Source organism: Cohnella silvisoli, assembly GCF_021190915.1.
GTDB lineage: Bacteria > Bacillota > Bacilli > Paenibacillales > Paenibacillaceae > Cohnella > Cohnella silvisoli.
Genome location: NZ_JAIOAP010000001.1, coordinates 461,372 through 519,042, shown reverse-complemented (window position 1 = coordinate 519,042; position 57,671 = coordinate 461,372). Strand labels below are relative to the sequence as shown.

46 protein-coding genes and 1 pseudogene (2 of these 47 running past the window's edge) are annotated in these 57,671 nt (G+C 47.0%); 11 read left to right on the top strand and 36 right to left on the bottom strand.

Features of this window, described 5'->3' with window-relative positions; translation table 11 throughout:
* The 4 genes from K7P76_RS02225 to K7P76_RS02210 form a co-directional block, all read right to left on the bottom strand.
* A protein-coding gene (locus tag K7P76_RS02225) for an extracellular solute-binding protein (protein ID WP_232182604.1) crosses the window boundary here: on the bottom strand, window positions 1-962 show its 5' portion. The gene continues 667 nt to the left of window position 1, outside the view; 962 of the gene's 1,629 nt are visible here — the first part of the coding sequence; the start codon lies at window positions 960-962; the stop codon falls past the left edge of the window.
* A gap of 74 nt (window positions 963-1,036) precedes the next feature.
* The gene (locus K7P76_RS02220; RefSeq protein ID WP_232182602.1) at window positions 1,037-1,924 is read right to left on the bottom strand and encodes a carbohydrate ABC transporter permease; all 888 of its coding nucleotides are present in this window, start codon (window positions 1,922-1,924) and stop codon (window positions 1,037-1,039) included.
* Window positions 1,921-2,826, bottom strand: coding sequence for an ABC transporter permease (locus tag K7P76_RS02215; RefSeq protein WP_232182600.1), 906 nt, complete (start codon window positions 2,824-2,826; stop codon window positions 1,921-1,923). The genes K7P76_RS02220 and K7P76_RS02215 overlap by 4 nt, the downstream gene beginning before the upstream one ends.
* A 27-nt stretch (window positions 2,827-2,853) precedes the next feature.
* The gene (locus K7P76_RS02210; RefSeq protein WP_232182598.1) at window positions 2,854-5,610 is read right to left on the bottom strand and encodes an alpha-mannosidase; all 2,757 of its coding nucleotides are present in this window, start codon (window positions 5,608-5,610) and stop codon (window positions 2,854-2,856) included.
* 348 nt (window positions 5,611-5,958) lie between these two features.
* Here K7P76_RS02210 and K7P76_RS02205 point away from each other — a divergent pair, with 348 nt between their 5' ends.
* Both K7P76_RS02205 and K7P76_RS02200 read left to right on the top strand, forming a co-directional pair.
* On the top strand, window positions 5,959-7,122 hold the full coding sequence (locus K7P76_RS02205; protein WP_232182595.1) for a GntR family transcriptional regulator: 1,164 nt from the start codon (window positions 5,959-5,961) through the stop codon (window positions 7,120-7,122).
* A 72-nt stretch (window positions 7,123-7,194) separates the two neighbouring features.
* Entirely contained in the window at window positions 7,195-8,319 is a 1,125-nt protein-coding gene (locus K7P76_RS02200) for a GntR family transcriptional regulator (protein ID WP_232182578.1), read from the top strand.
* A gap of 144 nt (window positions 8,320-8,463) precedes the next feature.
* Here the strand turns inward: K7P76_RS02200 and K7P76_RS02195 are convergent, their stop codons facing one another.
* The 11 genes from K7P76_RS02195 to K7P76_RS02145 form a co-directional block, all read right to left on the bottom strand.
* The gene (locus K7P76_RS02195) at window positions 8,464-9,762 is read right to left on the bottom strand and encodes a hypothetical protein (RefSeq protein ID WP_232182576.1); all 1,299 of its coding nucleotides are present in this window, start codon (window positions 9,760-9,762) and stop codon (window positions 8,464-8,466) included.
* The gene (locus K7P76_RS02190; protein ID WP_232182575.1) at window positions 9,704-9,892 is read right to left on the bottom strand and encodes a hypothetical protein; all 189 of its coding nucleotides are present in this window, start codon (window positions 9,890-9,892) and stop codon (window positions 9,704-9,706) included. The genes K7P76_RS02195 and K7P76_RS02190 overlap by 59 nt, the downstream gene beginning before the upstream one ends.
* 220 nt (window positions 9,893-10,112) lie before the next feature.
* Window positions 10,113-11,792, bottom strand: a complete 1,680-nt coding sequence (locus K7P76_RS02185; protein ID WP_232182573.1) for an alpha-galactosidase — start codon at window positions 11,790-11,792, stop codon at window positions 10,113-10,115.
* A 32-nt stretch (window positions 11,793-11,824) separates the two neighbouring features.
* Window positions 11,825-15,508, bottom strand: a complete 3,684-nt coding sequence (locus K7P76_RS02180; protein ID WP_232182571.1) for a LamG-like jellyroll fold domain-containing protein — start codon at window positions 15,506-15,508, stop codon at window positions 11,825-11,827.
* 590 nt (window positions 15,509-16,098) lie between these two features.
* A complete protein-coding gene (locus tag K7P76_RS02175) occupies window positions 16,099-16,947 on the bottom strand; it encodes a carbohydrate ABC transporter permease (RefSeq protein ID WP_232182563.1) in 849 nt (282 codons plus the stop codon).
* Window positions 16,948-16,964: 17 nt separating this feature from the next.
* The gene (locus K7P76_RS02170; RefSeq protein WP_232182558.1) at window positions 16,965-17,858 is read right to left on the bottom strand and encodes a carbohydrate ABC transporter permease; all 894 of its coding nucleotides are present in this window, start codon (window positions 17,856-17,858) and stop codon (window positions 16,965-16,967) included.
* Between the two features lie 86 nt (window positions 17,859-17,944).
* Complete coding sequence (locus K7P76_RS02165) at window positions 17,945-19,324, bottom strand: extracellular solute-binding protein (protein ID WP_232182556.1); 1,380 nt, start codon at window positions 19,322-19,324, stop codon at window positions 17,945-17,947.
* A 257-nt stretch (window positions 19,325-19,581) separates the two neighbouring features.
* Window positions 19,582-21,276, bottom strand: a complete 1,695-nt coding sequence (locus K7P76_RS02160; RefSeq protein ID WP_232182555.1) for an extracellular solute-binding protein — start codon at window positions 21,274-21,276, stop codon at window positions 19,582-19,584.
* 24 nt (window positions 21,277-21,300) lie between these two features.
* Window positions 21,301-22,983 (bottom strand): response regulator transcription factor, encoded by a 1,683-nt coding sequence (locus K7P76_RS02155; protein WP_232182553.1) that lies wholly within the window; start codon window positions 22,981-22,983, stop codon window positions 21,301-21,303.
* Window positions 22,984-24,804, bottom strand: a complete 1,821-nt coding sequence (locus K7P76_RS02150; protein WP_232182551.1) for a sensor histidine kinase — start codon at window positions 24,802-24,804, stop codon at window positions 22,984-22,986.
* Window positions 24,805-24,823: 19 nt separating this feature from the next.
* On the bottom strand, window positions 24,824-28,690 hold the full coding sequence (locus K7P76_RS02145; protein ID WP_232182549.1) for a ThuA domain-containing protein: 3,867 nt from the start codon (window positions 28,688-28,690) through the stop codon (window positions 24,824-24,826).
* 422 nt (window positions 28,691-29,112) lie between these two features.
* Here K7P76_RS02145 and K7P76_RS02140 point away from each other — a divergent pair, with 422 nt between their 5' ends.
* Window positions 29,113-30,885 carry a glycoside hydrolase family 2 protein gene (locus tag K7P76_RS02140; RefSeq protein ID WP_232182546.1) on the top strand — a complete coding sequence of 591 codons (1,773 nt, stop codon included), beginning with the start codon at window positions 29,113-29,115 and terminating at the stop codon, window positions 30,883-30,885.
* Between the two features lie 159 nt (window positions 30,886-31,044).
* On the opposite strand, the gene mazF is transcribed toward K7P76_RS02140, so the two are convergent.
* The 8 genes from mazF to K7P76_RS02100 all read right to left on the bottom strand — a co-directional run bounded on the left by mazF (window position 31,045) and on the right by K7P76_RS02100 (window position 36,967).
* A complete protein-coding gene (gene mazF / locus K7P76_RS02135; protein WP_309244717.1) occupies window positions 31,045-31,383 on the bottom strand; it encodes an endoribonuclease MazF in 339 nt (112 codons plus the stop codon).
* On the bottom strand, window positions 31,377-31,601 hold the full coding sequence (locus tag K7P76_RS02130; RefSeq protein WP_232182545.1) for an AbrB/MazE/SpoVT family DNA-binding domain-containing protein: 225 nt from the start codon (window positions 31,599-31,601) through the stop codon (window positions 31,377-31,379). Before K7P76_RS02130 ends, mazF begins: the two co-directional genes overlap by 7 nt.
* A gap of 345 nt (window positions 31,602-31,946) precedes the next feature.
* Complete coding sequence (locus K7P76_RS02125) at window positions 31,947-32,195, bottom strand: hypothetical protein (RefSeq protein ID WP_232182543.1); 249 nt, start codon at window positions 32,193-32,195, stop codon at window positions 31,947-31,949.
* A 559-nt stretch (window positions 32,196-32,754) separates the two neighbouring features.
* Window positions 32,755-33,339, bottom strand: a complete 585-nt coding sequence (locus tag K7P76_RS02120; protein WP_232182535.1) for a helix-turn-helix transcriptional regulator — start codon at window positions 33,337-33,339, stop codon at window positions 32,755-32,757.
* On the bottom strand, window positions 33,320-34,132 hold the full coding sequence (locus K7P76_RS02115; RefSeq protein ID WP_232182528.1) for an ABC transporter permease: 813 nt from the start codon (window positions 34,130-34,132) through the stop codon (window positions 33,320-33,322). The genes K7P76_RS02120 and K7P76_RS02115 overlap by 20 nt, the downstream gene beginning before the upstream one ends.
* A gap of 4 nt (window positions 34,133-34,136) precedes the next feature.
* Window positions 34,137-34,937 (bottom strand): ABC transporter permease, encoded by an 801-nt coding sequence (locus tag K7P76_RS02110; protein WP_232182526.1) that lies wholly within the window; start codon window positions 34,935-34,937, stop codon window positions 34,137-34,139.
* A 3-nt stretch (window positions 34,938-34,940) separates the two neighbouring features.
* Entirely contained in the window at window positions 34,941-35,951 is a 1,011-nt protein-coding gene (locus K7P76_RS02105) for an ABC transporter ATP-binding protein (protein WP_232182524.1), read from the bottom strand.
* A 14-nt stretch (window positions 35,952-35,965) separates the two neighbouring features.
* Window positions 35,966-36,967, bottom strand: coding sequence for an ABC transporter ATP-binding protein (locus K7P76_RS02100; RefSeq protein ID WP_232182522.1), 1,002 nt, complete (start codon window positions 36,965-36,967; stop codon window positions 35,966-35,968).
* Window positions 36,968-37,219: 252 nt separating this feature from the next.
* On the opposite strand from K7P76_RS02100, the pseudogene K7P76_RS02095 reads away from it, so the two are divergent.
* Window positions 37,220-37,387, top strand: a pseudogene (locus tag K7P76_RS02095) (DUF444 family protein); the annotation flags it as partial.
* Between the two features lie 146 nt (window positions 37,388-37,533).
* Here the strand turns inward: K7P76_RS02095 and K7P76_RS02090 are convergent.
* From K7P76_RS02090 to K7P76_RS02060, 7 genes are all read right to left on the bottom strand, one after another.
* Window positions 37,534-38,286: an ATP-binding cassette domain-containing protein gene (locus K7P76_RS02090; RefSeq protein ID WP_232182514.1), complete on the bottom strand. Its 753-nt coding sequence runs from the start codon at window positions 38,284-38,286 to the stop codon at window positions 37,534-37,536.
* A gap of 865 nt (window positions 38,287-39,151) precedes the next feature.
* Window positions 39,152-39,433, bottom strand: a complete 282-nt coding sequence (locus K7P76_RS02085) for a hypothetical protein (protein ID WP_232182507.1) — start codon at window positions 39,431-39,433, stop codon at window positions 39,152-39,154.
* Window positions 39,434-39,806: 373 nt separating this feature from the next.
* Complete coding sequence (locus tag K7P76_RS02080) at window positions 39,807-41,075, bottom strand: ABC transporter permease (protein ID WP_232182499.1); 1,269 nt, start codon at window positions 41,073-41,075, stop codon at window positions 39,807-39,809.
* Complete coding sequence (locus tag K7P76_RS02075; protein ID WP_232182498.1) at window positions 41,068-41,973, bottom strand: ABC transporter ATP-binding protein; 906 nt, start codon at window positions 41,971-41,973, stop codon at window positions 41,068-41,070. Before K7P76_RS02075 ends, K7P76_RS02080 begins: the two co-directional genes overlap by 8 nt.
* Complete coding sequence (locus K7P76_RS02070) at window positions 41,970-42,896, bottom strand: ABC transporter ATP-binding protein (RefSeq protein WP_232182496.1); 927 nt, start codon at window positions 42,894-42,896, stop codon at window positions 41,970-41,972. Before K7P76_RS02070 ends, K7P76_RS02075 begins: the two co-directional genes overlap by 4 nt.
* Window positions 42,893-43,300, bottom strand: a complete 408-nt coding sequence (locus K7P76_RS02065) for a GntR family transcriptional regulator (RefSeq protein ID WP_232182494.1) — start codon at window positions 43,298-43,300, stop codon at window positions 42,893-42,895. Before K7P76_RS02065 ends, K7P76_RS02070 begins: the two co-directional genes overlap by 4 nt.
* Window positions 43,301-43,328: 28 nt before the next feature.
* Window positions 43,329-44,057, bottom strand: coding sequence for a hypothetical protein (locus K7P76_RS02060; RefSeq protein ID WP_232182480.1), 729 nt, complete (start codon window positions 44,055-44,057; stop codon window positions 43,329-43,331).
* 169 nt (window positions 44,058-44,226) lie between these two features.
* On the opposite strand from K7P76_RS02060, the gene K7P76_RS02055 reads away from it, so the two are divergent.
* Window positions 44,227-45,804 (top strand): S-layer homology domain-containing protein, encoded by a 1,578-nt coding sequence (locus tag K7P76_RS02055; protein ID WP_232182478.1) that lies wholly within the window; start codon window positions 44,227-44,229, stop codon window positions 45,802-45,804.
* 22 nt (window positions 45,805-45,826) lie between these two features.
* Window positions 45,827-46,765 (top strand): RluA family pseudouridine synthase, encoded by a 939-nt coding sequence (locus tag K7P76_RS02050; protein ID WP_232182476.1) that lies wholly within the window; start codon window positions 45,827-45,829, stop codon window positions 46,763-46,765.
* A 29-nt stretch (window positions 46,766-46,794) separates the two neighbouring features.
* On the opposite strand, the gene K7P76_RS02045 is transcribed toward K7P76_RS02050, so the two are convergent.
* Window positions 46,795-47,223, bottom strand: coding sequence for a DMT family transporter (locus tag K7P76_RS02045; RefSeq protein ID WP_232182473.1), 429 nt, complete (start codon window positions 47,221-47,223; stop codon window positions 46,795-46,797).
* A gap of 18 nt (window positions 47,224-47,241) precedes the next feature.
* Window positions 47,242-47,940 carry a cyclic nucleotide-binding domain-containing protein gene (locus K7P76_RS02040; protein WP_232182466.1) on the bottom strand — a complete coding sequence of 233 codons (699 nt, stop codon included), beginning with the start codon at window positions 47,938-47,940 and terminating at the stop codon, window positions 47,242-47,244.
* Between the two features lie 187 nt (window positions 47,941-48,127).
* On the opposite strand from K7P76_RS02040, the gene K7P76_RS02035 reads away from it, so the two are divergent.
* Window positions 48,128-49,102: a helix-turn-helix transcriptional regulator gene (locus tag K7P76_RS02035; RefSeq protein WP_232182465.1), complete on the top strand. Its 975-nt coding sequence runs from the start codon at window positions 48,128-48,130 to the stop codon at window positions 49,100-49,102.
* Here K7P76_RS02035 and K7P76_RS02030 read toward each other — a convergent pair.
* The 4 genes from K7P76_RS02030 to K7P76_RS02015 form a co-directional block, all read right to left on the bottom strand.
* The gene (locus K7P76_RS02030; RefSeq protein WP_232182463.1) at window positions 49,095-49,589 is read right to left on the bottom strand and encodes a DUF2569 family protein; all 495 of its coding nucleotides are present in this window, start codon (window positions 49,587-49,589) and stop codon (window positions 49,095-49,097) included. The genes K7P76_RS02035 and K7P76_RS02030 overlap by 8 nt on opposite strands.
* 102 nt (window positions 49,590-49,691) lie before the next feature.
* On the bottom strand, window positions 49,692-49,943 hold the full coding sequence (locus tag K7P76_RS02025) for a DUF6061 family protein (RefSeq protein ID WP_232182461.1): 252 nt from the start codon (window positions 49,941-49,943) through the stop codon (window positions 49,692-49,694).
* Window positions 49,921-50,226 (bottom strand): DUF6809 family protein, encoded by a 306-nt coding sequence (locus K7P76_RS02020; RefSeq protein WP_232182454.1) that lies wholly within the window; start codon window positions 50,224-50,226, stop codon window positions 49,921-49,923. Before K7P76_RS02020 ends, K7P76_RS02025 begins: the two co-directional genes overlap by 23 nt.
* Before the next feature lie 139 nt (window positions 50,227-50,365).
* Complete coding sequence (locus K7P76_RS02015; protein WP_232182452.1) at window positions 50,366-50,545, bottom strand: YlcI/YnfO family protein; 180 nt, start codon at window positions 50,543-50,545, stop codon at window positions 50,366-50,368.
* A gap of 607 nt (window positions 50,546-51,152) precedes the next feature.
* On the opposite strand from K7P76_RS02015, the gene K7P76_RS02010 reads away from it, so the two are divergent.
* The 4 genes in view from K7P76_RS02010 to K7P76_RS01995 are tightly spaced (at most 2 nt apart) and all read left to right on the top strand, a layout consistent with a single transcriptional unit that may run on beyond the window.
* The gene (locus K7P76_RS02010; RefSeq protein WP_232182450.1) at window positions 51,153-52,727 is read left to right on the top strand and encodes a type I restriction-modification system subunit M; all 1,575 of its coding nucleotides are present in this window, start codon (window positions 51,153-51,155) and stop codon (window positions 52,725-52,727) included.
* Window positions 52,728-52,729: 2 nt separating this feature from the next.
* Window positions 52,730-53,521 (top strand): hypothetical protein, encoded by a 792-nt coding sequence (locus K7P76_RS02005; RefSeq protein ID WP_232182448.1) that lies wholly within the window; start codon window positions 52,730-52,732, stop codon window positions 53,519-53,521.
* The gene (locus tag K7P76_RS02000; protein WP_232182447.1) at window positions 53,514-54,653 is read left to right on the top strand and encodes a restriction endonuclease subunit S; all 1,140 of its coding nucleotides are present in this window, start codon (window positions 53,514-53,516) and stop codon (window positions 54,651-54,653) included. Before K7P76_RS02005 ends, K7P76_RS02000 begins: the two co-directional genes overlap by 8 nt.
* Window positions 54,650-57,671 carry the 5' portion of a type I restriction endonuclease subunit R gene (locus K7P76_RS01995; protein ID WP_232182445.1) on the top strand. Its footprint extends 65 nt past the window's final position, so the window shows 3,022 of its 3,087 coding nt (coding positions 1-3,022); its start codon is at window positions 54,650-54,652; the stop codon falls past the right edge of the window. Before K7P76_RS02000 ends, K7P76_RS01995 begins: the two co-directional genes overlap by 4 nt.

Here is a 57,671-nt window from a genome sequence, read left to right as displayed (position 1 = left end):
GAAGCGTTCACCTGGTCCATATCCCAATAAATTCTTACCGTATAGCCTACACGGCCGGAAGCCAGCTTCTCCATGTACTGTTCGGGCTGTTGCGCGAACATTTCGGGATCGAGCAAGCCTTCGCGGTAAAGCTTGTTCATGAACACCATATATTCTTCGATTCTGGGGTCATTAAACTGGAATACAAGCGACTTGTTATCCTCGGATAGATCATAATAACTTTTCGTCCAAGCATCGGCGATAAATTGCTTGAAGCCGTCGAAGCTCGCCGGAATGATTTTCTTACCGTTCAAGTCGGGAATTTTCTCCTTGAACGCCCTCAACACTTCGATTAATTCATCGGGCGTTTTCGGCGCCTCCATTCCCACCTGCTTCAGCCAGTCCTCCCGAATGATCGGTCCAACGTCGGACTTCTTGACGGCTTCGTGTCCCGCATAGTTCGTCGGGATCATATAGAATTTCCCGTCTTTCTTGCTGCGGAATACCGCATCGTTATACTTCGGATCACTGTATTTAATAAGATCCGGATATTTCTTCAGCCATTCGTCGACCGAAATAACAAGGCCGGCTTCTCCCATCTTGTTAACAACGTCAATGGCCGAAGCATAATTATCGACTTCCATCACGTCGGGCACTTCTCCGCTGGCTAGCATCAGATTCAGCTTCTCGGTAATTTTGTCGCCTACTTTTTCAAACTCATAATCGAACTCAATGTTTTTATTTTCTTTCAGCCATTGCGCCATCTCGTTGTTCTCCTGAAGCGGAGCGCCAATGAAGGTATGAAAGGTGAATTTTAACGGCTCCGGATTCGGCGCTGCCGATTCCGTGCTCGTTCCGCTCGCCGAAGCTGGCGTCTGTGCATTGTCGTTTGCGTTTTTCGAGTTGGTGCATCCCACAAGCGATACAAGCAGGATAACGACAAGCAGTATTGCAATTGAAACGTACCCTTTCTTTTTATCCACTTTACCTTCCCCTTCCATGGTAGACAGACCAGCTTGCACTTGCCCCTTCTTATAAACCGCATTTAAGCCTTGAACTAACCCTTGATCGAACCTACCATCACCCCCTTGACGAAATACTTTTGCAGGAACGGATACAAGCATACGACAGGAAGAATAGTCGCCACCAACGTAGCCATTTTTACCGAACTGCTCGTGACGTTTCTCACTCTTTCGCTTGTTAAATTCGCCGCCCCTCCCGCGATCATCGACGCGCTGTCATTTTCCCGAATGACGTTCATCAGAAGCGTTTGCAAAGGAATCAAATCCTTGCTCTGAACGAACACCGTTCCGGAAAACCAGTCGTTCCAATGACCGACTGCCACGAACAGCGAGATCGTCGCGAAGATCGGCAATGACAATGGGGCAACTATTCTGAAATAGACGGTCAGATCGTTTGCGCCATCTATCTTGGCGGATTCCTCCAGAGCTGCGGGGAGCATCTGAAAGAAGGTTCGGAATAAGATGATATTCCATACGGAGTAAATCGACGGAACAATATAAACCCAAATCGAATTCAGCAGATGCAAATCTTTCAATAAAAGATAGAGAGGAATTAATCCGCCTCCGAAGAACATCGTGATCAGGATCATGACATTAACCACTTGTCTTCCCCGCAAGTGTTTTTTGGATAAGCCATAAGCCATTAACGACATGAAGAACACGGATAGGAAAGTGCCGATCACGGTTCGGATAATCGTTACCTTATACGCTTCCGTAATCTGAGATTGGGCAAAAATAACGGAATAGTTGCTCAAAGTAAACTTACGCGGCCACCAATAAATGCCTCCCCTTAACGCATCAAGCCCATCGTTCAATGAAAGGACAGCGATTCTCCAGAAAGGAAACAGGATGGAGATCGACAGCGCGATTAAGAGTCCATAGTTGATAAGGGCAAATAGCTTTTGTCCACGGCTGATTCTCATAGTATCCCGTCCTCGCCGAACAGCTTAACCAACGCGTTCGTCATCAATAGCAGTCCCAAACCGATAATCGATTTAAACAATCCGACTGCAGTAGCAATGGAATAATTCGCTTGAAAAATCCCCGTTGTCATCACATAGGTATCGATAATTTCAGCCCGCCCCATCACTGTAGGATTCTGCATGACATAAATTTGATCGAATCCGGCGTTCATAATATTTCCCGCGGAAAAAATAAACAAAATAATAATTGTGCTGCGAATACCCGGAAGCGTAATGTGCCATGTCTGTTTCCAACGATTAGCGCCATCCATTACGGATGCCTCGTAAAGCTCTTCGTCAATACCGGATAAGGCGGCCAAGTAAATAATGGCTCCCCAACCGATTCCCTTCCAAATATCGGAGACGACTACAATCCACCAGAAATAATTTTCGTTGCCGAACCAGAAGACGGGTTCTTTAATAAGACCGACACTCATAAGAAACGTATTCACTATCCCGCCTTGGTCGAAGGTCAACAGCTCGTACCAAATTCCGGCTACGACTACCCAGGAGACGAAGAAAGGCAGGTATGAAACCGTTTGCACAATGCGTTTGAAAGTTCTGGCTCTAATCTCGTTGAGCAACAACGCCAATAGAATCGGTGCGGGAAAGCCGATAATCAGCTTAAGCAGACTAATGGCGACGGTGTTAACCATAATATTTTTAAAGTGATAATCCCGGAAAAAATTCTCGAAATACTTCAATCCCACCCATGGGCTATCAAGTACCCCTGCGACGATATCGTAGTCCTTAAATGCAATCAGCAACCCGTACATCGGCTGGTAGCAGAACACGAGGAACCAGATAACTCCAGGAAGTATAAATAAATATAAATAGCGGTTATTCCATACATCCCGGCGCATTCACTCACTCCTCCAGAAGAATGTTTATTATGCGAATCGTATTTTAACCGTTACTATTTTCTTGGCTGCTCCCGATATTTGCACGGCTTGCTTGTCAGCATGCAGAACGGATATTACAGTCTCATCCAATTCAACCCATTCAACTTTCGAGATGTCGCGTCCGAACGTCAGCCGTCCTTGCCCTTCCCGCTCCGTCACGTTAACAAGCCTGATGATCCAACAGCCCGCTTCATCTTCCGCTTCCTTGAAAGCGCTTAGAACAAATTCCTGCGACGAGAGCTCGAGATAGGACTTTGCCGCAGGCAAGTTGGCTTCTCTCTTATGAGGCGTCTCGGAAAAGCGCTTGCCGGCTTTACGGCCCATCGTCCTAACTCCGCTCACGAATTGCTGTTGCTCCCTCCACAATCGGGCCTTATCGCAAACCCTTGGATCGAACGGTCGTATCGCATATCGAAAATCCAACTCTCGCAAAAGTTGACCGCCGTTCCCGCCGTCCTCCATCACTTCCTTGCTTGTGCTGCGAAACAGCGTCAGGGCAATCGTGCGCTTCTCTTTATCCCGCACGCTCGCTTCGTATAACCCGCGGCTCATGACCGCCAGCCCGTTTCCGCCTTCTTCAACCGCTATCAGTCCATTATGCGGCACGACTTCCAAGGGTTTACGCACATACGCAGAATAATCATGCTTGCGCACATTTCGCTTCACAAGATCGAACGGCGTACTGGTATAATAATGCTCTGCGTCCGGTACGGCCGGAAATAATAACAGCAGCCTGTGATCCCTTGCCGTGTTCTTGATCATCGTGCGGCAATACACAATCGGATCGTCCTTCTTTAAATCTATTAGAGTCGTGACTTGTACTTCTGTATATTCGCTGCTGCGGCTATTTTCATCCGGAGATAGCGATCGTGGAAGAACTAATTTGCTCTGGATGCGGATTCGCGTTTGAAAGGGACCGTCGAATACCATCGAAATAATGGCTTCCGCGCCGTGCGAAGTCACTTTCTCATTGGTGGCAGGCGGCACATGACTCCAGCCGTCACCGGCATCCGCTTCGTCCTCGAAGAGCAGCAACCCTTCATACTTAGATCCCGTTTCCAGATCCGTCAGATCAATTGTTCCATTCCGATGAACATAAAGCACAATTCGTCCATTATTCCATGTATGCTCTGCGACCTGCATCGATCCGAGGTGCCTAATCGGCGCTACCAGTTTTTTGGCGTTATATTCAAGCGGAGCTTCTGGACTAATCGTATAAGGATCCAGCCTGTAGGCCGTATAGCCTAGTGCCGGTACCTGGGCAGAGAAAGCAATCCGGAATCGGTCAACCGGTTCATACCGGGGCAGTTCACCATATGGCCTATGCATGCTTGCGCGATTCTGCTCAATTCCCAATACCTGATAGGGGATTTCCTTGTCGTCCTTATCGAATAGCCGAAAAGACGTGCCTTGAAGATTCAATCCTTTCCAAGAAACGGCGACATCCGTATGGATGGGAAGATCAAGTTCCGCTTCAATGATCTGATCCAATTCATAAGGAGCAGGATTGAATACAACTAGGGCTTGCGCGCCCTTCAAGGCTTCTTCGCTCAAATGATTGACAATGTAACTTGCTTGCTCTTTGATCATCTGCCCGGCAATTAAGCGGGATTGATCGAAACGGTACAGCATATCCCGATGAACTTGATCGATGGAACAACCGCATATCGAATCATGAGGATGATTCTGAAGCAAGTATTCCCATGCTTTGTTCAGGAACGCCTTGGGATACAGCCTTCCTTCCAGACCGGCCATTACGGCAAGAGGTTCCGCCCACTTTTCAAGCAGCGTTTCGCATTCATGGTTCATTTGCTTTAGATGGATACGCGATGAGAGCGTATTCTCCGGCATCCAATTGTTCAAGCCATTGTAGCCTTGCGTTGATTGCTCTCCCTTATATACTTTCAGTTCCAGAGGTTCTTTGCGAAGCTCTTCCAAATAAGCTTCTATCGTGGAATGAATAAACTCGGTATCCAACTTGTCGGATTTATTAAGAATATTAAGGATTAACGGCACGTGCGGTTCCATCTCGATATGATCTACACCGTCAAGCGATAGTCCAACCGATGCCGTCGAACGTGCGCATTTGTACGCCATTAGCTTAACGGCGCGTTCAACCAGCTCCTCCCGGTGCTCTTCGTAGGCTCTGTCCCTGTCGAAGAAAGGCCAACGCAATGCAAAATAAAAATCGCTGTAACAACGGTCCTCATCCAACTTCAAGCCAAGCACGCGACTGCCGTCCGCGCCCTCCCACCAAATTTCCGCCGGGTCGCCGTCTCCATGGAAGCCGCGGAACAGCACCGCATTGTCGATGCCGAATCCCCGGAAAATTTGCGGCATTTGGCTATTATGGCCAAACATATCAACGATATAGCCTGATTTCATAGGTTCCATTCCCCATGATCGGGACTGCCGCATTCCCTTCTGGAGATTGCGTATAAGCGCCTCCCCGCTTACAAGAAATTCATCCGGCATTACATACCATGGACCGATGGATATTCGACCGTTCTTAATCAATGTCTCCAACCGATTTCGATTCTCCGGACGTATTTCCAGATAATCGTCCAAGAGGATCGTCTGTCCGTCCAGCATAAAAAATAAGTACTTTGGGTCGCTCTCCATATTCCCTATCAGTTCATCCATCATATAAGTCAACCTAACTCTAAAGCTTTGAAAATCCTGGTACCATTCCCTGTCCCAATGCGTATGAGATACGACATGAATTCTGCTCAATTTCGTTTTCATCTCCATAATCCCCCGGCTATAATCGTCTATGATTTAATACAAATGCTGCAATCCATGGCTACCCCTTTCATTAACCTGATCATAAATCAAGTCATTAAATACGTCAATACAAATTAATAGGTCATTTGGTTTTAGGGCAAAAAAAATGTCTTATATCATCCATTATAGAATTATTCGAACTCCTCAAAACTCTTTACTGTACCGGCTTATTGACGCATATATACAACGTATGAAAACCAAAGTATAATTCAATTAATACGTATTTATCATATTGTATTAGTTAATCGAAATATGACGAAGCTTCTGAATTATTTTCAAAATAGTAGTCTAGACTGGAGTTGATTAGCATTGAAGCACGATGCAATTCCTTTATATATTAAAATAAGGCAATATCTAAAAGATCAAATTGACTGCGGAGAACTCAAAGCAGGAGATCAGGTGCCAACAGAAGCCGAATTAATGACTAAATTTCAAGTCAGCCGAGTAACAATCACAACGGCTATTAAGCATCTGGTGGAGGAAGGGCTCGTTTACCGGATTGCCGGCAAAGGAACATTCGTGAATTCAGGCGGCGAAACCATACTCCCATCGAAGATCTCCGTAGCTCATTCCTTTCAAAAAAACATCATTGGTTTTATCATGCATCCAGGACGCGATATGTATATGACCCGGTTACTTCTCGGTATCGAGGAGGCGTGCAGAGACGAAGGCTATTCTTTATTATTCCGTTCATCGCTTTCGCAGAAAGACGAAATCGAAGCCATCAAAGAATTGGTATTCGCAGGCGTAAAAGGCTTAATCATCTACCCGCAGGATGGAGAGACTTATAATGAGGCTATCTTGGAGCTCAAAGCAAATCAATTCCCTTTTGTATTGGTAGACCGTTATTTACCGGGAATCATGACGAATGCAGTGTTCTCGGACAACTATGATGGAGGGGTTTTGGCTACGGAATACTTGATCGGGCTCGGTCACCGCAACATCGGTGTCGTTTCCTCTTCAAAGTCCAAAACTTCCAGCGCGGAGGAACGTTTTCAAGGTTATTTGGAAACGGTCAGGAACACCTCATTGCCAACTTATCCCTACCACTGGTTAACTTATATCGATGATAACGCTCCGTTTCACGATGAAATCATGGCGATGGAGTTTATTGAGGAATGGCTGACCGAGCATCGAGATATCACTGCCATATTCGCGGTGCACTCTTTGGATGCCATTTACGTTTCCGAGGTAGCGGAAAAACTAAATATTCGGGTTCCAGAGGAGTTATCCATATGTACCTTTGATAATCCGGGGATTAGCGACTTGAGAAATGTTTATTACACGCATATTAAACAAAACTTGGAGCTGATGGGCAATAAAGCAGTGGAATTATTAATAAGATCCTTTCATAATCCTCAAATCAATGAACAAATAAAGATCGCAATAAGCTTAGTGGAAGGCAAATCTACGTGTTCTCCTTTCAATAAAGATGTACAAGACTTATCGGCGAATGTTACAATCCCTATATGATATAATGACTTATATTATGTCTACTTTGAATTATGTTTGTTTATTTTCCTGTTAATGAAGGAAGGGCACGCCGTGAAAAGCAAAAAAAATCCTCTATATATCATGGTTCGCGATTATATCAAGGATCAGATCGAATCCGGCAAATTAAAACCTAAGGATCAGATTCCTACCGAAATGGAACTGATGAATCATTTTCAGGTTAGCCGCGTGACTGTAACTGCGGCAATTAAACAATTAGTCGAAGAGGGTCTAGTGTATAGACTGGCAGGAAAAGGAACCTATGTGAAAGCCGAAGATCACCTCTTGCCTCAGCCAGACAAGCCATCCACGATTCTTAAGCCAAAAAGCACGATTGGTTTTATCATGCGGCCTGCAAGTAATTTATTTACTTACCGATTGCTCGTAGGAATCGAAGAAGCTTGCCGTAGGGATGGATTTCGCCTTCTAGTGAGATCTTCTCTAAATCAGGATGATGAGGTAAAAGCCATTGAGGATATGTTTGAATTCGGGGTGAAGGGGTTAATTATCCAACCATTGGACGGTGAAACTTACAACAGCGCTATCCTGAAGCTTAAATTGAATAAATTCCCGTTCGTGCTCGTTGACCGCTATCTTCCGGGCATAAATACGAATGCTGTAATTTCCGACAATTATTCAGGCGGAGTTAAAGCTACTGAATACCTCGCGGATATCGGCCATCGAACGATCGGCCTTATCTCATATCAAAAATCCATAGCGACCAGCTTGGAGGATCGGTTTCAAGGTTATCTGGAGGTTGTCAAACGCAAGAAATTGCCAGTCCAGCCCCATCATTGGTTAACCCACATTCAAGACGACGAAATGGTGAATGATCCGATCCGAACTGTAAGGATTGTAGAAGAATGGTTTGCCATCCATCGTGACATTACCGCAATTTTCGCATTGCAGCCCTATGTTGCGATCGCCGTGACCGAAGCCGCTCACAAGCTCGGACTACGCATTCCGGAGGACATTTCGATCGTATCATTTGACAACACTGTAAATAACCAAATTCAGCAAAACTCATATACGTATATTGAACAAAATCTAGAGTTGATTGGGAGGGAATCTGTAGAACTATTAAAAAAAGCTATTTCCGATCCGAGCATCACAGAACATATAAAAATTCCGATCAGCTTAGTGGAAGGTCAATCTACTCTCCCATTCGTACACCAATAATAATAGCCTGTTGAGAGTTTCTCAACAGGCTGAACCACCGCCTTCGAAAAGCCAGTGACTGTTCTAGCGTTCAGGCCGCACAGCCGGTTATGGTCCCAAAAGGGACCGATGAGCCTTGGCTTTGCGTCTCCGCCTTTCGACAGCTTATTTCCACCAAAATTTCTCGGAGGGCGAATGTGCTGTTAGCGAATAATCCGTCCAATCATATTCAACTTCCTGATCTCTAATTCTCCAGCGGCTCGGACTTGTTGTGTCCAACCAATCTAGAGGTTCTGCCACCGGACTAGATTTAGAGGCGCGTTCAAAAGCAAGCCTGATGTGCTTCTGCTGCTCCTTGGACGTATCAGTAGGACTCGCCGAAACAAACAGCGGCGTTCCGCTGGCGGACAATAAGTCCATCCATTGACGGTTCAGTTCCCATGGCACATCGTTAGTCAATCCCACGCAATCTGCGTCATGGCTAAAAAATGTACCGTGCTGCGGCATGCGAAAAGCGAGCGTATTGATCCCCATTCTTCTCGTGCGCTCCCAATCTCTTCCGCTGGTATCATCTCCGGTACGTTGAATTTCAAACCTGCCTGCGGCAAGATGACCGATCGTATTACAGCCGATAATGAGGCTGTCCCCCGATGCATCGGCAATCGTCTGATAAAATTGTCCGATGATTTCAGCCGTTGTTCTGGAGCGGTCTGCAAATGTATAAGGAAGCGTGGTTACATTGCTGCCCATTTGAAATCCCCACTGGCCCAGCAGATCAAAGGTAGAGAAATCGTGTTTAATCAACTGATAACCCCAGGCCGTCATTTGCTTTATCGTTTCGGAAATATACGCCAACACATCCGATACGCTCGGGTCCAGAAAATGCCCATTCTGCGTGTATCGTTTCCAGCTGTCCGGTATATTATAGTGGGCTAACAGAGGCCGGAACCAAATGCCAGGCCGGACTCCAATCTGCTCCATTTCCCCAGCAAGTTTATGCATGTCGGGAAACCGATAGTTGCCGATCCACGGTCCTCCGTTATCGGAGCCGCTATTGCTGCACAGAGGAAGCGTATAGACTTTACCATCGAACATATCCGGCTGTCCGATCATTTGATCGACGATTTTCTCTCCATCTACGTTAGCGGCCTCTTTAATCCAATCTGTGAGGTCCAACAGCTGATCGTCTACAATCTGCTGTCTTGCATTCGAACCTGCACCGTCGATATAAATGACATCCGGCGGATCGCCTTGAAGCCAGCGAGGCTTCATTTGAACGTTGATTTTAGGACCTGCGGATTCTTTTATGTTCAGGTCGGGATTTTTTTCCTTAAATTGCGCGATAACCGATTTCCACCAAGCGTCGCCGTACCCGCCGACGAAGTATTGGATTTCAAAGTCGCCTTTAAGCCCCGCAGGGGTAAGCCTCTTCGCTATTGCCGGAGCTCGGTGATGCGCTTTCAACGCTTTTCGTTTCTGCGGCGGGGCTGCTTTGTTCCGAATTGCCGTTGTTATTCGATCCGCAGGCGGTCACCGCCGCTACCAACATTAACACGGTGCAGATCAGCAACAATTGTTTCCATTTCATACTCATTGACCTCTCCCTCGACTGTTCTATTTCAGGACATCAGGCTTTTCCCTATTCCTTGCTTCAAGCATATCCATTCACCCGATAGCCGAATATCCTTCATCTTTTTACTTCCATGACTTTTGTTTACCTCTTCTGCCAAGTTTCGCGAAGACAGGATAAGCGGCAGCCCTCTTACGGCGCAAGCAAAAAGGACAGGGGATCCCTGTCCTTTTTGCTAAGTCAATTAATTCAAAGCGACAAATTGGAAGCTCATATTATTATTAGATGAATACGGATATTGAATCATTTGAGCATTATATTCTGGCGAGTTCCAAGCAACATTAAGCGCCTTACCACTTAATTTGTTTATGATTTTATAATAACCGCCGCCGATTGAAATGATCTGCCACTGGTCATTGCCCGCTAATCCATACGTATATTGAACCACATTCGCTGAGTCTACCAATGATGCATTGAGTACGGCCATTGCCATCCCGCTATGAACAGCTTCTATTTTGTAGTACCCTCCGCCAACACTTGTAACCACCCATTGATCATTGCGCGTTGCTCTATAACCGTATTGAATTATGTTGGTGTTGAGCGCCGTCGAAGCCCAATAAACTGCAAGGGACAGCCCGCTGCTTTTAGCCATAATCCTGTAGGTTTTACCTGAAATAATCGGGCCGCTGCTGTTGCTCTCTGTACCCGTCAATTTCACCATAACCACACCATGCGCGGGAACATTTGCCGTATAACTGGTAGTGAAGGATCCTATATCCGTTTTAGTCCATAGATCTCTGACTGAAGCCGTTGCGTTCAGACCCACATTATCGAAATTCACGGTGATATTGGCAGCAGAAGCACTTCGATTAAATAATACAACCGCACGTGTTCCTAGAGTAGATAATTCTTTAGACCATACCTGCAGTCCATTAATATCACTTTTTAGTAAGCCTTGTTTGCCCAACGGGTCTTGATTTACTGCAATGACTTCTGAATTCATGAGAATATCTTTCGTAGCCTGGTTCAAGTTGCTTATGTCATTTCCTGCAATGAGAGGAGCTGCCATAATCGACCACATCGCAAAATGTGAACGATATTCCGTGTCGGTCATTCCTCCTCCGCCAATTGCGCCGGTCCCATAGTTTCCTACCATCAGCATATCCGGGTCATTCCATGCGCCTGGACCCGCCCCAACGGCACGTGGTCCATTCTCGTCGATAATACTGGTTATCGAACTCCAGCTGTCTTGTATATCTCCTGTTGTTCTCCACATGTTCCCCGTTGCAGGTCCCCAAATCCAAGGATTGTAAAGACCCCAATTGCAAATACTGAATAGAATAGCCCGTCCGGAGTTACTCAGCGCATCGCGATAAATCGTGTATTGAGTTTGAGCATCCAACCCGTTATTATAGCACCAATCTACTTTTACAAAATCGACTCCCCATGAAGCATACGTATTGGCATCTTGTACTTCATGATTAAGGCTGCCAGGCCTTCCGGCGCAGGTCATTGGGCCAACATCCGTATAAAGACCAAATTTCAAGCCTTTACTATGAACATAATCCGCGAGTGCTTTCATTCCGTTTGGAAATTTAACAGGGTCTGCAATAATATTACCCGCGCCATCCCGACCCGTTTGCCAGCAATCGTCCACATTCACATACTGATAACCCGCCGCCTGCATTCCACTGCTCACCATAGCGTCAGCCATCGATCGAATCAAACTTTCACTGACATTGCATCCATACTTATTCCAGCTATTCCAACCCATTGGCGGTGTCAGTGCTAAACCGTTACTTAAAGCGCTTGCTTCTTTGCTGCCTAAAGGCGTAAAAATCTGTGTTGCAAATAACATCAAGAATGCCAATATCATCATCGTTCCAAACTTCAAAACTCGCTTAATTTTACGAGAAATGTTCATTTTTTCTATCCTCCCAAAGTGTAGAATAGTAATTACAACCCAGCCACTTGAGCCGGTGTTAGAGCTATTAAGAATATTTTCAGATCATCCAGCGAGCCCTTTAGGAAATAACTGTCCGCATTCGTCGCAGACCACGGGTCCGCTTTCGAGTAACCGATGGTTTCCATCGGGAGATCAAATGCAAAGTTAAGCGTTTCCTGGAAAACACCGTTAACATATAGCGTGGTTGAAGTTCCGTTGTTGACAAATGTCAGCTTAGTCCATGTACCCACCGGTGCCGTGTAATTGAAATAATAATCGCCAATACCGAACGATGATATTCCGACCTTATTCGTGTTGTTATATTGCTCCAGCTTTATGTGATTACGTGCTGAACCCAACAGAGTCGCCGCAGGAAGAGGAGAGTCGGAGCGATTCACCCACATCGAAGCGGTCCACGGTCCCTTGATGTCTGCTCTGCCCAATTGAACTCCGTCATCAACACCGTCAAAAGTAAGTGCGTTGCCTAATCCCGAATGAGCCACTCTTGTCGGTTCTTGCGGACTTGCGTTCAGGGTGCCCACACTGCCTTTCCATGCATCGGTAATCGTAGTTGTTCCACTGGCTTCGTCCATAGTCCAGTAGCCAACGTTCCCGTCATACAACTGGTTGATTTCCGCTTGCGGAAGTGCCCGACTGAATACTTTCACATCGGCCATAGCTCCTTGCACATAGTCACCCGTAGTGCTGGTGGTAGAAGTAGGACCGTCGGGATACTTCCGGTAACCAACCGTATTCAGCGGCAGCTTCAATGGAGGCATTTGCCGTCCGCCTACCGTTGGCCAAGCTATCGTCTGATTAAGAACTTTATTGACGTAAAGTGAGATGCCTGTGCTCGTACCAACAAATGTTAGATGCGTCCACCCAAGCGGTGCGGAATACGTAAACTTCTGATCGTATTCCCACCAATCGGAGAAGCCAACCTGATATGTTGGACCTCCTGCACCGTACTGATCGAGCTTAATCGCCCCGTTAAAGGAACTGAATAATTCAGAATTCCCTTTATTAGCGTCCTTTCTCACCCATAATGAAGCCGTCCATGGAACCGGGATATCCGACATATTCAAGTCCATTCCTGCACTTGTTCCGTTAAGTAAAAGATTGCCGGCAGTCTTAGAGGCCCCGCCTATTAATTTACCTGTATTGCCGCCCCAATAATCCACTGCATTGGCGCCCGTTTCGGTAAATGTCCAGTTGGCCACACCTGCGCTCGCAAGCGGGGTTCCGGCAATTTCCGCCGGGGTTAACGCTCTGCGATACACCTTTACATCGTCGATCGTCCCCTTCATGTAATCGACCCCGACTCCAGCGGAGGTGAATGTATAACCGATCGTTTCGAGCGGAAGATCGATCACCGCATTGATGGTTTCCTTAAAGTTTCCGTCTACATAAAGCGATGTGCCCTTGGCTGTGCCTACAAAAGTGAGTTTTTCCCATTTTCCAATTGTGGCGCTGTAATTAAATGCATAATCGCCCATGCCCAGCTTGGTAAAACCTACTTTGTTGGTGCCATTCCATTGCTCGAGCTTCAAAGCAGTCGTTTTCGAACCGAGCAAGGCGGCGCTTGCATTCGACGAATCCGTACGTTTGACCCACATGGACGCCGTCCATGGTGGAGGAATGTTGGTTTTGCCCGTAAATACGCCATCGTCCAAACCATCCAAAACAAGCCCTTTGCCATCATGACCGTTGATCCAGGCCGCTCCTCCGAGTAGCGTGCCGTTGCCCCCGCCCCAAGTATCGGTAGTGGCAGTACCCGTTCCTTCGTCTAATTTATAGTAGGAGGCCTGGCCGTTTCCTCCGCCCGCTGCACGAACCAGTTCATTCCGTTTGATGATCATTTCCTTAATATCTTCGGTATAGTCGCGTCTTAAGCTAGGCGCGATACTGCTGGCGATATTCTTAGCCAACACAGGCTGTGAGGCCTCGAGAATCTTGAAAATATCGAAATCCTCTGCAGCATCGCGGTTCGCTTCATATCGAATAGAGCCCTTAATTCTGTTGTTGGCTGTATCCGGATAAACGGTGAAGGAGTCGCCTTTCCAAGGGTCAGAGTTCACGGTTATCGGTGTAAATGGCGCATGCCCGCCAACACTTTGGACCCAGGAGTTCCAGCCCCAGTGGAGATAGCCGTTAATACCATTGTTATATGCTGACCATCCGACTAACCTCTGACCCCAAACCGGCGTGTCGATAAAGCGGTTCAACCAAGGCAATTGCGGCCAATTGCAGTTGTATATGAATACTTCATTTCCGTATTTTATTTTTTGATTGTCCCAGATCGTCTTAGTCGTTTGATAAATGTTTGTAACGGGCACAGCATAATCCAGACGGCTATTAATATCCTGATTTACGAAATCCACACCGTTCCCGTTAATCGCATCGATCACTTTCATTCGAGGCAAACCGGCTGGTTTCAAATTGTCTATCTTGTCCAACAACGCAAGGTATCGATTCTTATTGATTGTTCCGTGCGTTGGATTTCCGCTTCCAGCCGGAGTTACAACCGTACTCACCGTATCGACTTCATCCGCAATCCCTTGCTTCCAAATCCCCAGCCAGCCCTTGCTATTCAAATGGTTATACAACGCAGGAATAAGCTGATCGTGCCATTTAATGGATTGAGCTTCGGCAGTTCCAATATCATCATTGTAGATAATTTGCCTCGACATCATTAGACCGGTTCCAGGTTCTTTCACAATCAAAGGGCCTGTGAGCGGACCGCCTGATAAGCTTTTGATGATGTTGCCCGTCGGGGATGCCGGATCCATAAAAAATTCAATAAATTGGTCAAACTTGCTCCAATTGAAAGTATAATTGCCGCTAGCATCCACGGTTGTGCCCCCATCTAATAGAAGCTCCGTAAAATTGATATACATGTCGTTGTGCCGATGATCCTTCATCTGCTGCCTGATGTCAGCCATCAGAGCCCACCACTGCGTTGTATATTTTTCGTATCCGAACATGTAGTTAATGGCGTTCCCTGGATGGTTGTCAGCCCAAGCATCGTAGTGCCAGGTGCCGCTTATCTGCTGCCAATGAATATAAGTGAAGTTGGAGTCTTTGGAATCTGGAATCGTCGCATTCACAATTTCAGCGGACAGGTTCACAACAAAGTCCCCAACCGAAGTATTCACAGTCGCCGTTCCAGTATACACGCCAGGCACAGCCGTTTTCGGTCCATAAAGCGTCACCCAAATCGGCTGCGTTTTGTTGATCTCAACGGCAATAGACGAATTGTTAGACAGGGCATCCGGATAATTAAGAGTCCCTGCTCCCCCCGGATAGGGGTTTACGACAACACGTACCATGCTCATGGCATCTTGACCAAACGTATTATCGCGCAATGTCGAGTATTCTACAAAATTGTATTTAAGATTGCTGCTGGCAATTGTATTACCGCCCGAAACAAGATTACTGAACGTCACACCATTGATCGTAAAGCCTGCAGCTGTGCTACGCATAAGGATCTGGTTCGATTCAAACTCATTTCGGACCATCACCCAATTTATGGAAGCGCTTGCATCATTGGGTTTAACATTGTCTTGAAAAACATTATCATAGGAACTGGCGGTCCAAACATCCATCGCCGCCGCATAGGCTGTACCGCTCAAACTGGGAAGCATTAGCATAAACATACTGACGATTAAACACAACGAAGTCCATTTTTTTAACATTAACATCTCTCCTTCATGAGAATTTTCTGGTAAAACGGGTGGCTATTATTTAACTGCTCCCGCAGTTATGCCTCTGATAATGCTTTTTTGGAAAAGCATGTACATAATCATCACGGGTATTGTCGCTATGGTTACCCCGGCAAACAAGGGACCAAACTCGATTCGGTATTGCATCGTTGCTTGCATAAAGCTAAGTCACGATGCTAATCGTGATCAGTCCCGATACGGACAGAGAAAGCATGATTTTGAAAACACGCCATATAAGGAAGCACCATCAATCACGGCGGATTCTTCCATTTTTTTCGGCAGCGATTTGAAGAAACTCATTAAGATAACCATCCCAAATGGCACGGCCCTGCATCAATTGGATCCCCCCCCCCTTATATGAAATCTCATGGACTTATCTTCGCATCACACGCTCTTTTCTCCGTCACCCTGCCGACCTGCCGATACCGGATCCGTTGTGGGTAACGGTTATAGTTGAGACTACAAAGCCGAAATCAGTAGCCAATTATCAAGTATAAATGAGACAACTTTGATTATTAATTGAGATATATCAAACCATTATGAACTCCTCAAGCGAAGCGGTTTTAAGCTTTCACCGCACCTGCTGTAACTCCTTCTGTTATTCGATTCTGAAACAGAATGTACAGGATCAGTACCGGAACGATGGACATCAATAGCCCTGCGAACAATGCTCCCCATTCGGTTCGGTACTGCATCTCGGCCTGCATAACGGCGATGCCCACCGGAAGAGTGTACTTGGCGGGATCATTCACCAGCACAAGCGCGAACGCATACTCATTCCACATGCCAAGCAGATTAATAATGCTGAAGGTCAGCAAGCCCGGCTTGGCAAGAGGCAGCATGATTTTGAAAAATGTACCGAAGTGAGAAGCGCCGTCGATGACTGCTGCTTCCTCCAGTTCGCGCGGCAGCGCCTTGAAAAAACCGATGAGCATGAAGATTCCGAAGGGAACCGCTCCAATGGCATAAACAGTAATGAGTCCGATGAACGTATTGTTCAAATGAAGCTTGAATAACAGGAAAAACGTGGGAATCAGGGCAAGAATGCCGGGAATCATCAAAGACGCGATGTAAAAGTAATAAACGACTCCGCTCCCCTTGAAGGAATATCTGGCTAGTACGTAGGCTGACGAGGCGGCCAATATTAGCGCAAGCGCCATGCTTCCCAGGGTGACGATAACAGAATTCAGAAAATAGGCGCCGAAGTGATATTTATCCCAGGTGTAAGAAAAGTTGGACCATAGCAGCGGCAGCTTAGGAAGGTTCCACGGTTTGCCCATGAAAAATTGCTGATTGTCCTTTAAAGACCCGAATAGCGTCCATACCATAGGGTACACAACCATAAAAGCCCAGAAAACGAGAAAAGTGACGGAAAGCGCTCTTGCCAGCGGGTGTCCCCCATTGCGTTTCAATTGTATCTCCCCTTATATTAAGAGACTTCTACCGACTCTCTTCTCATGAGCCATCTCATTACCACTGTAGTCAAAAGAGAAAGCACGAGAATCAATACGCCGACAGCCGAGGCGTAGCCCATCTGATAAGTGCCGAATGCCTTCTCGAACAATCGGTAGCCCAATACTTGCGTTGCATTGTCCGGGCCTCCGTAGGTCATGATCGATACGATGATAAAGGAACCGTTTAATGAGGTCAGGACAATGAGCACGACGGATACTTTGAGCTGCTCCCAAAGCAAAGGAAGCGTGACATGAAAAAATTGCTTCCACTGCGAGGCTCCGTCTATTTCCGCCGATTCGTACAGAGGCGCCGGAATGCTCATAATACCGGCAATCAGCAAAATCATGAAAAAGCCAATACCCGCCCAGATCGCGGGAGGAAGCAGCGCCCACAAAGCGTAATCGCTGTCTCCGAGCCATGGCGTTTCTACTGGCTTCCCTGTGATAAACGAAAGGAGAGAGTTCAGAATCCCGAGCTTCGGATTGTAAACGAACCTCCAGATGACTCCGATGACAACGACGGAAATCACGTTAGGGAAGAAGAATACAATTCTGTAGAATGCCGAGCCTTTAATTTTTAACCGAGTAAGCGCAACGGCAAAATAAGTCGCAATGAGCATAATCCCGATCACTTTCCAAAACACGATAAAATAATCATTGTATGCCGCTTTATATATGATCGGATCATGAATAAGCTCGCGGTAATTATCCAGTCCGATAAAATTCATCGTCTCGGAGCCGCCGGACCAATCGGTAAAGCTAATGTATATTCCTCTCAGGATGGGATACACCGTGAAAATGCAATAAACGATAAAGGTCGGCAATATGAACGAAGCGATAAACAGGCTCCGTTTCAGGTTGGCACTCATTGTCCTTCAGCTCCCCCTTCGGCAGGATGTCAATTTAACATGGGGATAAGGGACTTCCCCTTGTCCCCATGTTATGGAAGCAAACGCTACTTGGCCTTGGAGCGTTCTGTCGCCGCTTGCTTCTCGGCGCGCTCCGCCCATTGCTCCGGAGTAATCTTGCCGTCGATCAGGGCAATTGTGGCATCCTCGATAGTTTTTCCCATTTCGCCTGCGTATGCGAATGTAGGCGCAACAACAATGTTATCGCTGCTGTAGAACTTGGCCGCCGCCTTGGAAACTTCGCTTGCATTGGCGCTTTCAAGATCAATTTTCAGATTCATCAGAGCGCCGGTTTTTTCAGCCCATTCCACGGCCGCCTTCGACGTATAAATAAATTGGAGGAATGCCTTGGCCGCTTCTGGATTTTTCGCCTTCTTGGCGATTGCGATTGCGTTCGTATAAGGAACGGCAACATATTTGCCGCCGGGCGCTTGGGTGATCGATGGAAGCCAGCCAAAGCTAAAGCCTGCAGGAGTATCTTTTTTCATTTCATTTTCCAGCCATAATCCGTTCGGGATAAAAGCGTCCTTGTGCTGCAAAAACTGAATTTGCGAATCCGTATGGTTAAGCGCGATAGCGGACTTGTCGAGATATCCCTTGTCGCGCAAGGTTACCAGCTGTCCTAACGCTTTCAGAACCGCTTCGCTCTTGTATACGCCTTCCTTGGCATTGGCAATATCTACCAGGATGGACGCATCGTCTCCATTAGCCGATACGATAGCCGGATTCAGAACTCCGCCAACCAGGTAGCCAGGGTAAACGCCGGCATGTACGAGCGGGGAGATGCCGGCAGCCTTGATTTTTTCGGATACGGTCAGGAAGCTTTCGAAATCAGTCGGAACTTCCCAGTTGTTCTGAGTGAACAGAGCTTTGTCATAAAAAACTCCCCAAGAGCCGAAGACGAGCGGAAGCGTATAGACTTTACCGTCGAACAGATCCGGCTGCCCGATCAATTTGTCGGTAATTTTCTCTCCGTCTATATTCGCAGCCTCTTTAATCCAATCGGTCAGATCCAACAGCTGGCCGTCTTCAATCTGCTGCCGTGCGTTCGAGCCCGCACCGTCGAGGTAGATCACATCCGGCGGATCTCCCTGAATCCAACGCGGCTTCATTTGATCGTTGATTTTGGGACCTGCGGATTCTTTAATGTTCAGCTTCGGATATTTCTCCTTGAACTGTGCGATCACCGATTTCCACCAGGCATCGCCATATCCTCCGACAAAATATTGAATTTCAAAATCTCCCTCCAGCTCCGCAACGGGAGCCTCACCGCTGTTGGAAGGCTCCGTCGATGCGCTTTCCGTGCTTTTTGTTTCTGCAGCGGGGCTGCTCGGCGTCGAATTTTCGTTCTTGTTCGAGCCGCAAGCGCTTACAGATGCTGCAAGCATCAGCACGGCGCAAAACAGCAACAATGTTTTCCATTTCATGCTTCTTGACCTCTCCTTTGAATGTTTAGTTTCAGGGCATCAGGCTTTTCGGATTCCCTGCTTCAAGCATATCCCCTAACTCCCTGTACGAATATCCTTCTTCTTTTTACTTCCATGATCTCTGTTTACCAATTCGAACGGCACTCGCATAGGTATTCCTGACGGCAGCTGGGCTCCTCAAACGCACAAAAGAACAGGGGGAGCCCCTGTCCTTTTGCGTAAAACTTGGAGAAGCCGACCTCCTTTTACTTTGAATGTTATTGAGGTCGGGAAGCCTGCCGCTCATTTACCTCCCGTGTCATATCTTCGCCTCCAAGCATGTTCCAGTTTTCTACGAACCTGTCGAATTCGTCTATAGAAGCGTTGTCAAAAATGATTTTTGTAAACGTCATGTTCTGCAGCTTTTGCAGCGATTGCAGCCTTTCCACCATCCTCGGAGTCGGAACGCCTGTAAATTGATCCATCACAAACCTGTTCTGCTCTTTATAATCATTCATGATGCTGAATACGCCGTCCTGAGCATAGCCTGCATACCAGGCCCAGGATTCACGGTCTCCGTTCTCGTATTTTTTGATCTTCTCGTAAATCACTTTCGCCTCGCCCGTTAGTTCTGACTCGGCTCCCCGCTTAAGCGCGTTGGCGATCGCAAGATGAGCGTTCAAATTTTTGTAGGGGGGCGTCGGCGTAACGGGAGACAATTTCCATATGCTCTCCGTATTATCCGGCATGTAGTAGGTTCCAAAGTCTGCCGTAGCTCCCCAATTGGTCTCCAGAAACAAATTGAACATCCGCACGATCGCTTCTGGATAGGCAATGCCTTTTTTGACGACCCACCACCCGTTCGTACCCAATTGAATGGAAGGCTTTACAGGATCATCGTCAACCGACACAAGGGGGAACGCTTTCCACTCCATTCGCGGATCTTTGTTGTAGCCAATCTGTATCGGCCACGCATTCAGCCACTGCTGTCCAAAGGCCATTCCGCTTTTGCCATTAATGATTCTGTCCGCTGATCCGCCCTCATCCAGCACAGCGAATTCCTTATCGATGTACCCTGCCTGATACATTTGCTGCAGCAGAGCCAACGCCTGCTTCATCTCGGGTTGAATGCTGCCGTATGCAAGCTTTCCCGAGGAGTCCTTGATCCAAATATTCGGATAGGCATGGAAGCCGTTAAAAAAACCTTCCAACGTGCCTGCAAAACCTCCCCACAAGCTCTTCTGCAGAAGAAGCCCCACAGTATCGTCGCGACCGTTGCGATCGGGATCCTGATTCGTAAACGCTTTTGCTATGGCAACCAGTTCATCCATCGTCTTGGGGGGCTGCAATCCCAGATTATCCAGCCAGTCCGTCCGTATCCATACGAATTGGGCCACATCGATGGATGAATCGATATTGGGCAGCCCCATCAGTCTTCCGTCGATCATTGCCGCCTCGAAAGGCGCCGAACCTTCCTCCCGCAGCGTCTTCTTGGTCAGCTCCGAAGCCTCCCGCTCGAACATTTCCGTCAGATCCGTGATCATATCCGCTTCGGCAAGCCGCTTTAACTGGAGGGCATCGACCTTGATGAAATCAGGGATGTTATTTGAAGCCAGGAAAATGTTCATCTGCTGCTGGTAAGCTTCCTGATCCTTCGCTGTCCAATCGTACTTTAAGCGGATTCCCAGCTTCTGCTCATAGAGTCTTGTCCATCGGTTATCATCCAATGTTTCGCCCGGCAGATGGATAAGCGTATTGTTGTCTGCCGCTACCGCCGCCGGAATATAGCGTACGAATGAAGCTGTGATTGGCGGATCGTATTTTCCCGGCATTTCTCCCTTTGGAGCACCAGTTGAAATACCCTCAGCATGCGTTGCATCCGTCTTGTTGTCCCTGCCTCCGATCCAGATTAGTAGCACAACCATAGCTGCACAGATCATCAGGATGAGCGCGTTTGCTTTTTTGCTCGTCATCGGCTTCACATCCCATCCCAATTTTTACCTCTTCAAGCAACTCTCACGATAATCCTGGGGAGAAATATCCACCATCTTTTTGAAAAACCGCGAAAAGGATGCCGCCGACTCAAAGCCTACAATCGCGGCCACTTCATTCACCTTTTTGTTGCACTCCAGCAGTGCCTTCGCCTTCTCAAGCCGCACGCCGGATAAGTACTCCGACAGATTGAGCCCGGTCACCTGCTTGAACATCCGCGAAAAATAGGACGGGTTAAAGTGCACCAGCTCGGCCAGACGCGTCAACGACAAATCCTCATGCAGATGCTGAAGCAAATATTTTTTCACGTAAAGTACGGCCTCCGCGACTCTCTGCTCGGTTTCCCCCTTTTGCAGCTCGAAGATGATTTCAGCCAGCCGTCTTAAATAAGCTGCGGCTTCCTGCCAGCCCGGGTGCCGATCCATCCGGGTCAAGTTCTGCAGGTCGATCAGCGGGGCTACCCGTTCTGCCAGATGCCGACGATTGAGATAAGCAAGAAATAGGACAGCCGTCTTGTAATACAGCTCGACGCCCGTTTCATCGTTCATGTCCGCGATTCGCCGAAACCGGGACTGAAACTGGTCATAAGCTTCAAAGAACAGCTCCCCCTGCCCCTTCTCCAGCCATTCGGACAGCACTTTGATCTGATGCTGAGCCATTTCCATTTCCACCGCCAGAGGATGCGGCGCGAAGCCATGGCTTTGCGACTCATCCGGATAGAGATCACGATCTGTCATCAGAATTTCGGTACCCATCATCATCTGATAGCCAAGCCACTTGGACCATTCGCCGTACTTCCCGGCGAGTCGTTCCAGGGCAACAGGCCTGGAAGCAAGCAGAAACGAAGGGGCGGCACCCAGATTTTCTTTGCAAGCCATCTGAACGCTTTCAAGTGTGCTTTTGACGAACTGGAACGTTCTCGACCATAGGTATAGCTCATCCCCGGCTTTGTCGGAGCCGCCCATATCCCCAGGCTGGATGAACCCGATGATCGTATGATGGTCCTGCACGAGATAATAGAACCTCACCGAGCCCTGCAGGTACTTCTCCAAGATCAGTCCGATGGAGCACAGGGTACGAGAGCGTTCCGAAAGTCCGGAAGCCTTGTCCTTCCCATCCGTTCGGGCAATGAGCAGAAGCACGGGCTGAGCCGCATCCAGCGGAATATCCAGCTCCTGCAGCTGCTTCCCGATCCTTGCCGGATCGTTCTGCTCCTCCTGCAGCAGACTCCATACATACTCTTTTTGCATCAGCGGCAGCGTGGCTTGCATTTTATCCCGCACCTTTTCCATAAGCTCGTCAATTCTATAGCTTTCGCTGATTTGCAAAGCCGCCTTCTCGATCGTTCGGATAATTTCATCGTCATCCTCGGTTTTCAGGACGTAGCCGACGGCATTCCTTTTCATGGCGCTATAAATATAGTCGAATTCGTTAAATCCGGTCAGAAAAATAATTTTGCAGTCCGGCCACCGCTGCAAAACATACTCCTGCAACTGAATACCCGTCATCCCGGGCATTCGGATGTCCGTCAGCACAATGTCCGGCTTCATCCGATCGACGATTTCGACAGCTTCAAGCGCCGTGTAGGCTTTGTACAGCTCCAAATCGAGTCCGGTATAGTCGGACATAAGCTCGTATAGCCAATCCACGATCTGCGGCTCATCGTCCACAATCAATAATCGGTACATTCACTCATCTCCCACATAGAGAAGCTGCGTTACTTTCAGTCCGCCCCATTCGCTTCTGCTGACCGTTAATCCGCTTTCCATGCCATACTTCAACTGGATCCTCCGATGAATGTTGAGCAGCCCTGTCGTCTCTTGATTGTCATCGTGAAATTCCAATTGCTTCCTTAAAGAAGACATTTTCAAATCCGTTAATTCTTCTCCGTTATCTTCCACTACGATCGCTACAGCCCCCTCCATCGAAGGAAAGCTAACCCGAATGTACGCATCCGTTACTTTGTTAGGCAGACCATGCACAACCGCATTTTCAATAATCGGCTGGAGAATCAGGCGAGGGATTTGTTTGTTCGCGATCGTATCGGGCAGTTGGGCAAATTCAACCCTCAGCCGATTCGAGAACCTCATCGCCTGAATTTCGGCGTAGGACCGGGCATGGGCAACCTCGTTCGCCAATTCGGTCGTTTCCGCCGCGCTTCTCGTAATGTATTTCATGTAGTTGCCGAGCTCCCTGGAAAATACGAGAGAATTGGCCATATCTCTGCCCTTGATCATTCGATGCAAAATAAAGAAGCTGTTGTATAAAAAATGCGGATTGATCTGCGCCTGCAAATGCTTAAGCTCGGCTTTCTGAACCAGTATTTTCTGCCTGTACACTTGCTCGATCAGCACGTCCAGATTTTCCACGGTTTGATTAAAATACATATACAGATAGTTGAAATCATCATTATGATTATGCCGAATGCGGATTTGCATGTCCCCGCTGCGCAACCTCCTAAAGGCTCGAAGCAGCTTCAGAAGCGGCCTGTGCATTATACTATAGAGCGAATAGGAAAACAGGAGAACGATCAGCAGGGCAGAGAAGGAAAAAATCCAGAACCATACCCGGTAATTGTCAATGGGCTTGAACACGGCATCGGCAGGAATATACCGCACCATGTCCATGCCCAAATAAGCCGAATTCTCGGAGGCTGCAAGCAGTAGCTTGCCATCCACTCTTAAGGAAGCGGTACCCTTGTTGCCATTGCCCAATTGGCCGCGAATGCCCGTATTAAGCGCTTTCGCGAACGCTGAGGTTCCGGAGCTGTTAAATATGATTTGACCGTTTCTGTCTACCAGCATGAACCCTCCATCGGAGTACTCAGGATCGCCCATCGCTTCCTGCATATTCCGAACGGCCAATTTGACTTCAATTGAATACTGGGGGAAATGGCCTCCGTTTTGTTTGGACATCGAGGACCCGGCATTTAGTAGAATGACGCGGGCCTCGCTCTGGTACATGATGCCCGATGGTTCGGTCATCCGGGCCGTGCCCGGCCCGCCGCCCCCTTCGAATCGATTCGCGTCGAATTCCCGATACCCGCCGACCGCAGACACAGACCTTTCGATCGGATGGATGTATGCCGTAACATCTTCAATGTACCTGCTGCTGCTTTTGATGGCCTTTAATCGCTGCTTCAGCCTGTCTACGGCCCTGCTGTATTCATAATCCGTCATAATTCCCGCCAGATTGGCGAGCTCATTTAAATCCTCATCGTTCAGCGTATCGTATTGCAAAGCCTGGATACGTCTAATGTCCGTCTCCAGGCTGTCCAGGTAAAATCTGGCCTGCGAGCTGTTCGCCGCCGTAACCTGATCTTTAATCGTTGATGCCCCCCATTGATACAGGTTGGTTCCAATCACATAGAGAGGAAGAATCACGATGATCAAGGTGGCCAGCAGCCGGAAATAAACCGTATTTTTCCATGAGAATCCAAATTTACCTATCGGTGCATCAGGTATTGCTCCGGATTGTTTCAGGTCCTCGTTATCCGGTTCTCTTTCCATGACGCTCTCCTCGATTCGCCTACTTGAACAGCTTGAATAACTCCCAGCCCAGTATTCCGGTGCGGCTATTGATCAGTGCGCTATTGCCGGCATCCTCGGCGGTGACGTATTTGCCATTGGATATCGCCTGCAGCGCGATATAGCCATTGGCCAGGAAAATCTGCTGATACTGCTCCCATGTGTCGGCAACCGCCCGGTTGGCGATCAACGGAATGCTACCGCTGTAATCCGCAGCCACGAATTTGCCATTGGCGTTGGATTTTAGAGTAATTGTACCATTGGCAAGGGCTGTCTGGCTAAACAATTCCCAAGTGCTTACCGCCGCTCTGCTTGCGATGAGCGGACTGTTGCCGGCATCCTCCGCGGTTACATATTTGCCGTTCGCATTCGTATACAGGGAAACGGTTGCCGTATCCTGCCCGAGAATCGTGAATTTCTCCGCAGCTCCAAAACTGGTGCTGCTTGCAATCAGTGCTCCGGAGCCCGAGCCTGACGCAGTGACATACTTGTTATTCGCCGCTGACCGAAGCGCAACCTTGCCGTCAAGCGCATCAATCAATAAAAATTCGGACCAGGGATCGACCTCGGACGTGCTGCTTGCGGTGAGAGGACTCGCGCCCGCGGCTGCGGCCACCACGTATTTGTTGTTCGCTTTGGACTTGAAGACCACATTGCCGTTAGCCAGACTGATCATATCGTATTGCTCCGATAAAGTGATTGCTGCATGGTCGGCAATCAGCGAATTGGCGCCTCCGTTCGGAGCGGAAACGAACTTACCGTTAATTCCGGCTTTGATGGCCACTGTATTGGATTGCAAGGAAATGCCGTTGCCAAGCAAATCGAATTTGTTGACGTTCATTAAGTTATCGCTTAAGGCGCTCTTAAATACAAAGTAAATATCATGCACGCCGACAGGCGCATTGGCAAGCTGTGCGCTTACTGTCGTCCAAGTCTGCCAGCCTCCCGTATTGGGGACAGCCAGAGTGGCGAGCAGCGTGCCTGTCGTCGAATCCGCGCGCATTTCAATCGAGCCGCCAGCAAGTGGCGATGCAACCCTCGCAGAAACGCCGACCAGGTTTGCCAAATTCCATGACTTGAAGCCTATCCAATCGTTGTTCGAAATGCTCCCGATATTTTTCCCGCCGCCGATATCCGCAGTCGGCTCCATCTTGATTGCCGGACTCTTCATATCATAGTACTCGGACTGCCGGTCAGTTGAATTCACCCGGATGGTGGCTGAAGAGGTCAATGGATAAATGCCGCCCACTCCGCCGTTGTCCGTATAGCTTGCCGTAATCAGATAATAGGAATTTTCAAGATTCGTATCATTCATAACCGTTGTAATCGTGCCTGAGCACCCATACTGCGTTAGTCCGGGATGTGAGTGCGTGTCATGTCCCAAAGCTGGGACAATGGAAACTCTCGTTGCGCAGTCAATGACAGTATCCTGGGCGTCCGTGACGGTGACGCGAAAAGGAATGACATCCCCCCACTTGTAAAATCCACCGACAGTGGGAGCCGTGATTTTCACTACGGGGGCGTTGTTCCCGACTGTAATGGGAATCGTCTTCGTTGCGGAAGCGCCGTTACTGTCGGTAACGGTCACTTGGGCGTTATAAATGCCGTTTGCGGTATACGTTTTTTGCGGATTGGGAGAAGCGGAGTCCACTGTGCCATTTCCGTCCAGATCCCAGGCGAATGTGTAGCTATCTCCATTAATGTCCATTGTGCCGGCGGTGTCGAAATTAACGCTCAAAGGAGATAGGCCGCTGGTCACGCTTGCTTCCGCTTTCAAGGTTGGAGGCGCGTTCACGCCTCCGGTGTAAAGAATCCGCGAGATTTTGCCGTCGCTGCCCCCGGTGGCATATTCCGAAACGTAGAGCTGCCCGTCCTTGCCCATTCTGGCGTAGATGGGGTGGTCAAAAGAGATATTCATTAAAAACGGATTGATTTTGTGCAGATTTCCGCTGTCATCGAATTTAAGCTCTTTAAACCAGTTGCGCGAGAAATCGAATACAAACAATGATTTATCGAAATAGGCTGGAAATTTATACACGGATGGATTGACCGAATCATATTTGTACATCGGACCGGCCAGCGCCGTTCTTCCTCCTTGATCTGATATTTCCGGAAAGCTAAGCGCCTGGCCATACGGATAGAAGATCATCCCGGCTCGCGCTGCGGGCAGGTTCAGCGCCCCCGTATTGTTCGGCGATTGATTGACTGGAGCGTTGCAATTGAAATACGCTCCGGACGCTCCGGACGCGAAATTGTAATCCCTGTAAGACCAGTTCCAGCCGATACAGTACGGCCAGCCGTAATTTCCGGCAGTGGCGGCCATATTGAATTCATCGTAACCCATCGGCCCCCTTGAATCGCTGTCAACCAATGCGTCAGGCCCCACTTCTCCCCAATACAATGTATTATTGTAAGGATTCAGTGAGATCCGGTACGGATTGCGGTTGCCCATCACGTAAATTTCAGGCTTTCCTCCTCCGGACGGGAACAAATTGCCTGCCGGGATCGTATAGGTGCCGTTGGCCTGCGGTTTGACGCGAAGAATTTTGCCGCGCAGATCGTTCGTGTTGGCAGACGTGCCCTGTGCGTCCCAAGCCGAGCGCCCCGCTCTCTCATCGATGGGAGTATATCCGTTGGAATCGAATGGATTGACATTGTCGCCAGTGGATAAATACAAATTGCCGTCGGAGGAAAATCTCAAGTCGCCGGCGGAATGGCAGCATTCCGTTCTCTGCACCGGAATGTTCAACATCACGATTTCCGATGACAGATCGATGACATCGTTCGCTGCGGTAAACCTTGACAGTCTGTTTACCGCCGTAGAACCCGCCGGCGAATAATAGAGATAAAGGAAGCCATTCGTAATGAAATTCGGATCAAGCGCAATCCCCATCAGGCCGTCTTCGTTGCCGCTGAATACCGGCAGCGTCGCCGCCGTAGTTACAGCGCTTGTCGCTGGCTTATACACTTGAACCTTCCCGGTCGTTCTTTCGATATAGTAGACCCGTCCATCGTCCGTAATATCGAAAGCAACCGGAGCATTGGCTCCCGTGATGATCTCCTGCTTGGCATAGTTGCTGCTGTTAAAGACGGTGGCCGAGCAATCACCGGCCGACTGGCCGGATGCCCAGAGAATGCCGCCGAGAATATGCTGCTTAAACGCTGTCTCACTGAAGCTGGAAGCTTCATGTCCGCCTCCGGTATACCATGATCTTCCTCCCTCATATCGCTGACACCAGGCAATCGGGTGATCATACCCCATATTTCCGCCCGTATATGTGGTTTCATCCAAAGTGGCCAGAACATGAACCGCCCCCCTTGGATTCGACTTGAAATTGTACCATTCGTCCGTTCGTGTCCAGTTTTTCGGCAGCGTGGAGGTTGAGGGATGCGCCTGATCCGCAACCTTGATATTCGCCTGCATGACGGCGGGATGACTATCAAAGTAAGAACCGACCAACGAGCCGTACCATGGCCAGGTGTACTCCGTATCGGATGCGGAATGAATGCCGACAAATCCTTTGCCCGATCGTATATATCCCTCAAAGGCGGTTTGCTGTGCCGCATTCAGTACATCGCCTGTAGTCATGAGAAAGATGACGGAAGAATACTGAGCCAGATTGACGGTCGTAAACAGACTGGCATCCTCCGCGACGGTTACCTGGAAGTTGCTGGCCGCGCCCATCGATTGAATAGCGGCAATGCCGGCCGTGATGGAGTCGTGGCGAAAGCCTGCCGTTTTGCTGAATACGAGAACTTTGAAAGCCGGCTCCGCTTTAGCCTGCGGAACGAACCACACGTAAGAGGTGAGAAAAAGACCAAGCAAAAGAGAGACAATAAGCCCGATATTCACATATTTTTTCAACATCACAGGGTCTCCTTTTCTAATTAAAATTGAACTGCCTTCATTGATAAAAGCGCTTACAAAACAATTCTTTGCTTCATATTCGTTTAATTCAAGAGGCCCCTTATGTAATTATTATACGTCCGGTGCAAATGAATCGTAATGTTCATTGCTTTACTTCCATGATCTATCTTTACTTGTTTGAAGAAACCTGATCTTTGATCGTTGAAGTATTTTTCCAAGAAAACCCAAACCTCTCGATCGGTGCATCTGGAGCTATCCCAATACCATCCCCGATGTCTTGGTTTATCTGCATTGCGATCCCCCGATTCGGATTCTTTGAACATATCGTAATGACTAAATTGCTAGTTTACAACACTTTTATAACATTGTATATTTCATATATACTTTGCAATTACATAATGTACGAGGAGTGAACGGAATCAATGAACAATACTTCCATACCGCGTCCGGATTATCCACGTCCGCAATTCGTACGCAACGACTGGATCAACCTGAACGGCGAATGGGAATTCGAATTCGACGATCAACGGCAAGGAGACCGCGAAAAGTGGTACGAGGGGCACGAATTCAGCGGCAACATCATTGTCCCCTTTTGCTTCCAAAGCGAGTTCAGCGGCATCGGCGATACCGATTTTCACGATCAGGTCTGGTACCGCAAGAAAGTGACGCTGCCGACCGAATTTGCCGGAAAACGGGTTATCCTTCATTTTGGCGCCGTCGATTATCAGGCTTGGGTCTGGGTGAACGGACGGCTGGCTGTTTTCCATGAAGGAGGCCATACGCCTTTCTCGGCTGAAATCACGGATTTGCTTCACGACGGTATCCATTCGATCGTGGTGAAAGTCCGCGACTTTAGCCATGATCTTGCTTTGCCGAGAGGCAAACAATATTGGAACGAAAAGTCCGAAGGGATTTGGTATACGCGGACGACGGGAATTTGGCAAACAGTGTGGATGGAAGCCGTAGAGGATACCTATCTCCGTAAGGTTAAATTGACTCCGGATATCGATTCGAACAGCATTGAAATTCGCGCTTTTGTCCAAGGCGACGTCACCGACCGGGATATCCGACTGCAGACGACGGTGACGTTCGGAGGAGAGCCTGTTGCTGAAGAAACCCGTCAAATCCGCCATCCCGAAACGAAGTACCGCTTCTGTCTTCATGATTTTGTCGACCATAGCTTAGGACGCTTGTGGACGCCCGAAAAACCGCACTTGTACGATGTTCGATTTACTTTATTCGTGGACGGTCGTCAGACGGATGAAGTGACGAGCTACTTCGGTATGCGCAAAATATCCATCGTTGATGGACAAATATGTTTAAATAACAAGCCCTATTACATGAAGCTGGTACTGGATCAGGGGTATTTTCCAGGCGGGCTGTTAACTCCGCCGTCCGATGAAGCGATCATTCAAGACGTCGAACTGACGAAAAAAATGGGTTTTAACGGGGCTCGCAAGCATCAAAAGGTCGAAGATCCGCGCTACCTGTACTGGTGCGACCGAATGGGACTGTTGGTTTGGGGAGAAATGGCCAATTCCCAAGCTTACTCGGAGGAGTATGCGCATCGTTTCATGCAGGAATGGCAGGAAGCGATCGAACGAGATTACAACCATCCATGCCTCGTCGCATGGGTACCTCTCAATGAAAGCTGGGGAGTGAATCAAATCCTTGTCGATTCGCTCCAGCAACAGCATGCGCTAGCCATGTATCACATCACGAAATCGCTTGACCGCACTCGCCCCGTCATCTCTAACGATGGTTGGGAGCATGTCCAATCCGACATTTGCACGATACACGATTACGAAAGCAAGCGCGATGTATTGGAACAGCGTTACAGCACGGTAGGAAATGCCGTAAATTCCAAGCCGTCGAACAATTGGATTTACGTACCGGGCTTTACGTATGACGGCGCACCGATCATCGTATCGGAATATGGCGGCATAGCATTCCAACAGGGTGGCGAAGCAGGCTGGGGATATTCCTCCGCGACGAACGAACGCGACTTTATCGAACGCTACATGGACGTCACCCAACCTCTGCTTCGCTCTCCAATCGTGCAGGGCTTCTGTTATACCCAATTGACGGACGTGGAACAGGAAATCAACGGCTTGCTGACGTACGACCGCAAACCGAAAGTGCCGCTCGACATGATCAAGCTGATCAACGACGGCAAGCAGCCGGAAGGGTATTAAATAGGGAGTTCGAGTGGATGAAAACCCCGACGAGACTATTCCTCGTCGGGGTTTTATCCTACATCTTAGCCGTATAACCTTCCTTCTCAGCATTGCCAAGCAAATACAAAAATGCTGGAGCGGGGGGGACAAGGAACCCCTCGGAAGGCAAGCAACCTGTTAATGAATCAGCAAGTCAATTTTAGAGATGACTTCGGCAAGTGTCTTCTCGGGCACTTTGCATATGAACGCTGCTTGGCGGGATAACCAGTCGAGACTCTTGACCTGATCAGACAGAATAACCCCTTCTATGGGCAAATCCTGCGGAATGATGACTTCGAACGGGTAGCCCTTGATCTTCGAGGTTACCGGACAGAACAAGGTTAAGCCTACCTTCCCATTGTATGCCGCTGATGATACGACTAAGGCGGGTCTCTTGCTAGCTTGCTCATACCCCGATTGTGGATTGAACTGCAACCATACCAAGTCGCCGCGACCTGGAACGTATCGTTCTACCACGATTCCCGTCCTTGCGGCTCACCTGTAGGAACCTCAGCGTGGAGATTGTAAGGCGTGATCTGTGCCAAGAGCTCATCTAACGATTTGAGTTTAATAATAAGGTGACCATCTTCAATATCAAGATCAACTTCGGAACCTTCCTTCAGACCTACTTTCAAGGCCAATGCCTTTGGGATGCGAATACCCAAGCTGTTACCCCATTTTTGAACCTGCATCATGATACCGCCTCCCAATTCGTTTATACAAAGTATAAACATTTGGCAGAGAAATGTCAAATAAAGGTCGAACGGCAGGCGCCGGAGTACCAAGTATAACGGAAGGGCACCTGTACTTCTAAAAACAGCAATCATGGATTTCCTTGCTTCAGGCTCATCCAGACCATGGACGTATTCGTGTGTGTGCATAATGGTTATAACTGAAACAAAAATATCGCCGAAACAGGCGTTCTTTTGGGCCGTTTGGGTTCGCTCATGCGCACGTCGCTACGATTTCACTGTTGGATTAGGCTTCTAAATTCCATAGAACCAAACCAAATGTTCGCCGGGCAAACCGGATTCGTGCATTTATTCGATTATCGTGGCTAAATCCGTAAAAAGATGCATCTTGGATGCTTCATTTCTCATTTGATAGCTGAAATCCATCGATTTGCCGAAACCGAGCAGCTTCATGACCAACCGATTCTTGCCCGACTTGAGCTCTGTCAAAACAACATGGTTATATGGCATCCACATGGCCGGCTCTTTGACCGTGGCGACCAACTCTCCGTTGAGCCAAATCTTGAACGGGGTCTCGTTACCAAGGAGAAGATGCACGCCCTCGCGCTTCTTCGGGCATTCGAAATCATGTATGAGATAAATGCAGCACGGTCCCCGATAACTAATGAACTCATTCGGTGACAGCTTGTCCTCGTGGACCGCCTTGGTTAATCCAGTTCCATGCCAAACAGACCTTACGCGAAAGTTCAGTACGCAAGGCGGCAGGGTTGTCCTGAATAAGAGAGCGAATCATCTGTACATCGTCCTAGGTTACAGACCGACCACAGATGTTTCGGGGGAATTCGTGTTCTTGCATGGGAGGCCTCCGGTTTTCTCTATATGAATCAAACGATTACCGAGGGCGGATCGACAAAACAAAATTGGTAGGAAGCATGAGCCGTAAAGGCAATTGTTACGACAATGTTTGTATAGAATTCTTTTGCAGCTTTCTGAAAAAAAAGTATAATAAGCAACTCCAAGCTTCTTAAAGTTGTGTCTACTCAAATGGCAGAAGTATTTTAGCGTATAATTCGATGAAATATTTCCTGAACTCTATAAGCTATTCGTTTTTTTGTTCGTAATTGAATCAATTCATGCCTTGGACTTTCGCAGACTCTTATCTATTACTCTTGTTGAGATGCATAATTCTGAATTTGGAAGGTGTCACCCCATGGTACCTTTTGAATAAATCCGTAAACTGAGAACTTGAAATATACCCCAGTTGATTTACAATGTCACATATTGATTGGGAAGTATGTTGCAGAATTTCTTTCGCTTTGAACATCTTTACTTGCTGCGCATATTTTATTGGAGATATTTTAAATACTTTTGCGTAAGTATTAGATAAATAAACCGGATTGCAGTGTATGAGATCTGCCAGCAATCGTAAAGTTATCGGCTTATCATAATTCTCACTAATGTAGCGATTCACACGAATCAGTCTTGTATCAATTGGCCCACTTAACACACCGACTTCAGACATGTTCTCCTTGGCATTTGATAGGATCAATCGATCAAAAATAGGCTTCAGTTCCATATGTAAATCAAAAGGCTCTACTCTTGATTGCATACGTTCAATGATAGAGGAGAGAGATTCATTAGGAGTAATATCTTTATTAATGAGGAGCGGTTGATTCATAATTGCTCTTCCGGCATTTAAATGGAGAATGATACCGTATAAACTAACTTCCACTGCTTTCATATCTTCGAATCCCGCGTCTCCACACGGCATAAGCCAAACCCATAGAGATCATCCCGACTAGAGGAGTACCGTAAATGAATAAATTCGGGAAAATACTGCTGTCTTCTTTATCGAGAAGAAGACGGGCAGGGAAGTAATTAACAAAGGCATAAGGAATAACGAATGCAAGCAGCAGTTGGACGCCACGACCGTAAATTTGAATGGGGTAATTGGTCAATGTGCGAAAGTCATAGATGACCATCTGGAAAAGAGAATCGGACTTCACAGCCCAAAAACTGATCGATCCAGCTAAGATCATAATGGCACTATGAATCAATACCGCCCCTAGGATATTAACAGCCAACCAAATACTCCATTCCCATGTCATCTCGATGTGAAGAGCGTTAAAACATTTGAAGAAAATAACAACACCAAAAATCACGGTTATCAAATGACCATGCGAAAATTGTTTGAAAATCATATGAAGCAGCGGATTGATCGGCTTTATTAACATCGAGTCAAATGATCCGTCGCGAACCATCATTTGCAAATCCTTCATCGGGTTCCAAATAAACATGGCGCTTAGAGAATAGGAAAAGATGTTAAGGTTGTACAATAATACGATCTCATAAAAACTCCAGGAGGAAATTCCTTCAAATCGATAAAGAAGCAGCCAAACCACTGTCAGTTGAATTAAAGTGAAAGCAACATTGATCACAACATCCATAATCACAAATAACGGTTTATACGCGGTAATGGTTTTAATATAAGCAATGATAAACCGGCTATACAATTTGACCAAATGCCATGCCATACCCTCAGCCCCCCTGAACCACTAGCTTGGTAGTCGCCCGGGACCAGATCCATTTTTGCACGAGTAAAAGAATTGCAATCCAAATCAACTGCTGCACGATCATCCAAATGATTTCCATTCCGTTTACTTTCCCTAGATAAACAGAAATCGGAGAGTAAAAGATTAAACGAAAAGGCAGCCATTCAGCAACCGTCGACAACGCATTGGGAAAAAACCAGACTGGAACCAAACTGCCTGAGAATACCATCATAATCATGTAAAACAGAGCTCCAAAATGCCAGGATACGATGTACCAAAAAGCCGTCAATGCGAAAAGATAGGAGATTAAAAAGTAAATAGCGGTTCCGTTGATGACCATAACTAAAAATAGCAATAAATGAACGACGGAGGCCGATTGGATACCGAAGAGCAATGAGGAAATGAGGACAACTGGAACTAACTCGAATATGATTCTCTGGAAGGAAATGCCGACAGATTCCGAGATTAGCAATCCTGAAAAAGAAATAGGTTTAATGAGATCGGTGGCAATTTCACCTTTGTGAATCTTCTGTTCCACTTGTCCAATCATATTATTGGTTACGATCAAAGTGATGGCTGTACTAAGCAGCGTATAAGTAATCATTTCTTGCAAGGTGACTACACCCTCTAAGGTTGTCATTCCTCTATCTGCTGAAATAAGGGCACTCCAGATCGATACTTGGATCAATACGGCTATGAGCCGTCCGAAGAGTTGAATCAAGGTATTGACCCGGAAGGTAATATGCGATTGAAAAGCCGTTTTCGCCAATTCTGCATATATTCTCAACGGTTAATTCCTACTCTCTACATCACTTTGGTTCAAGCTTTTGTACATTCTTCTTATAATTTCCTCAATATCGGGTTCATTTACCGAAAAATCTATTATTTTATGTAATTGTGCTAAATCAGACAGAAAACCGGCGGAATTTCTTCGATTTCTGTCATAAGTTATAATGGAACTTCTGCCCTCCTGTATGACCTCATCAGCACCGTTGAGCAACAAACGTTGCGGGTCCGGCAAGCCATCTTCCACTTCTACTATTAACTTGTTTTGTGAACCGAAACGATGCTTCAACATCTCCAAATTTCCATCAAACATGACTCGTCCCCGATCAATCACAATCACTCTCGAGCACAATTTCTCAATATCCGGCATGTCATGCGTGGTGAGAACCACCGTAGTGCCCGTCTCTTGGTTGGTTTGTTTAATAAAATTGCGAATGTTTTCTTTTACCACTGCATCCAGGCCGATGGTCGGTTCATCCAAATATAGAACATCAGGCTGATGAAGCAAGGCGGCGCACATCTCTGCACGCATCCTTTGACCCAAACTCAGTATCCGTACTGGCAAGTGATAAATATCAGACAAGGATATTAACTCTTCGAATACGCCCAATCTTTTGCGAAAGTCCGCCTCCGAGATTTTGTACATATATTTAAGAAGTTGAAAAGACTCCGATACCGGAATCTCCCACCATAGCTGCGATCGTTGTCCAAACAGAACCCCAATCCGCTTTGTATTTTCTATACGCTGCGTATGAGGGATCAAACCGCCAACTCGTATGGAGCCTGAAGTGGGTGTCAGAATACCAGCCAGCATCTTGATTGTGGTTGATTTGCCTGCGCCGTTAGGCCCCAGATAGCCGACAACTTCGCCCGGCTCGATCTTAAAAGAAATATTGTCTACCGCTTTTTTCTCATCGTATTCCCGGTAAACTAAATCACTTAAAGCTCCCAATATCCCTTCTCTATGTCTAGGACGGCGAAATGTTTTCACCAAATTCTCCACTTGTATCCCCACCACGGAACCTCCAATTAAGTTAGACGGTTTTTGTACAAATTTTTGATAATCTCCTCGATTTCAATCTGTTGCACAATCAAATCCTTTACCGTATAAGAAGAAAGAATATTAGAAATAATAGCGCTGGATGAAACCCTCCGATTATCGTAGACGATTTGAAGCGTTCGATCTTCCTGTTCGACAGACTTGACGCCGAGTTCATATATTTCACGAAAATCGTCTAGCTTACTGTCCATTTCCAGCGTCATCTTCTCTTCGCTTCCGAAGTCCCGTTTAAGCTGATCAAGCTTGCCGTCAAATAGGATATTCCCATGATCGATCACGATTACACGAGAACATAATTGTTCAATATCCACCATGTCGTGGGTAGTAAGAAGGATGGTCGTATGGTATTTCTCATTGATATCCCGAATCAAACTTCGGAACTTTTCCTTGACCACCACATCAAGACCGATAGTAGGTTCGTCAAGAAACACAATTCGTGGATTATGCAGCAACGCCGCGCACAGCTCTGCCCTCATTCGCTGGCCGAGACTTAATTGACGGACGGCAACGTTCATGTATTCATGCAGACCGAGGACTTCAGAGTATTTGAGCATATTCTCCTTAAATTGCTGTTGTGGAATCTTATACATATGCCGGGCCAAGTGGAGTGATTCCGATAAAGGAATGTCCCAGAAAAGCTGCGTCCGCTGTCCAAAAACAACACCGATCCGTTTCGCATTCTCCAGCCTATTCCCGTGAGGGATCCTTCCTTCCACTTCTACCAGCCCGGATGTCGGGGCTAATACGCCAACCAACATTTTAATCACGGTCGACTTCCCCGCACCGTTAGGTCCAATGAATGCGACTGCCTCACCTGATTCCACTTCGAAAGATACATTGTCCACTGCTGTCATTAATTTATGTTTTCTATTGACAAGGTCTTGCAAGCCCCCCCACTTACCCTCATGCCGTATCATTTGCTTATACTGTTTATGTAAGTTTTGTACTTTAATGATTGTTTGCTGTTCCATGATTACCATTCACCCGCTTACCTTAGAAATAATTTGATGGTACTTGGCTGGATAAGCGTCTTCTTCGTCTACTTCATCGGTCGAATCTCTAGGCATAAACAAATGATATTTAAAGACATCTTAAACTGTATAAATATATACTATATGTTTATATATACATTAATTTAAATGACTCAAATATGTCAATAAGTTTTAAGTAGTGTTACTGTTATGCTTTTTGTAACTTGACCATTATTGGAAGTTAATTCTGGCACATCTACATCGATGGGAAGCTTTGAAAAATACTGCGCTCACTCGTTTTTCTACTGGATGAGTAGGTTTCTCCGGCGGCAATATGAGAAAGTGGATATCGTCTTTATCGCGCACCATACAGAGGCGAAGGAAGTCACGGAGGAAGAGTTTTTGACCCGTGGCGAGGCGAGATTTATCAGGCTTTGAAGACTTTCTTTCGGAAACGGGAGGCGGTGGGTTAAGAAGTTAGAAAATTCATGAAACTTCATCAACTACCAAGAACCCCTCTAAGCACATATCGTTATGTGCTTAGAGGGGTTAACTTGATGCTAAGTTCATACGGACAGCCAATCCTTCTCTCTCTCAAGCTGCCATAAGCGCCAGTAGTAATACCCTTTGTTACGCAGCAGCTCGCTATGCTTTCCGCGTTCACTGACGGACCCATTCTGCAGGACGATAGTTCCATCCATACCATCCAAGCCCGCCAGGCTATGCGTGATCCACAGCACCGCGTTGTCTTTCGTCAGTTCATCCAGCTTGTTGATGAAGGCCCGTTCCGTCAGAGGATCCAGGCCAGTCGCCGGCTCATCGAACAGAATGGCTGGAGATTGGCACAGCAGTGCCCTTGCCAACGCAAGCCGCTGCTTCTCTCCACCTGACAATCGTGCACCCCATTCCCCGATCAAGGTATCGTACCCTTCCGGAAGAGCGTTTATCGTGTCGTCTATTAATGCGGCTTCGGCCGCAGCACGCAATTGCTTCTCTGCCGCATTCGGACACCCCAGCTTCAAGTTCGCCTCCACCGAAGCGTCGAACAGTTGGATATGCTGGGATACGACGGCGAATAATGAACGCACTTGCTCGTCGGGAAGCTCGCTGAGCTCCATCGCATCCGGCTCATCCTCTCCATAACGGAACGAGAGGTCCATGACCTGCAATTCCCATACTGAGTCCCACACGGGAAGTTCTCCGCTTTTTTTGAACCCTCTATAGCTTTGCCCGAAATCTCCGGCTTTCCGTGCTGTTCCGCTTCCGTATTTTCCGATAATTGAAAGAGTCGATCGGCGGAAGCCAACGTCTGGCTCCATTGCTGAAAAGCTGCGGGTAGCGGGGCAACCGCTTCAAAACAAGCTATGGTAATCATCACAAGCGCAGGTATGACGATGGCATTGAACTGCTCCGTCCCCGCTAGATACACGGAAGCCACTAGAACAAGCCACATGCTTAGATGGGTGGCAGCCAGCATTCCACCGCTCGACAAAGAACTAATCCGATTGTGCGCCTTGTGTACTTTATTTAACGTAGACTGAATTTGCTCTATTTTACTTAACTGATCACCGGTCCGCCCGAATAGGGTCAACTCCCTCATTCCCGCGATGAGTTCTGTCGTCTCCATGTAGATCTTCGCGCGTTAGTTAACCAAAGCCGTACCGTGTTTGCGACCTAACCGCCAGCTCACGAAAGGTTTCTGGAAAGGGCTTTTCACTTGTTACGATGTGCCCCACGTGCCTCGAACGAACAACGATCATGAGCGATTTTTCCGTCAAACGAAGACGAGACATTGTCGAATGACAGGCCGCCGCAGTTGGAATGATTACATCCTTCGCAGCGGTGAGTTTGTTGTTTTTGTAGACGATGCTCTCCGTCATCCCAACTTACTAGAGCGCCTGCGGCAAGTTAGCTACAGTTCGTTTACTCAAGAGAGATGCCGTTGGAACGATCGTCTTCAAGAAGGAACGAAGCGACGACGGTTTCGAAGAAGTCCAGAAAACTACCTTAAAGATATTGAAAACAAGGTCTGTAAGTTAATTGGTCAGTCGTAGTTTTTTTAAACTGTCAACGGGGGGGTCTAGGGTATACGCTTTGAGATTACAATCAGCAACACAATGGCGATCAACGAAAAGAGCACATTGCCTATCCAAGCTAGAGAGTCATCCGGCCATAACAATATTGTCATGGCAAAGCCTCCCCATGCATACGTAAGTAAAGCTCCAGCAACCAATGCGAACAAAAAGCTTCGCCGCTAATTCCTCTTGAGACCATCCCATCCTTTTTCTTTCCGTCTTTAACTTTTCTCCAAAAATCATATTTAAGCAGCAACCTTTCAGGAATATATACGTCATTATTTGCTGACCCCATGCCAAAAGTAAAGACCGCTGTAGTTGCAGAGTCCCGCAACCCCCAGTTGCCATCAATATCCCCTTGAGTAATCTCCGAGTGAGAGGAGCGAAACATATGCAACCGGCAACAGCAACACGCAAACGACTTCGAAGTTTGCCAAATGACCGAACGGCTGGACAGAAGTACATCGCCGTTGGCCAACTAATGTTTCTGACAACTTTTCATCACACACCTTAAGAAAATAGGGCAACCCAGTGAGGGTTGCCCTATAAGAAAATCATGCAGTTTCCAAATTTATTGTCCAGTATCTATCCTTAATCTTTCCAATGGTATCAAAAGATATATTTTTTCCCCTCGTTCAATTCCTACTCATAGGCTTTTATATGATTGCGGGGTTTTCTGTATGGCATTTCAACTTATTTCTTGTGATAACCGTTATTCCAACGTGCAACAACAGTAGGTATTACCCACAAAACGCCAAGCTCCCCTAAACCTTATAAGCCTTCATAGCCTTAACGATCTCCTTCATCGAAGGCCGCTTGCCATACATCAGCACGCCCACGCGGTAGATCTTGGCCGACAGCCAACCGATGCCGAGAATCGAAGCAAGCAGGATGACCAGCGATAATGCGATTTCCCACCAGGCCGGTTCGGATAAGCCAATCCTTAGGAACATGAGGAATGGCGAGAAGAACGGGATGTACTGGCATACCTGGATCAGGATGTGGTCGGGATGAGTCAACCCGAACATCGCGATGTAGAAGCCGACAAGCGTAAGCATCGTAATTGGCAGCACCGCTTGGCCGAGGTCTTCTGTCCGGCTGACGATGGAGCCGACGGCAGCGAACAGCGTCGCGTACAGGAAGAAGCCCGCCAGGTAGAAGAAGATTGCATAAACGACTAGCGTCGCGTCGATCGTGCTCAGATCAATGCCAAACTTAGCAAGCGAGTCTGCGTTCTGCGGCATCATCAGGTTGATAACCAAAGCTCCGATTAGTATGACGATCTGAAGCATCGCAACGATGAACGTTCCAAGAATTTTGCCCCACATCTGCTTCAGCGGAGATACGCTCGTCACGAGAATTTCCATGACGCGGGAGTTCTTCTCGGCCGTAATCTCGGTAGCGATCAATTGACCGCTGATCATGACACCCATGAACAGAAGGATAATCATTGCGTAAGTCAGGCCGATGGCCATGCCTTGCTCTTCCTCGGATTTCCCCTTCTCGTTCGAGAAGCTTACCTTCTGTGTATCCAGAGACACCGGAGTAGATAGCTGCTTCTTCTGTTCCTCGGTCATGCCCGCGTCCTTGATGATCCTATCGGTCTTAATCTTCTGAAGCGCTGCCGTTAGGGACGATGAAGTTCCGCCCGAGAACGCGCTCTTCGCGTTATAGGTCGCTTTAGGGAATCCGGTTTCCTTATCTTCAGCGAACGTCAGGTAACCTCCAATGTCTCCCTTTTCCAAAGCACCCTTCAGTTGCTCCTCCGAGCCTGCGATGGATACAAGCTTAACATCCGGCTTCGGAAGTTGGCCGTAGTAATCCTTCAGACCCTGAACGATCTGCGGCTGCTGCCCTTCAGCGTAACCGACTTTCGTTGCCTTATCCCCGCCGCCAAGCTTGTCGATCAGGTAAGGCAGATTTCCCGCAACCACGAGCAATACCGCCAAGATGATGGTCATAATGATAAAAGCTTTACTCCGTATTTTGTTGCGAATCGTAAACGCCATTACGGTCCATAGGCTGCTATTCATGATTCTCACCTACCGTCTTAATGAAGATTTCATTTAATGTCGGTTCCATGATCTCGAAGCGAGTGATCGGCCCTTGCGACAATGCATGCTGCAATATTCGCTGTCCCGCTTCCGGCGCGCTTACTTTCAGCTCATAACCGCCATGCTCGTGACGGAAAACTCCATTAACCCCGGCTACGGATTCCAATCCCGTAATGTCTCCATCGGACGCCACGACAACCCGCTCCTGAGGGAATTTCTTCTTAATGTCCTTAATCGATCCTTGCAGCACCGGATTCGACTTGTGCATGATCGTAATGTTGCGGCATAATTCTTCCACGTGCTCCATCCGATGGGTAGAAAACACGATGCTCGTGCCCGCGTCGCGAAGCTCTTTAACGGTCGTTTTCAGAAGCTCTACGTTAACGGGATCTAGCCCGCTAAACGCTTCGTCGAGAATTAGAATTTTCGGATTATGGATGACTGCTGCGATAAATTGGATTTTCTGCTGATTACCCTTGGACAGCTCTTCGACCTTCTTGTTGTAATATTCGGGTACCTGGAACTTCTCCAGCCATCGCTTTAAGTTCTGTTCGGCATCCTTGCGGGACATTCCGCGCAGCTGCGCCAAGTAAATGATTTGATCGCTCACTTTGATCTTCGGATACATGCCTCTTTCTTCAGGCAAATACCCCAGCATACGCAACTGCTCTTGTCCGTACGGCTTGCCCAAGTAACGAATGTCACCCTCATCCGGCAAAATAAGTCCCAATACCATGCGCATCGTCGTTGTTTTACCGGCGCCGTTGGCACCCAACAATCCGTAAATCTCGCCCTCCGACACCTCGAAACTGAGGCCGTTCACGGCCGTTTTGTCGCCATAGTTTTTAATAATGCGGTTTACTTTAAGAGAACTCATCTTCTAGCTTCCTCCTTTCGGATCAAACAGCTTAATATATCTTCCAGTTCCATGCGCTGAACAGCCAGCACCTGAAACCCGCAAGAACGACAGTAGGTTTCCCCTTGCTCCGGCTCGTCTACTTCCAGACGGTACAAGCCGGGTCCGGCTTCCGTTAACCCTTGCAAGCCGGGCGTTCGCTGCAGCAACTCTATGCTCGTCCCTACAGCCGGTTGCTGCTGCACGACTAAAGTTCTCCAGTCGTCCAGCAGGCGATCTTTCTCGTACATGCCAAGGATCCGGCCCCGATAGATAAACAAAATGTAGTCGGCCAACCGCCGAATTTCCTCCATGATATGGGTAGCGAGAATCAGCGTTCGATCACCCGGCTCCATGTAGCGTCGCAACTCTTCCAGCATCGTTTTCCAAGCAAAAGGGTCAAGCCCGGAAGAGGGTTCATCCAACAATAACAATTCGGGATCGTGCGCTAACGTGATGGAAAGCTCCACCTTGCGGCGCATCCCTTTGGACAGCTTGGATAATTTTACGCTGCCATCCACGTCAAAATGACGCAACAGCTTATAATAACGTTCAAAATCCCAGTTCGGATACCAATAGGATGAGAATTTCGCTTTCTCGTCGGCGGTCAGGTTGTTCTCATGAGAATGCGGATTCTCGGCAAGAAAACCGATCCGGGTTTTGTAGCTATCGCCTTGACCGCCATTCAAACGCGATCCTAGCACTTCGGCTTCACCCGCTTGTATCGGCTCCAGACCGAGAAGCGATCGGAACAAAGTGCTCTTGCCCGAGCCATTCGGTCCGACGATGGCCGTAACCATCCCTCGGGGAATATCGCATTGAAGCGGTCCTAGAACGAATTTGTCGTGCTGCAGCTTAACCCCGCGCAATGAAACGGCCGCTTCCGTATCCGTAGTAACCGTCATGTTAACCCCTCCTTTCCTTCTTCAGCTTTTCTCCGAATGATCTGTTGAAAAAGGGCCTCAAGCTCCGCCACCGTGCATTGCAGCTGCAATCCCGCCGCCACCGCTCGCTCGAGTTCCTCCGTTGCACGCTCAAGCCGATGTTCATCTCGCGCAATCGTATCGACTCCAGCGACGAAGGTACCCGTTCCTTGGCGGGTTCGGATCAGCCCTTCATTTTCCAAATCCTGATACACTCTCCGTACCGTTATCGCACTGCACTTCAGCGATACCGCCAGCTCCCGAATCGAAGGAAGCAGCGTACTTTCCTTTAACTGCCCGCTGAGAATGAGCCCGCGAAGCTGCACTTCAATCTGATGGTAGAGAGGTTCCGGACGTTGTTCGTCAATGCGAATCGGCAGCCACACAAGCTCACCTCACTTCTACGCGTTATGATCAGAAAGTTATCGATCTTGTTCTTATACGGTTTATCGTCGCTCTATAACTTAACCAAGATGCCACGACGGCCAGAATGCCTAACCCGATTATAAAGACGAATGCATGTCCTTCTTCCGTTGCCCTAAGCACTTCTTCAAACAAATGAATGCCTTGCCAAGTTAAGATCGCTGTCACGATTGCTGTAACTCCCATATACCCCGAGTATCCCAGAACATACCTTTTACCGCTGTATCCTAACTCCAATAGAACGTACATGGCATTAATGATGAATGAATAGCACATCCATATGAGGCCGTTTTCCAGCCATTCGACGGGCGACACCGCATCCCTAAGGTTAGGCGCTATCATGTATTGGAGGAATAGAAAGCAAATGCCTATAACCGGTAAAATAACGATCGTTTGCAGAAACCGAGCCTGTACGATAGAAGCGACGGGAATCGGCATCGTGCGCCAATGTGCCATACGTTTGGAGTAATAATCATCGCGCCACATCCCGAAGGCCGATTTATTCATTACCAAGCCGAAAACCGGAAACATCGTCAAGTAAATCCAATCGATAATCCCGTTTAAGACTTCCGGAACCTCTTTATTTTCCAGATTGCCATCAATGCTAAGGCTGATTACCGAACCCATATAAATCGCGAAAAGTAACGTAAAAATAATTCCGAACCGCTCCCGTTTCCACAAATAAACGCAAATATATTGAACGGCTTGTCGCTGAGTCATAGGGATTACCTCCCGTTTCAGTGTTCATGTGTGTATATCCATATACACACTATACAGGGTGATTGGCTTATCGTCAAGATGACAGGAATCTTATATTTTGTAGCGAATTAGTTAGGGAGCAACCAGGAGGAAAGATTCTCTATATTCCCGATGAAAGCGAGCTGACAGCATGAAACGTAAGCTGATATTGTTATCGTTCATTACGGCACTTCTAGTTTCCTTTGTCCTAACGATTAATCCTTGGCAAGCAACCGCCGCTTCGTCCGGAACGGATAGCGGACTTCCCGTTCGTACCGCACAGGAAGTTGCCGCCCAATGGAAGAAGCTGATGAAGACTACGGCGGATTACAGTCACCCTTTTATTACCGAGCCAGCTATATCTAAACCGTATACCCCGGGCTCCTTGCGCGCGGACTATATTCAAGACGGAGTAAACGCCGTTAATTTCTACCGATTCCTGAGCGGACTGCCGGATGATGTTGCTTCTACGGCTGCGTTGAACCTTCAAGCGCAATATGGCTCCGTGTTGCTGGCTTCTTTTGGCAGACTTAGCCATCATCCATCTCCGCAACCAGCGGATATGCCCAAGGATTTTTACGACAAAGGTTATAAATCCACTTCCCAAGCCAACATTTACTCATCTTACGGATTTGATGACCACATCGCAGCCCGTTCGATCGACGCTTATATGGAAGACTCCGATACGGATAACCTCGATTTAGTCGGTCATCGCCGTTGGATTCTGAACCCTCCGTTAAAGAATGTCGGGATCGGCCTTGCCGTCGGCGTAGAGGATTGGAAGTATTCCGCCCTTCAAGTGTTCGACAAAAGCCGGACGGAGAAGATCGACTATGAATATATTGCCTACCCCGCCCAGGGAGCGTTCCCGATCGAAGTATTCAAGTCCGGTTACGCTTGGTCGGTCAGTATTAATCCCGAGAAATATGCCAAGCCTGCTCTTAAACAAGTGAATGTTTCCGTGAAGCGAATTCGCGACAATAAAACCTGGAATTTGTCCTCCAAGAATAATCAGGTTACTGAAAAAGGGGCTTACTTCAACGTAGATAACAACTACTACGGTACGGGGCCTGCTATTATTTTCCGTCCGGACGGCGTTGACGAGTATCGTGCGGGAGATCGGTTTGAGGTGACGGTCTCGGGGCTTAAATCGATGGGCGGTACGGATAAAACCATCTCGTATACCGTCGATTTCATGAGTGCGGAGAAATATGCACCGTCTGCTAACGAGCAAGCTTCGGACACCGTGACCCATTTTACGGATATATCTAAATCGTGGGCTAAAACTTCGATAGAATGGGCAGTCAGTAAACAAATCGTTAGCGACGTCGATGGCCCCTTCAATCCGACAAACAGCGTCACTGAAGCCGAATTCTTGAAGATGTTCATCTCCGCGTTCGGCGGGGAGGTTGCTCCAGCCAAGACGGGGGAAAACTGGTCGGTCAGATATTATGACTATGCGAGCGAAAACGGCTATAATTTACAAGGAAGCCAAGACTCCAGTGCCAGAACGAAGCCTATCAGCCGATTATCCGTTGCGGAGATCATCACATCGGCAGCCGGTCTTCCCAATTCCGGCGATTCTGCCATCCAATACTTGCTGGACAACGGCTACTCTAAAGGGAAAACCTCCGCAACGGTGGTGGGATACGAAGGAGCCGCGGGTCTATCCCGCGCGGAAGCCGTGCAATTTATCAAAAATTTAACCGAATTGAACTACAGCACGTAATCGAGAGGAACGATACTTCTACATGAAACAAGGAAATAAGCCGCCCCGTCGCCATGGCGGGGCCTTAAACCGGAATCAAACGCCGCCGAAGCAATTCAAGGTAACGGAACAGGGCGAGCTGCTGCTATTTCTGTTGGATAAGCTCTCGCCTCAAGGCCGGAACTCCGTGAAATCAATGCTTGCCCACGGGCAAGTTTCAGTCGACGATCGCGTCGAGAAGCTTTATAATCATCCGTTGCGGCCCGAACAAGTCGTTACGGTGCGCAAAGACCGAACGACCGTTGCCCCGGTGTTGGTTGGACTTAAGATCCTGTATGAAGACGATGACCTTATCGTCGTTAACAAGGATGCCGGTCTGCTATCCATCGCGACGGAAAAGGAAACCGAGTTGACCGCTTACCGACAGCTTACTGCACATGTGCGGCTAGATAATCCCCAGAACCGGATCTTCGTCCTGCATCGCTTGGACCGGGAAACATCCGGCGTCATGATGTTCGCCAAAAGCGAAAAAGTCCAGCAGAAGATGCAGGACAGTTGGAAAGATATCGTGGAGGAACGCACTTATGTTGCTCTTGTCGAAGGCCTAGTCAAAAAAACCCAGGGTACGATCACTTCGTGGCTCAAAGAAACTTCGACTCTGAAGATGTACTCCAGCTTCACCCCGGGAGACGGCCAGCAAGCGATCACTCACTATAAAGTATTGCGGGCAAACCGGAACTACTCCCTGCTGGAGGTACAGCTCGAAACCGGCCGCAAAAACCAAATCCGCGTCCACATGCAGGACATCGGTCATCCCGTTGCAAGCGACAAAAAATACGGATCCAAAACCAAACCGTTCGCGCGTCTTGGCCTTCATGCCCGCGTTCTCGCTTTCGAGCATCCCACAACCGGCAAACTGATGCGGTTCGAGACGGACATTCCCAAGCAGTTCCTCAGCCAGTTCAAGGAAGAACCTAAGTAGGACAAGGGACGGGGCGGCTTTGCCGCCTTTTACTTAAACTTAAAAATAACAACCCCCGCGATCATGACTCCAATCCCGATCAGCCGATTCGCGGATAGGGCAACCTTGTCTACCCCAAACCAGCCGAAGCTTTCCAAAGCCAGCGCCCCAAGGAGCTGCACGATCAGCATAATGGCAATGGCGTATGCCGGATTAAGCGCGGTCACGGATTTCATTGCCGTAAATACAATAACGACGCCCATGCATCCACCGAGCAAATATAACTTGTTCACCGATTGCAGCTTATGCAGGTTACCGTCTTTAACCATCCAGAAGATGATCAACGATACGATGAATCCCGACCCGTGAACGAGCGAATTCGTCAACCAGAAACCGGCTTTTTCGCTCAAGCGCACGTTAAATATACTCTGAATGCTTATGAATAAACCCGCCACTATCGCGTATAATGCACCCGCCATATGAACTAGCCCCATTTTCTAGCTGTACAAATTTCCGTTTGCCAGCTTCTTCAATTGGTTAATATCCTTAACGAACAACGACCCTCTTGATCTTTCCACCAAACCTGCCGCGGCGAACTGCGAGATCACCCGATTCAAGTGCCGATAGCTTGTCCCCAGCATTTCCGCGATTTCGGTCAACTTGGCTGTCTTGATCTCCTCGATCTGCGTTTGATCATTCTCATCCATCGTAATGGAAACCAAATAACTGGCGAACCGCGTCTCGACCGGATAAAGCAAATTCAAACTTGAAGCATTGGAAAACGTATGGAGCTTGTGCGCGAGATGCTTGATAATAAAACGGAGAAAAGCCGGATCGTTATAAGCCGTATCGACAAGCGCTTGCTGCTTAATGCCGATAAATAAAGTGTCGTTCACCGACTCCACCGAGCTTTTGACCGTTAATTCGCCGAGCATCTCCAAATCCCCGATCGTACTTAACGGATTGTAGAATCGGATCAGAATCGCTTTGCCGTTAGGCAGCACCTTATATATCTTGATTTTCCCCTTAACGAGCATGAATAGATGCTCCAACCGATCGCCGACCGAACAAACCATTTCCCCTTTATCGAAAGCAAACAGCTCCATCGCCGCTTCCGTTTTCTCATCGAATATACCGCTTAGCTGGTGCTCATCCATCAAGCTCCGCAAAGCTTTCGGATCATGGATTTTCCTCACATTAACCACTCCGTATGGAAAAAATCGGTGCTGACGTTCCGTCTGCTCTCATTGTAAAGGCATTATTCCCACTCTAAAAGGACATATGTCCTATTTAGCAAACAAGTTTGCCAATTCTGTATAAAGATTGTATCGTCGAATGAGAAGGTTTCCGAAAATAATATCGCATGAATAAGGAGTTTCTATCATGTCTAAAGCGGATAACATGCTCTCGATCTTGTGGCTGCTTAAAACAGGCAAACGAATGACCGCCAAGAAAATAGCGGAAGCCTTAGAAATTAATATACGCACCGTTTATCGGCATATCGATTCGTTATGCGCAAGCGGCGTACCGATCATCGCCGATTCCGGGCATAACGGCGGTTATAGCTTGCTGCGTACCTTCACCGAAGCCCCGTTGTTCTTCGACAACGACGAGCAGAAGGCGCTTGTGCATGCCTCGATCTTCGCGCTGGAAGCCGGTTATCCCTACGGCGAGCACCTAAATCGGGCGATCAACAAATTGAAACGATACACGAATCCCGAACAGCTTGATGAAATCAATCGCCACGAAATCGGCTTCGACGTCATTCACCCTCCTTCAGATGGCTCGCTTGAAGCCAGCCTTCAGCAACTAGAGCAATCCGTCGCGAGCAGCAGCACCGTGTCCATCGCCTATTTTAAAGGAAATACGACTCCATCAACGCAACGCCAAATCGATCCTTATGGACTCGTATTCTGGAAAAGCAAATGGTATATCGTCGCGTTCTGCCATCTCCGCCAAGATATTCGCAGCTTCCGCGTGGATCGAATTCAAGACATATCCGCTACGGAGGACCGATTCGAACGGCCAGCGGCCTTTTCCGCCCGCCAATATTTCCTAGATACGCTGCTGCCAGACGCCAACGATACAAAAAACCTCATATCCGTTCGGATACAAGGTAAAGAGGGAGCTATTCGGGACTTATCCGACCATTGGCTGTTCGGCCACCTCATCGTGGACCGCTCGGATACCGAAATTCATTTTATGGCGGAGGAGCATTATCTGTTGCACTATACGCCTTATATCCTTCTTGGCTACGGCACGTCCATTCGGGTATCGGAGCCTGTTGCTTTACAGCAGCGAATGCTGCAGGTAACTTCGAAAATGATGGAATACTATCAATCCGTCTATACTAGCTAACCCTTGCATAAGTCTTCATGATATTTGTGGAATAATAAAAGAACGGTAGAGTAATCGCACAATAGAGAATCGTTCTAAAAATATTTCGATAAATATCACTATTTATTGCGTTCTTATACTCCTCTATTGCGTAGCTGGACAAGAAATTATTCGCTAACAAATCCAGCACCAGCAAGCTTAGGTATACGATGAACATGCCTTTAACGACGACCGGGAACCACTTATGCTTCATAAAAAGTAAAACGATGCACAACACGGAAACGATCATTAACACTGGCATAATAATCGCGTCGAGGAGTACCAGGATAGCCCAAGGTATCGACACATCGAACATCATCGAGAAATTGCCGCCAGTAAAAAAAGTCAGGACCTGCCGTTTATAGTAGCCGAGAATGTTAATGGGGAAAAAGAGAAAGACGATAACGGATATAATCATAAAAGAAACGGGCCATTTCGGTTTGGAGTTATTAACTTGCGTCTCATTCATCTGTGGTTTCTCCTTTTAGTAGCTTTAACTTGTCAAAAAGCCGAAAATCACCCAAGTGAGAATTGATACCCACATGGGTGATTACAGTTTATTCTTTAAGAATTAAATAGTAACCATCTGAAAGTATTCTCGGCTGTATTCCTCGGCATATCGCTTCAAATCGTTGTTGAGAACAAATTCAGCATAGGCAAACGGCTCTTTTTCCTTTAGCCAGATCAGACGGGAACGCGCCGCTGCATGTGTATCCAGAGTTGCTTCGATCTCGGAGCAATTAAGGCGGCATGTTGCCCCATCCGCAAATACAACCGTCATGACGTCGCTACCTTCATTATTATGACACGCCCGAAGCTGCATTCGGAATCAACTCCTCGCGTTTGCTCATAACCTCAATGATCATGTTGGCGCCGAGCCTAAACCCATGAATAAAGGCGGCTTCGACATGTAAGCTATTCAAGCTCACACAAAGATCAGAATACTCCTCAAGCTCACGAAACATCTCGTCGCTCAGTTCTTTTCTCCATTTTTCCGTCATAGCGCCGATTTGTCGGCCTAACCGTCGATATTCAGGATGAGACGGCACAATTGTCTCATCGGGATGAAGCTGCCCACGGTACAGGGCTTCCAGAATCGATTCCATATTCATCCTCCCATAAATGTCATCGCATCGCTTGAATGAGATTCCTGCACATGGTAGGATATTTATGCAGTCTGCTCACGTAGCGATTGCGGATTAGGAAGTGGCGGTGTTCTTCTCGGGACGCACGCTACTTCCTTCTTTATTTTTGGAGATCGTCATACACCTTCTCTATCCCTTTGCGAACGATGTCCGAACGTGTCGTGTTAAGCTTCTCTACGGAAGCATCGAGCTTGTTCATAATTTCCTGATCGATACGTATCTTGATCGTTTCACTTTTAGGATTGTCAGATGGAGGACGCCCCATCTTTTTGGAGGACATCGCTTCACCCCACTTTTTGTCCCAACAACAATATATTATTGTTCACACAAAAAGTCAATCTGATTATCCAGTACCCAACGGTAATTTTTCTCGGCAGGTTAGGTATTTTTCACGAGACTAATGTCTCGTGTTGTAGCAAGAACTGAATATGGATAGCCATATTCGCTTGTTAGGGGCGTTGCCACTAAGATCCGAATTTCTACTTCTATGACGAAACACGTGGAGTGTCCTGTGTTGTTGGTTAAGGATGGTGTTTGAAGGCTCATTTACCGACACTATCACGTACGCTGAACGACTTTTGGAACTTTTCTATTCCCCCCGAAGCAGGAAATTGGCCTCTCGTGTCGAATATAAACTTGGTTATTTGATCGTTCCTTTTACTCAGAAAAACCTTGCTAAACGAACATATGTTCGATACACTTAAATGGAACGGATGTTCGAATTGTGGTCTGAGACGGAAAAGTAAGAATCGATGAATCTGATCGAACTTCAAAAGCGAATTGCATCTGAAACGGCCTGCCGGAATCATCTGTTTAAGATGAATTGACCTGAGGGTACAAGTGTGACAGTGCCGAAATGGAAATCAATAACTTGGAGGTCTTGAAGCATGTCTGACAATAGAAAAGAACAAGAGAGAGCTGAATTACATCGAACCATATGGAATATCGCAAACGACCTGCGTGGAAGTGTTGATGGATGGGATTTTAAACAGTATGTTTTGGGTATTCTATTTTATCGCTACATATCAGAGAATTTAACAAATTACATCAATCAAGGCGAGTTTGAAGCCGGAAACACTGAATTTGATTATGCACGGCTCTCTGATGAAGAAGCTGAGCAAGCCCGGGAGGATATGATAAAAACCAAGGGCTTCTTTATTCTGCCCAACGAGCTTTTCGAGAATGTCCGTAAACGTGCGGCTAAGGACGAAAACCTTAACGAAACATTGGAAGGTGTTTTCAAAAATATAGAAGCTACTGCGCAAGGTACAGCCAGTGAGAAGAACTTTAAAGGCTTGTTCGATGATATTGATGTAAACAGCAACAGATTGGGGGGGACAGTTGCCGGGCGCAATGATAGACTTGTTAAATTAATGAACGGCATTACCGACATGAAACTTGGAAATAATTATCAAGGAAACACCATAGACGCCTTTGGTGAGGCCTATGAGTTTTTAATGGGTATGTATGCTTCCAATGCAGGAAAAAGCGGAGGAGAGTATTTCACGCCACAAGAAGTTTCGGAGCTACTGACACTCTTAGCCCTAGGGGGTAAGACGTCCGTAAACAAGGTGTATGACCCTGCTTGCGGATCTGGCTCTCTTCTGCTCAAAGCTACCCAAATTCTTGGCAATACAGGAGTTACCCAAGGTTTTTTTGGGCAAGAAATTAATATCACAACTTATAATCTATGCCGAATCAATATGTTTTTGCACGACATAGATTATGATAAATTTCATATCGGACACGGCGATACCTTGATTGATCCACACCAGCCTCACTTTGATGATGAACCGTTTGAAGTAATCGTATCTAATCCGCCATATTCAATCAAATGGGCAGGAGATGATAATCCTTTACTCATCAATGATCCGCGCTTCGCACCTGCGGGAGTGCTTGCGCCAAAATCTAAGGCTGACCTTGCATTTATTATGCATTGTCTTTCTTGGCTTGCTGCAAATGGCACAGCGGCTATTGTTTGCTTCCCCGGAATGCTTTATCGTGGCGGAGCGGAGAAAAAGATACGACAGTATTTAATTGAAAACAACTTTATCGATTGTATTATTCAACTGCCGGACAATTTATTCTTCGGTACAAGTATTGCCACTTGTATTATGGTGTTGAAGAAGTCTAAATCCGAGAACTCGACACTTTTTATCGATGCCTCGAAAGAGTATACCAAAATAACAAATAATAACAAATTAACGCCAAGCAACATTCAAAAGATTGTTGATATCTATACCGTCCATGACACGGTTCAATACTTTAGCAAGCTTGTGCCTAATGCCATGATTGCAGAGAAAGACTACAACCTTTCCGTATCTACATACGTGGAACAGGAGGATAAACGGGAAATCGTCAACATTGTTGAACTCAATGCCGAAATCAAACGCATTGTAGCGCGGGAAGATGTGCTACGCCGGGAGATTGATGCAATTATTGCAGAAATCGAGGGGGCATAACGGTGCGTTTGTCTGATGTGTTATCTAAACCGCCTACACTTAAATTTGATCAGGTTGAGGGATTCCTTGGTGGAAAAGTTCTTGCGGCGGGTAAACAGCGAAAAGTGCAAGAAGGAAAAATTGCGCTCAACTATTTTTGCAAGCACTGTACGGATGTTCGTACATTTTGCTCAAGCGAAGAAATTTATTGTATAGGAGTTAACAAGCATCTTATCAGTATAGATTGTGTACTTAATTGCCATTGTGGCACATCGGTACAAGTGTGGTTTTTGGTAGACTGTGAAAGTGATATATGTGAGCGCGCTCCAAAAATCCGCATATTAAGGCGCAGTGAAAAGCTGTCATCAGATGTTTTGTCAGATAATGAACGATACGGCGATGTTTCTGAGCTTCTAGAGAAAGCACAGTGCGCCCATCGTGAACGACTTGGCGCTGGCGCTATTGTGTATTTACGGAAAGTATTCGAGAAGATCACTGTGCAAACAGCAGATGCTACCGGAATAGTTTATGTCAAATATGAAGGTGGGAACCCGAAGAATTTCTCTGATCTATTAAAAAAAGTAGATGAAAGATGTTCGATCATTCCCCGAGAGTTTTCTGCAAATGGATATAGATTATTCCGTGAACTTAGCAACATAGTGCATGGTGAGTATAACGAGGAATTAGCTTTATTAAAATATGAATCATTACATAGGCTTATTATCGGAATTCTTGACAACGTGAAAAATAATAATGAGCTAATGGCTGCGATCGGTTCATTAGGTTGGAATGAAGGGGGGTATGGCGATGAGTAAACTTAATTACTTAATAACAGAGCTTTGCCCGGATGGGGTGGAATACAAGGCGTTAGGAGAAGTGTGCCATTATTCAAAAAGCCGTATTGATGCCGATGCGGTAGATGAGACATCCTATGTCGGTGTAGATAATCTTTTGCCCGACAAGCGCGGCAAAACGCTTTCAAGTTATGTTCCGGAAGAAGGTCGGCTTACTCAATTCGCTATTGGTGATGTTCTAATCGGAAATATCCGCCCCTATCTGAGAAAAATTTGGCGAGCAGACTGTGAAGGCGGCACGAACGGTGACGTTTTAGTGATTAGGATAAACGAGGAGAACCTGAATTCTGTATCCTCGGAATACCTTTATTATGTGTTGTCCTCTGAACAGTTCTTTGTATACAACATTCAAAACAGCAGAGGCGCGAAAATGCCTCGCGGTAACAAAGATGCTATAATGCAATTTTTCTTTCCCCTTCCGCCGCTCCCCTTACAACGTAAAATTGTCAAGATACTTGACAATTTTACGTTGCTTACAGCAGAGCTTACAGCGGAGCTTACAGCGAGAAAAAAACAATATGAATACTATCGCAACCAACTGCTGACCTTCGGCTACGATATAGAATGGTCGAAATTAAACGAAGTAGGTATTATGAAGCGAGGAACTTATATTACAAAAGAGAACACTGTGCCGGGAAATATTCCTGTTATTCTTGGAGGGCAGGAGCCAGCATATTATTGTGATACATCAAATCATGACGGTGAAGCAATCGTTATTTCAAGAAGTGGTGCTTATGCAGGTTTTGTTTCATTTTGGAATCAACCAATTTTTGTGACTGATGGTTTCATTCTCGAAACAAAAGACAGATTATTAATAAGGTATCTCTATTACTACCTCAAAAATATGCAAGGCTCTCTGCATGAGATGAAACGTGGCGGAGGAGTACCGCATGTTCGCGGGAATGAGATAATGGAGATAAAGGTTCCCCTTCCCCCGCTTGAAGAACAAGCCCGCATTGTTGCAATCCTCGACAAATTCGACACGTTGACCACCGACATTTCAAGCGGTCTGCCTGCCGAAATTGAGGCGCGGCGCAAACAATACGAATACTACCGTGACAAGTTGCTTACATTCAAGGAGGTGGGTGCATGAGTGAATACAACATCATAGCCGCAGATAACAAATCCACCGTTGTTGCAGAATACTCTTCCGAATACCGAGTAACTAAGGAATACCAGTCCGAAGCCCAGTTGGAACAGGAGTTTATCAAGCGACTGCAAGAACAAGGTTACGAGTACATCAATGTCGCCAATGACACAGAATTGATTACCAACCTTCGTCGTCATTTGGAGGTGTTGAATGACTATTCATTCACAGATACAGAATGGGAGTGGTTCTTCCGCAAGTGCATCGCTGCGGCGAATGACGGTATTGTAGAGAAAACACGTCGAATTCAGGACGATCATGTCCAAATTCTAAAACGTGACGACGGCAGTACTAAAAATATCTATTTGGTGGACAAGAAGAACATCCACAACAACCGTCTGCAAGTGCTAAACCAATATGAAGAACCGGGCGGATTGCGTGAAACCCGCTATGATGTGACTATATTGGTCAACGGCTTGCCGCTGGTACACATCGAATTGAAGCGGAGAGGCGTTGCCATTCGAGAGGCGTTCAATCAAATCAAGCGTTATCAGCGAGACAGCTTTTGGGCAGCGTCTGGCTTGTATGAGTACATTCAAATTTTCATTATTTCCAATGGAACACATACCAAGTACTATAGCAACACTACCCGCAGCCAGCATATCAAGGATGCAGATAGGAATGGGCGGGAAAATCTTAAAAAAACCAGCAATAGCTTTGAGTTTACAAGTTATTGGGCAGATGCAACGAATAAGGTAATAGGCGATCTTGCAGACTTTACCCAAACTTTTTTCACTAAGCATACCGTATTGAACATCCTTACCCGCTATTGCGTGTTCACTTCGGAAGAACTTCTGCTTGTCATGCGACCATACCAAATTGCGGCAACCGAGCGAATTCTATCGCGCATTGAAATTGCGACAAACTATAAACAATACGGCACGATAGATGGCGGTGGTTATATCTGGCACACCACCGGAAGTGGCAAGACATTGACCAGTTTCAAAACGGCACAGCTTGCAAGCAGTCTGCCCTACATTGATAAGGTCTTGTTCGTAGTTGACCGCAAAGACCTCGACTATCAAACCATGAAAGAGTACGATCGCTTTGAAAAAGGCGCGGCAAACAGCAATACTTCAACAAAAGTATTACAAAAGCAGTTGGAAAGCGAAACAGTGAAAATTATCATAACAACCATTCAAAAAATTGATAAATTTATTGGAAATAACAGTAAACACAACATTTACAAGAAGCACATTGTGATTATCTTTGACGAATGTCATCGTTCACAATTTGGGGATATGCATCGTCGCATTACGAAAGCGTTCCGAAACTATCATTTGTTTGGATTTACAGGGACACCTATTTTTTCGGTTAATGCAAGTTCTGGTGGCGATCCCTTACTTAAAACAACGCCACAGATTTTTGGTACTAAACTCCATACATACACAATTGTTGATGCGATTAACGATGGCAACGTTTTGCCGTTCCGCATAGATTATACAAATACTGTAAAAATGGCTCCCGATGTAAAAGATACACAGGTTCGTGCTATTGATGCCGAGAGGGCATTATCTGCCCCTGAGCGTGTAAGCGAGATTGTAAAATACATCCTTGAACACTTCAATCAGAAGACAAAGCGTAATGAACACCGTTCTTTCTTCGAATATCGAGTTATTAATAACGTCGAGGAAATGGCGGCGTCCAAAAACAACACCGTGCAAGAAAAGAAAATTAGCACACAGGTAAATGGGTTCAATTCTATCTTTGCTGTTGCATCAATCCCGATGGCCATGAAGTACTATAATGAATTTAAAAAGCAAATGGAGAAAACAGGGAAACGACTGATCATTGCCACTATTTTTAGCTACACGCCTAACGAAGATGATCCCGATGAGGACTTCGATAATGACAGACTGGATAAAACCAGCCGTGATTTTCTTGAGTCAACAATCGCTGATTATAATGTTGCTTTTAACGTTAATTATGACACATCAGCAGACAAATTCCAGAATTATTATAAAGACCTTTCCTTACGGGTGAAAAATCGTGAGGTTGATTTGCTCATTGTAGTCAATATGTTCCTTACAGGTTTCGATGCAACTACCTTAAACACCTTATGGGTAGACAAGAATCTGCGTCAGCACGGATTGATTCAGGCGTTTAGTCGCACCAACCGTATTTTGAATAGTGTGAAGACCTTCGGAAATATTGTCTGCTTCCGTGATTTGAAGCAGGCCACAGATGATGCAATTGCTCTTTTCGGAGATAAAGAGGCTGGGGGCATTGTTCTACTGAAAACCTACGCCGATTACTACAACGGCTACGAGGAAAATGGAAACCGCCAACTAGGATATGTAGAACTCATGCAACTGCTGACATCTTCCTTCCCATTGGGTACCGCCATCATTGGCGAAGGTGCGCTGAAGGATTTCATCCGTCTTTTTGGTGCAATTTTGCGACTCAAAAACATACTCACCGCTTTTGATGACTTTTCTGGAAACGAAATCCTCTCCGAGCGTGATTTCCAGGATTACCAGAGTATGTACATTGATTTCTATCAGACATTCCGCAAGAAGGCAGATGCTGAAAAAGAGAACATTAATGACGACATTGTGTTTGAAATTGAACTTATAAAGCAGATTGAAGTTAATATCGACTATATTCTTATGCTCGTGGCCAAGTATCACGATTCTAATTGCACTGACAAGAACATTCTTGTAAATATTCAAAAAGCAGTTGATTCCAGCATTGAACTTCGGAGCAAAAAGGAACTCATCGAGGGCTTTATTGCTCGAGTCAACACTGATAGTAATGTAGAGAAGGATTGGGAAACTTTTATCCTCACTCAAAAGGAATTCGAATTATCGGCACTCATTGAAGAGACAAAACTTAAACCTGAGGAAACTCGACGATTTATTGAAAATTCTTTCCACAATGGCGCATTAAAGACCACGGGTACTGATATTGATAAAATACTGCCACCGGTTTCTCGTTTCTCTCGCGGAGAAAACCGCGATGAGA

Coding starts and splice junctions, on each gene's coding strand:
- K7P76_RS02000 (WP_232182447.1), top strand. CDS start 53,514: ATGAGTAAACTTAATTACTTAATAACAGAGCTTTGCCCGGATGGGGTG.
- K7P76_RS02140 (WP_232182546.1), top strand. CDS start 29,113: ATGAACAATACTTCCATACCGCGTCCGGATTATCCACGTCCGCAATTC.
- K7P76_RS02055 (WP_232182478.1), top strand. CDS start 44,227: ATGAAACGTAAGCTGATATTGTTATCGTTCATTACGGCACTTCTAGTT.
- K7P76_RS02100 (WP_232182522.1), bottom strand. CDS start 36,967: ATGGAACAGCAAACAATCATTAAAGTACAAAACTTACATAAACAGTAT.
- K7P76_RS02010 (WP_232182450.1), top strand. CDS start 51,153: ATGTCTGACAATAGAAAAGAACAAGAGAGAGCTGAATTACATCGAACC.
- K7P76_RS02045 (WP_232182473.1), bottom strand. CDS start 47,223: ATGGCGGGTGCATTATACGCGATAGTGGCGGGTTTATTCATAAGCATT.
- K7P76_RS02170 (WP_232182558.1), bottom strand. CDS start 17,858: ATGAGTGCCAACCTGAAACGGAGCCTGTTTATCGCTTCGTTCATATTG.
- K7P76_RS02185 (WP_232182573.1), bottom strand. CDS start 11,792: ATGAACATTTCTCGTAAAATTAAGCGAGTTTTGAAGTTTGGAACGATG.
- K7P76_RS02180 (WP_232182571.1), bottom strand. CDS start 15,508: ATGTTAAAAAAATGGACTTCGTTGTGTTTAATCGTCAGTATGTTTATG.
- K7P76_RS02030 (WP_232182463.1), bottom strand. CDS start 49,589: ATGAATGAGACGCAAGTTAATAACTCCAAACCGAAATGGCCCGTTTCT.
- K7P76_RS02075 (WP_232182498.1), bottom strand. CDS start 41,973: ATGAGTTCTCTTAAAGTAAACCGCATTATTAAAAACTATGGCGACAAA.
- K7P76_RS02020 (WP_232182454.1), bottom strand. CDS start 50,226: ATGGAATCGATTCTGGAAGCCCTGTACCGTGGGCAGCTTCATCCCGAT.
- K7P76_RS02145 (WP_232182549.1), bottom strand. CDS start 28,690: ATGTTGAAAAAATATGTGAATATCGGGCTTATTGTCTCTCTTTTGCTT.
- K7P76_RS02215 (WP_232182600.1), bottom strand. CDS start 2,826: ATGCGCCGGGATGTATGGAATAACCGCTATTTATATTTATTTATACTT.
- K7P76_RS02025 (WP_232182461.1), bottom strand. CDS start 49,943: ATGCAGCTTCGGGCGTGTCATAATAATGAAGGTAGCGACGTCATGACG.
- K7P76_RS02080 (WP_232182499.1), bottom strand. CDS start 41,075: ATGAATAGCAGCCTATGGACCGTAATGGCGTTTACGATTCGCAACAAA.
- K7P76_RS02120 (WP_232182535.1), bottom strand. CDS start 33,339: ATGAAAGCAGTGGAAGTTAGTTTATACGGTATCATTCTCCATTTAAAT.
- K7P76_RS02155 (WP_232182553.1), bottom strand. CDS start 22,983: ATGTACCGATTATTGATTGTGGACGATGAGCCGCAGATCGTGGATTGG.
- K7P76_RS02130 (WP_232182545.1), bottom strand. CDS start 31,601: ATGATGCAGGTTCAAAAATGGGGTAACAGCTTGGGTATTCGCATCCCA.
- K7P76_RS02015 (WP_232182452.1), bottom strand. CDS start 50,545: ATGTCCTCCAAAAAGATGGGGCGTCCTCCATCTGACAATCCTAAAAGT.
- K7P76_RS02210 (WP_232182598.1), bottom strand. CDS start 5,610: ATGAAAACGAAATTGAGCAGAATTCATGTCGTATCTCATACGCATTGG.
- K7P76_RS02190 (WP_232182575.1), bottom strand. CDS start 9,892: ATGAGTATGAAATGGAAACAATTGTTGCTGATCTGCACCGTGTTAATG.
- K7P76_RS02050 (WP_232182476.1), top strand. CDS start 45,827: ATGAAACAAGGAAATAAGCCGCCCCGTCGCCATGGCGGGGCCTTAAAC.
- K7P76_RS02060 (WP_232182480.1), bottom strand. CDS start 44,057: ATGACTCAGCGACAAGCCGTTCAATATATTTGCGTTTATTTGTGGAAA.
- K7P76_RS02220 (WP_232182602.1), bottom strand. CDS start 1,924: ATGAGAATCAGCCGTGGACAAAAGCTATTTGCCCTTATCAACTATGGA.
- K7P76_RS02035 (WP_232182465.1), top strand. CDS start 48,128: ATGTCTAAAGCGGATAACATGCTCTCGATCTTGTGGCTGCTTAAAACA.
- K7P76_RS02090 (WP_232182514.1), bottom strand. CDS start 38,286: ATGGAGCCAGACGTTGGCTTCCGCCGATCGACTCTTTCAATTATCGGA.
- K7P76_RS02070 (WP_232182496.1), bottom strand. CDS start 42,896: ATGACGGTTACTACGGATACGGAAGCGGCCGTTTCATTGCGCGGGGTT.
- K7P76_RS02160 (WP_232182555.1), bottom strand. CDS start 21,276: ATGACGAGCAAAAAAGCAAACGCGCTCATCCTGATGATCTGTGCAGCT.
- K7P76_RS02085 (WP_232182507.1), bottom strand. CDS start 39,433: ATGTTTCGCTCCTCTCACTCGGAGATTACTCAAGGGGATATTGATGGC.
- K7P76_RS02165 (WP_232182556.1), bottom strand. CDS start 19,324: ATGAAATGGAAAACATTGTTGCTGTTTTGCGCCGTGCTGATGCTTGCA.
- K7P76_RS02150 (WP_232182551.1), bottom strand. CDS start 24,804: ATGGAAAGAGAACCGGATAACGAGGACCTGAAACAATCCGGAGCAATA.
- K7P76_RS02115 (WP_232182528.1), bottom strand. CDS start 34,132: ATGGCATGGCATTTGGTCAAATTGTATAGCCGGTTTATCATTGCTTAT.